Source organism: Streptomyces sp. NPDC048560, from assembly GCF_040650955.1.
Taxonomy (GTDB): domain Bacteria; phylum Actinomycetota; class Actinomycetes; order Streptomycetales; family Streptomycetaceae; genus Streptomyces.
On sequence record NZ_JBEZIJ010000004.1, the window covers coordinates 374,368 to 431,500 of the forward strand.

The 57,133-nt window shown below is 72.0% G+C and carries 47 protein-coding genes and 1 pseudogene (2 of these 48 running past the window's edge); 21 read left to right on the forward strand and 27 right to left on the reverse strand.

The genetic code is table 11. The features are described from left to right. Both AB0C82_RS14485 and AB0C82_RS14490 read right to left on the reverse strand, forming a co-directional pair. On the reverse strand, positions 1–161 hold the beginning of the coding sequence (locus AB0C82_RS14485; protein WP_362840688.1) for an AMP-binding protein. 1,507 nt of this gene lie to the left of the window's left edge; only the first 161 of its 1,668 coding nucleotides appear in the window; its start codon is at positions 159–161; the stop codon falls past the left edge of the window. Next, a complete protein-coding gene (locus AB0C82_RS14490) occupies positions 158–922 on the reverse strand; it encodes an SDR family oxidoreductase (protein ID WP_362840691.1) in 765 nt (254 codons plus the stop codon). Before AB0C82_RS14490 ends, AB0C82_RS14485 begins: the two co-directional genes overlap by 4 nt. A 174-nt stretch (positions 923–1,096) precedes the next feature. On the opposite strand from AB0C82_RS14490, the gene AB0C82_RS14495 reads away from it, so the two are divergent. Further along, positions 1,097–2,362: a DUF1343 domain-containing protein gene (locus AB0C82_RS14495; RefSeq protein WP_362840694.1), complete on the forward strand. Its 1,266-nt coding sequence runs from the start codon at positions 1,097–1,099 to the stop codon at positions 2,360–2,362. A gap of 178 nt (positions 2,363–2,540) precedes the next feature. Then, positions 2,541–3,152 carry a hypothetical protein gene (locus AB0C82_RS14500; RefSeq protein WP_362840698.1) on the forward strand — a complete coding sequence of 204 codons (612 nt, stop codon included), beginning with the start codon at positions 2,541–2,543 and terminating at the stop codon, positions 3,150–3,152. A 57-nt stretch (positions 3,153–3,209) separates the two neighbouring features. On the opposite strand, the gene soxR is transcribed toward AB0C82_RS14500, so the two are convergent. Further along, a complete protein-coding gene (gene soxR, locus AB0C82_RS14505; RefSeq protein ID WP_362840701.1) occupies positions 3,210–3,701 on the reverse strand; it encodes a redox-sensitive transcriptional activator SoxR in 492 nt (163 codons plus the stop codon). 119 nt (positions 3,702–3,820) lie between these two features. Between soxR and AB0C82_RS14510 the strand changes: the two genes are divergently transcribed. Continuing rightward, entirely contained in the window at positions 3,821–4,282 is a 462-nt protein-coding gene (locus AB0C82_RS14510; RefSeq protein WP_362840704.1) for a MaoC family dehydratase, read from the forward strand. Here the strand turns inward: AB0C82_RS14510 and AB0C82_RS14515 are convergent. The 3 genes from AB0C82_RS14515 to AB0C82_RS14525 form a co-directional block, all read right to left on the reverse strand. Next, positions 4,273–4,893 carry a TetR/AcrR family transcriptional regulator gene (locus AB0C82_RS14515; RefSeq protein ID WP_362840707.1) on the reverse strand — a complete coding sequence of 207 codons (621 nt, stop codon included), beginning with the start codon at positions 4,891–4,893 and terminating at the stop codon, positions 4,273–4,275. The genes AB0C82_RS14510 and AB0C82_RS14515 overlap by 10 nt on opposite strands. A gap of 73 nt (positions 4,894–4,966) precedes the next feature. Further along, positions 4,967–5,257: a YiaA/YiaB family inner membrane protein gene (locus AB0C82_RS14520; RefSeq protein WP_185301713.1), complete on the reverse strand. Its 291-nt coding sequence runs from the start codon at positions 5,255–5,257 to the stop codon at positions 4,967–4,969. A 110-nt stretch (positions 5,258–5,367) separates the two neighbouring features. After that, positions 5,368–6,537, reverse strand: coding sequence for an acyl-CoA dehydrogenase family protein (locus AB0C82_RS14525; RefSeq protein WP_362840710.1), 1,170 nt, complete (start codon positions 6,535–6,537; stop codon positions 5,368–5,370). A 62-nt stretch (positions 6,538–6,599) separates the two neighbouring features. Between AB0C82_RS14525 and AB0C82_RS14530 the strand changes: the two genes are divergently transcribed. The 3 genes from AB0C82_RS14530 to ppk2 all read left to right on the forward strand — a co-directional run bounded on the left by AB0C82_RS14530 (position 6,600) and on the right by ppk2 (position 9,450). Then, complete coding sequence (locus tag AB0C82_RS14530) at positions 6,600–7,292, forward strand: TetR family transcriptional regulator (RefSeq protein ID WP_362840713.1); 693 nt, start codon at positions 6,600–6,602, stop codon at positions 7,290–7,292. Positions 7,293–7,439: 147 nt separating this feature from the next. Beyond that, on the forward strand, positions 7,440–8,429 hold the full coding sequence (locus tag AB0C82_RS14535) for a DMT family transporter (RefSeq protein WP_362840716.1): 990 nt from the start codon (positions 7,440–7,442) through the stop codon (positions 8,427–8,429). Further along, positions 8,395–9,450, forward strand: a complete 1,056-nt coding sequence (ppk2, locus tag AB0C82_RS14540; RefSeq protein WP_362840719.1) for a polyphosphate kinase 2 — start codon at positions 8,395–8,397, stop codon at positions 9,448–9,450. Before AB0C82_RS14535 ends, ppk2 begins: the two co-directional genes overlap by 35 nt. Before the next feature lie 59 nt (positions 9,451–9,509). Here the strand turns inward: ppk2 and AB0C82_RS14545 are convergent, their stop codons facing one another. Together AB0C82_RS14545 and AB0C82_RS14550 are read right to left on the reverse strand one after the other, a co-directional pair. Next, the gene (locus tag AB0C82_RS14545) at positions 9,510–10,589 is read right to left on the reverse strand and encodes a Zn-dependent alcohol dehydrogenase (RefSeq protein ID WP_362840721.1); all 1,080 of its coding nucleotides are present in this window, start codon (positions 10,587–10,589) and stop codon (positions 9,510–9,512) included. Between the two features lie 78 nt (positions 10,590–10,667). Continuing rightward, positions 10,668–12,062, reverse strand: a complete 1,395-nt coding sequence (locus tag AB0C82_RS14550) for an aldehyde dehydrogenase family protein (RefSeq protein ID WP_362840724.1) — start codon at positions 12,060–12,062, stop codon at positions 10,668–10,670. A 292-nt stretch (positions 12,063–12,354) separates the two neighbouring features. Here AB0C82_RS14550 and AB0C82_RS14555 point away from each other — a divergent pair, with 292 nt between their 5' ends. The 3 genes from AB0C82_RS14555 to AB0C82_RS14565 all read left to right on the forward strand — a co-directional run bounded on the left by AB0C82_RS14555 (position 12,355) and on the right by AB0C82_RS14565 (position 21,294). Next, positions 12,355–14,913 (forward strand): S8 family serine peptidase, encoded by a 2,559-nt coding sequence (locus tag AB0C82_RS14555; protein WP_362840727.1) that lies wholly within the window; start codon positions 12,355–12,357, stop codon positions 14,911–14,913. Continuing rightward, entirely contained in the window at positions 14,913–17,831 is a 2,919-nt protein-coding gene (locus tag AB0C82_RS14560) for a VCBS repeat-containing protein (RefSeq protein WP_362840730.1), read from the forward strand. Before AB0C82_RS14555 ends, AB0C82_RS14560 begins: the two co-directional genes overlap by 1 nt. 88 nt (positions 17,832–17,919) lie before the next feature. After that, on the forward strand, positions 17,920–21,294 hold the full coding sequence (locus tag AB0C82_RS14565) for an AAA family ATPase (protein WP_362840733.1): 3,375 nt from the start codon (positions 17,920–17,922) through the stop codon (positions 21,292–21,294). 33 nt (positions 21,295–21,327) lie between these two features. On the opposite strand, the gene AB0C82_RS14570 is transcribed toward AB0C82_RS14565, so the two are convergent. The 8 genes from AB0C82_RS14570 to AB0C82_RS14605 all read right to left on the reverse strand — a co-directional run bounded on the left by AB0C82_RS14570 (position 21,328) and on the right by AB0C82_RS14605 (position 32,788). Then, on the reverse strand, positions 21,328–22,692 hold the full coding sequence (locus tag AB0C82_RS14570; RefSeq protein WP_362840736.1) for an ABC transporter ATP-binding protein: 1,365 nt from the start codon (positions 22,690–22,692) through the stop codon (positions 21,328–21,330). Between the two features lie 135 nt (positions 22,693–22,827). Then, a complete protein-coding gene (locus AB0C82_RS14575; RefSeq protein WP_362840739.1) occupies positions 22,828–24,078 on the reverse strand; it encodes an MFS transporter in 1,251 nt (416 codons plus the stop codon). After that, positions 24,078–25,499 carry a citrate:proton symporter gene (locus AB0C82_RS14580; RefSeq protein WP_362840742.1) on the reverse strand — a complete coding sequence of 474 codons (1,422 nt, stop codon included), beginning with the start codon at positions 25,497–25,499 and terminating at the stop codon, positions 24,078–24,080. The genes AB0C82_RS14575 and AB0C82_RS14580 overlap by 1 nt, the downstream gene beginning before the upstream one ends. A gap of 135 nt (positions 25,500–25,634) precedes the next feature. Then, a complete protein-coding gene (locus AB0C82_RS14585; protein ID WP_362840744.1) occupies positions 25,635–27,815 on the reverse strand; it encodes a molybdopterin-dependent oxidoreductase in 2,181 nt (726 codons plus the stop codon). 111 nt (positions 27,816–27,926) lie between these two features. Further along, a complete protein-coding gene (locus AB0C82_RS14590; RefSeq protein WP_362840746.1) occupies positions 27,927–28,571 on the reverse strand; it encodes a TetR/AcrR family transcriptional regulator in 645 nt (214 codons plus the stop codon). A 40-nt stretch (positions 28,572–28,611) separates the two neighbouring features. Continuing rightward, positions 28,612–29,901, reverse strand: a complete 1,290-nt coding sequence (locus AB0C82_RS14595; protein WP_362840748.1) for a hypothetical protein — start codon at positions 29,899–29,901, stop codon at positions 28,612–28,614. After that, positions 29,898–30,710: a hypothetical protein gene (locus AB0C82_RS14600; RefSeq protein ID WP_362840751.1), complete on the reverse strand. Its 813-nt coding sequence runs from the start codon at positions 30,708–30,710 to the stop codon at positions 29,898–29,900. The genes AB0C82_RS14595 and AB0C82_RS14600 overlap by 4 nt, the downstream gene beginning before the upstream one ends. Beyond that, complete coding sequence (locus AB0C82_RS14605; RefSeq protein WP_362840753.1) at positions 30,707–32,788, reverse strand: right-handed parallel beta-helix repeat-containing protein; 2,082 nt, start codon at positions 32,786–32,788, stop codon at positions 30,707–30,709. Before AB0C82_RS14605 ends, AB0C82_RS14600 begins: the two co-directional genes overlap by 4 nt. Before the next feature lie 148 nt (positions 32,789–32,936). Between AB0C82_RS14605 and hmgA the strand changes: the two genes are divergently transcribed. The 3 genes from hmgA to AB0C82_RS14620 all read left to right on the forward strand — a co-directional run bounded on the left by hmgA (position 32,937) and on the right by AB0C82_RS14620 (position 36,410). Next, positions 32,937–34,274 (forward strand): homogentisate 1,2-dioxygenase, encoded by a 1,338-nt coding sequence (hmgA, locus tag AB0C82_RS14610; RefSeq protein ID WP_362840756.1) that lies wholly within the window; start codon positions 32,937–32,939, stop codon positions 34,272–34,274. Between the two features lie 52 nt (positions 34,275–34,326). After that, positions 34,327–35,103: a GntR family transcriptional regulator gene (locus tag AB0C82_RS14615; RefSeq protein ID WP_362840758.1), complete on the forward strand. Its 777-nt coding sequence runs from the start codon at positions 34,327–34,329 to the stop codon at positions 35,101–35,103. A gap of 65 nt (positions 35,104–35,168) precedes the next feature. Then, the gene (locus AB0C82_RS14620; protein ID WP_362840760.1) at positions 35,169–36,410 is read left to right on the forward strand and encodes a type ISP restriction/modification enzyme; all 1,242 of its coding nucleotides are present in this window, start codon (positions 35,169–35,171) and stop codon (positions 36,408–36,410) included. A gap of 43 nt (positions 36,411–36,453) precedes the next feature. Here the strand turns inward: AB0C82_RS14620 and AB0C82_RS14625 are convergent, their stop codons facing one another. After that, positions 36,454–37,164, reverse strand: coding sequence for a TetR/AcrR family transcriptional regulator (locus AB0C82_RS14625; protein ID WP_362840763.1), 711 nt, complete (start codon positions 37,162–37,164; stop codon positions 36,454–36,456). A gap of 63 nt (positions 37,165–37,227) precedes the next feature. Here AB0C82_RS14625 and AB0C82_RS14630 point away from each other — a divergent pair, with 63 nt between their 5' ends. The 3 genes from AB0C82_RS14630 (at position 37,228) to AB0C82_RS14640 (ending at position 40,288) form a co-directional block, all read left to right on the forward strand. Then, positions 37,228–38,196 carry an ATP-binding cassette domain-containing protein gene (locus AB0C82_RS14630; protein ID WP_362840766.1) on the forward strand — a complete coding sequence of 323 codons (969 nt, stop codon included), beginning with the start codon at positions 37,228–37,230 and terminating at the stop codon, positions 38,194–38,196. A gap of 71 nt (positions 38,197–38,267) precedes the next feature. Beyond that, a complete protein-coding gene (locus tag AB0C82_RS14635) occupies positions 38,268–39,020 on the forward strand; it encodes an ABC transporter permease (protein ID WP_362841008.1) in 753 nt (250 codons plus the stop codon). A 71-nt stretch (positions 39,021–39,091) separates the two neighbouring features. Then, a complete protein-coding gene (locus AB0C82_RS14640; RefSeq protein WP_362840769.1) occupies positions 39,092–40,288 on the forward strand; it encodes a CaiB/BaiF CoA-transferase family protein in 1,197 nt (398 codons plus the stop codon). Positions 40,289–40,334: 46 nt separating this feature from the next. Here AB0C82_RS14640 and AB0C82_RS14645 read toward each other — a convergent pair whose 3' ends face one another. Further along, the gene (locus tag AB0C82_RS14645) at positions 40,335–40,598 is read right to left on the reverse strand and encodes a hypothetical protein (protein WP_362840772.1); all 264 of its coding nucleotides are present in this window, start codon (positions 40,596–40,598) and stop codon (positions 40,335–40,337) included. Positions 40,599–40,873: 275 nt separating this feature from the next. On the opposite strand from AB0C82_RS14645, the gene AB0C82_RS14650 reads away from it, so the two are divergent. Next, positions 40,874–42,562: a serine/threonine-protein kinase gene (locus tag AB0C82_RS14650; RefSeq protein ID WP_362840775.1), complete on the forward strand. Its 1,689-nt coding sequence runs from the start codon at positions 40,874–40,876 to the stop codon at positions 42,560–42,562. Positions 42,563–42,581: 19 nt separating this feature from the next. Here the strand turns inward: AB0C82_RS14650 and AB0C82_RS14655 are convergent, their stop codons facing one another. Further along, on the reverse strand, positions 42,582–43,388 hold the full coding sequence (locus AB0C82_RS14655; RefSeq protein WP_362840777.1) for an SGNH/GDSL hydrolase family protein: 807 nt from the start codon (positions 43,386–43,388) through the stop codon (positions 42,582–42,584). Positions 43,389–43,585: 197 nt separating this feature from the next. Between AB0C82_RS14655 and AB0C82_RS14660 the strand changes: the two genes are divergently transcribed. Continuing rightward, positions 43,586–44,680, forward strand: coding sequence for a DUF5925 domain-containing protein (locus AB0C82_RS14660; RefSeq protein WP_362840780.1), 1,095 nt, complete (start codon positions 43,586–43,588; stop codon positions 44,678–44,680). An 84-nt stretch (positions 44,681–44,764) separates the two neighbouring features. Here the strand turns inward: AB0C82_RS14660 and AB0C82_RS14665 are convergent, their stop codons facing one another. Beyond that, entirely contained in the window at positions 44,765–45,139 is a 375-nt protein-coding gene (locus AB0C82_RS14665; RefSeq protein WP_362841012.1) for a GntR family transcriptional regulator, read from the reverse strand. Between the two features lie 94 nt (positions 45,140–45,233). Here AB0C82_RS14665 and AB0C82_RS14670 point away from each other — a divergent pair, with 94 nt between their 5' ends. Continuing rightward, the gene (locus tag AB0C82_RS14670; protein WP_362840783.1) at positions 45,234–46,154 is read left to right on the forward strand and encodes a GNAT family N-acetyltransferase; all 921 of its coding nucleotides are present in this window, start codon (positions 45,234–45,236) and stop codon (positions 46,152–46,154) included. Next, complete coding sequence (locus tag AB0C82_RS14675) at positions 46,135–46,644, forward strand: DUF402 domain-containing protein (protein WP_362840785.1); 510 nt, start codon at positions 46,135–46,137, stop codon at positions 46,642–46,644. Before AB0C82_RS14670 ends, AB0C82_RS14675 begins: the two co-directional genes overlap by 20 nt. Before the next feature lie 43 nt (positions 46,645–46,687). Here AB0C82_RS14675 and AB0C82_RS14680 read toward each other — a convergent pair. The 4 genes and pseudogenes from AB0C82_RS14680 to AB0C82_RS14695 all read right to left on the reverse strand — a co-directional run. Next, positions 46,688–47,761 (reverse strand): annotated as a pseudogene (locus AB0C82_RS14680) (methyltransferase domain-containing protein); the annotation flags it as partial. Positions 47,762–47,935: 174 nt separating this feature from the next. Further along, on the reverse strand, positions 47,936–49,438 hold the full coding sequence (locus AB0C82_RS14685) for a tripartite tricarboxylate transporter permease (RefSeq protein ID WP_362840787.1): 1,503 nt from the start codon (positions 49,436–49,438) through the stop codon (positions 47,936–47,938). A 3-nt stretch (positions 49,439–49,441) separates the two neighbouring features. After that, entirely contained in the window at positions 49,442–49,984 is a 543-nt protein-coding gene (locus tag AB0C82_RS14690) for a tripartite tricarboxylate transporter TctB family protein (RefSeq protein WP_362840789.1), read from the reverse strand. Next, positions 49,981–50,964: a tripartite tricarboxylate transporter substrate binding protein gene (locus AB0C82_RS14695; RefSeq protein WP_362840792.1), complete on the reverse strand. Its 984-nt coding sequence runs from the start codon at positions 50,962–50,964 to the stop codon at positions 49,981–49,983. Before AB0C82_RS14695 ends, AB0C82_RS14690 begins: the two co-directional genes overlap by 4 nt. Positions 50,965–51,079: 115 nt before the next feature. Between AB0C82_RS14695 and AB0C82_RS14700 the strand changes: the two genes are divergently transcribed. Both AB0C82_RS14700 and AB0C82_RS14705 read left to right on the forward strand, forming a co-directional pair. Beyond that, positions 51,080–51,787 carry a response regulator gene (locus tag AB0C82_RS14700; protein WP_362840795.1) on the forward strand — a complete coding sequence of 236 codons (708 nt, stop codon included), beginning with the start codon at positions 51,080–51,082 and terminating at the stop codon, positions 51,785–51,787. Positions 51,788–52,000: 213 nt separating this feature from the next. Then, entirely contained in the window at positions 52,001–53,050 is a 1,050-nt protein-coding gene (locus AB0C82_RS14705) for a lytic polysaccharide monooxygenase (protein WP_362840798.1), read from the forward strand. Positions 53,051–53,072: 22 nt separating this feature from the next. Here AB0C82_RS14705 and AB0C82_RS14710 read toward each other — a convergent pair whose 3' ends face one another. The 3 genes from AB0C82_RS14710 to AB0C82_RS14720 all read right to left on the reverse strand — a co-directional run. After that, a complete protein-coding gene (locus AB0C82_RS14710; protein ID WP_362840801.1) occupies positions 53,073–53,969 on the reverse strand; it encodes an alpha/beta fold hydrolase in 897 nt (298 codons plus the stop codon). A 187-nt stretch (positions 53,970–54,156) separates the two neighbouring features. Further along, positions 54,157–55,155: a hypothetical protein gene (locus tag AB0C82_RS14715; RefSeq protein ID WP_362841015.1), complete on the reverse strand. Its 999-nt coding sequence runs from the start codon at positions 55,153–55,155 to the stop codon at positions 54,157–54,159. Positions 55,156–55,163: 8 nt separating this feature from the next. Then, positions 55,164–57,133 carry the 3' portion of a DNA polymerase III subunit alpha gene (locus tag AB0C82_RS14720; RefSeq protein ID WP_362840804.1) on the reverse strand. 1,516 nt of this gene lie beyond the right edge of the window, so 1,970 of the gene's 3,486 nt are visible here — the last part of the coding sequence; its start codon lies beyond the right edge, outside the window; the stop codon is at positions 55,164–55,166.

Below are 57,133 nucleotides of genomic sequence, written 5' to 3' on the forward strand. Positions count from 1 at the left end.
TCGAGGCGCCCGTCGAAGTAGGCGAGGGCCGGGTGGCCCGGCGCCCGGGAGACGGCGGCGCGGAAGGCGTGCACGAGCGTCACGGCCGGGGTCACGGGGGCGCGCTGGGCCTCACTGAGCAGGGCCAGCCACGGCTTGGCCGCGTAGATCGACGCGGTCATGAACCGTTCCCCTCCCACTTCTGCTGGAGATGGTTCATGTTGCCGAGCCAGTGGTCGGGGTCCTTGGCGCGGGCCTGGCAGTACCCGGCGACCTCGGGGTGCGGCAGGACGAGGAAGCGGTCCTGCTCGATGGCGTCGAAGAGGGCGTCGGCGACGGCCTCCGGCTCGATCGCGCCGGGGGCGAGCACCAGGTCGCCGGCCGATCCCGCCGCGGTCAGCATGTCGGTGCGCACGCCCTGGGGGCAGATCGCGTGGACCTTGACGCCGCGGTGCCGATAGGTCAGCGACAGCCACTCCGCGAAGGCGACCGCGCCGTGCTTGGTGACGCTGTACGGCGCCGCGCCGATCATCGTGAGCAGTCCGGCGGCGGACGCGGTGGACACGAAACGGCCGCTGCCGCGCTCCAGCCAGTCCGGGAGCAGCGCCTTCGCCGCGCGCACGTGTGCCATCACGTTGACGTCCCAGGCCGCGGCCCAGACGTCCTCGTCCGCGAAGGCGTCTCCGGGGGACGCCAGGCCCGCGTTGGCGCAGTAGACGTCCACCGTGCCGTCGAGCGCGTCGCGGGCGGCGTCCACGATCTGCGAGGCGTCGCCCGCGACCGCCGTACCCCCGATCTCCTCGGCCAGCGGCTTGATCCGCGCGATGTCGAGGTCGTTGACGACGACCCGCGCACCCTCCGCGGCGAACCTGCGGGCCAGGGCGGCACCGATGCCGCCTCCGGCTCCTGTGACCACTACGCCAGCGCCCTGCACCGTACTCATCGGATCCCGCCTCTCTCAGCCGACTGCACCGGCAGACTAACCAGTCGGTATGTGATCCGGGAAGGGGTACGTACGAGGGCGGGGAATCTACGCGGGTCCGGGTCGTTCCGTGCGGCCCCCGCCCGCGCTAGCGTGCGTGACCATGACAGTCGGCGCGATCATGGAGGTTGACGAATGAACCTGTCCAGACGTGGATTGCTGACGGCGGGCGGTGCCGTGGGAGCCCTCGCGGTCACAGCGGCCGGGACCGGGACCGCGGCCGCCCTCACGGGACAGGGCTCCGGACGCGGCGGTGTCCGTACCGGTTTCGACCGGCTGGCAGCCGACGGCTACCGCCTGCTGAAGGGGCGGAAGGTCGGCCTCGTCACCAATCCGACGGGGATCACCTCCGACGCGCGTCACATCGTGGACGTGATGCACCCCGACGACCGGGTGAACCTGACGGCGGTCTTCGGCCCCGAGCACGGTTTCCGGGGCACGGCCCAGGCGGGCGGCTCCGAGGGCTACTACGACGACCCGGCGACCGGGCTGCCGGTCTACGACACGTACCTGAAGAGCGGTCAGGCACTCGCCGACATCTTCACCGCGTCGGGCGTGGACACCGTCGTGTTCGACATCCAGGACGCGGGTGCCCGCTTCTACACGTACATCTGGACGCTGTACGACTGTATGCAGGCGGCGGCTCTCGCGGGCAAGCGGTTCGTCGTGCTCGACCGGCCGAACCCGGCGACCGGCCGGGCCGCGCTCGGGCCCGTCATGGAACCGGCCTTCGCGACGTTCGTCGGCCGTCGGGAGATCTCCCAGGCCCACGGCATGACCGTCACCGAGCTGGCCCTTCTGTTCAACGCCGAGTTCCTGGCCGAACGCCCGGTGGAACTGGAGATCGTCACGATGTCCGGGTGGCGGCGCTCGGATTTCTTCGACGAGACCGGGCTGCCCTGGGTACCGCCGAGCCCCAACATGCCGACGCCCGAGACGGCTCTCGTCTACTCGGGGACCTGCCTCTTCGAGGGGACGAACCTCTCCGAGGGGCGCGGCACGACCCGCCCGTTCGAACTGCTCGGCGCCGAGGGAGTCGACCGCCGCTGGGCGGCCGCCGCGAACGCGCTCGGCCTGCCGGGCGTGGCGTTCCGCGAGGCGTACTTCGCACCGACGTTCTCCAAGTTCCAGGGCAGGACGGTCGGCGGTGTGCAGGTGCACGTCCAGGACCGCGCGGTCTTCGACCCGGTCCGTACCGGCATCGCCCTGCTGGTGACGGCGAAGCAGTCCTGGAGCGGCTTCGCGTGGCGCCCGGACAACTGGATCGACAAGCTGACCGGCAACACCCGGGTCCGCACGATGATCGACGCGGGCGCCGGCACCGACGAGGTCGTCGGGGCCTGGGAGGCGGACCTCGCGAAGTTCCGGGCGATCCGGAAGCGGTATCTGCAGTACCGCTGAGTACGTCGCGCGGGCTCGCTCCCCCGGGCCCGCGCGTCAACCTCGGCCTCCCGCACCCACCCCACCCCACCTGGGGCGTCTCAGGCTCTGGACGCGTCACTTTTGGATGGAGCCGATTCGGGCAGCCGTACGTCCCAATGGGTGACGCCGAAGTACGAGCGACGGAGGTGGCAGTGACATGGCCGGTTTCCGGAGTCTTGCGAGACAGGTCCGCGATCCGCGGGGCGATCTGGCATTGCGGAGGTACTCACTCCGTAAGTGCCTGGAAAGATTCGCCCCCTACGGTCACCGCGCGACCTGGGACCATCTGTGCGCCCGGCACGGGATCGAGCCCGAGGACCGGGATCCCGACCCGGCGCGCCTGGTGGGCGCACTGAAGGAGCTGGAGGAGGCGCGGGCCGTCTGGCTCGCGTACGAGTCGGGGTTCGCCGAGCGGCGGCGGCGGGAGAAGCGCGACGGGCTGCGCCGCCCGGCCTCCTTCGACGACTGGCACCGGCGGACCTGGGGCGGCAACGGGATCGCGCGCTGCGAGGACCCGGGAGTCCACCCGTCGGCGCCGCTCGCGGACGTCCTCGGGCGGCTGATCTCCGCCCTGGGCTCGGAGCCGGGGACCGCCTGTCCCGTCTGTGCCGCACACGGCATCGCCTGGCAGCAGGAACGTGAGCACGAGCCGTGGTCGGGCCCCGTGTGCAGCGGCTGCGGGATCCTGGTGCCGCAGCACGTGCTGACGCCCGGGGCGCTGGCGAAGGCCCGGAAGATACGTCTGCGCGATCTCGCGTCGGCGGCCTGACACGCGGCCGCTCCTGCGGCGTCCGGCGCGACAGGCCCCCGGGAGTGGCAGCGGCCCCTACTCGCAGCCCTCACTCGCGGACGAGCCCGGCTTCCTGCGCTCGGGCATCAGGCGCGAGCCCGTCATCCGCTCACCGGAGATGTCGTTCGGGTTGGAGAGCACACAGGATTCCAGCGAGAGGCAGCCGCAGCCGATGCAGTCGGTGAGGTGGTCGCGCAGCTGACCCAACTGCTTGATGCGCTCGTCCAGTTCGGTACGCCACGCCTCGGAGAGCCGTGCCCAGTCGTCACGGTTGGGGGTGCGCTCCTCGGGCAGTTCCGCGAGCGCGTCCCGGATGGTGGCCAGCGGGATGCCGACACGCTGGGCCGCACGCACGAACGCGACGCGACGCAGTGCGTCCCTGGTGTAGCGGCGCTGGTTTCCGCTGGTGCGCCGGCTGGTGATCAGGCCCTTGGCCTCGTAGAAGTGCAGGGCCGAGACGGCGGCTCCGCTACGCGCGGAGAGCTGGCCGACCGTGAGTTCGTGGAGTGTCTGCGGGATCTGTGGCACCTCTCGAACCCTACTGGTCCTCCGTTGACAGGACAGCACTCACCCAAGGATGCTGAGCAAGCGCTTAGACATCAGGTGGCGCGTCCAGGGCACAGAGCCGGAAGGCAGGGACCAGGAACATGGCAGAGCCGAAGATCTTCACGTCCGCACAGGAGTTGCGCGACGGAGTGGGCGAGGAGCTGGGCCACAGCGAGTGGCTGGAGATCGACCAGAAGCGGATCGACCTCTTCGCCGACGCCACCGGTGACCACCAGTGGATTCACGTGGACCCCGAGCGCGCGGCGGCCGGACCCTTCGGTACGACGATCGCGCACGGTTACCTGACGCTCTCGCTCCTGCCCGCGCTCGTCCCGCAGATCATGCGCGTCGAGGGCATGAAGATGGGCATCAACTACGGCAGCAACAAGGTGCGCTTCCCCTCGACCGTCCCGGTGGGCTCACGGCTGCGCGCCACCGCCGTGCTCAAGAGCGTCGAGGAGGCGGGCGGCGGCGTGCAGGTCACGGCGGTGGTCACCATCGAGCGCGAGGGCGGGGACAAGCCGGCCTGTGTCGCCGAGTCGGTGTCCCGCTACTACTTCTGAGCCGCGACCATCCGCAGGACGAGGTCGGCGTAGAGCGCGCCGACCTCGTCGGGCGTCCGGCTGCCCTGGGCGTTGAACCAGCGCGCCACGTCGATGCAGAGGGACAGCACCGCGAGCGTGGTGCCGGGGACGTCGGGGACGTCGAACTCCCCCGCCTCGACACCTTCGGTGATGATCCGGCGCACCACGGCGTCGCTCTGCCTGCGCAGCTCGATGATCTCGGTGCGGTGCTCATCGGTGAGCGCGTCGAGTTCGTACTGCACGACGCGCGCCGTCGTGTACCGCTCGGCGTGCCACCGGACGAAGGACCGTACGGCGCCGGCGAGCCGCCGCGCCGCCGAGCCGTCACTGCCGGCCTCCGCCTCCAGGAGAGCCAGGGCCCGGTCGTGACCGATCCTGCTGATCCGGTGGAGCAGCTCTTCCTTGGTCTTGTAGTGGATGTAGAGGGCGGCCGGGCTCATGCCCGCCCGGCCGGCGATGTCACGGGTGGTCGTCGCGTGGTACCCGCGCTCGGCAAAGGCTTCGACGGCGGCGACGAGAAGTCGCCGTGCGGCCTCGGGCGTGACCTCGCTCCACGGCGTGTCGTTGCCGGTGTCCTCCGCCGTGCTCATCGTCACTCGCCCCTTCCATCGGCAGGACGCACACCATACCCCGATCCTGAGCAAGCGCTTAGGGTCTGGTGCGTCAGAGCTTCTGGAACGGGTCGTGCTCGGCGAGGATCTTCTCCAGCCGCGCCTGGTCGACCCGGCTGACCAGCTGACCCGCCTCCTGGCGGTCCCTGATGACCTTGGCCAGAGTGAAGCACGAGGTGACGAGGTAGAGGACGCCGATGGCCAGGAAGCCCCGCACCCAGCCGTCCGCGTCCAGGAAGAAGATTCCGAGGGCCACCGAACCCATCGCCACCCCGAAGGAGGCGACGGCCTGTCCGTAGAAGGCCGCGGTGCCCTGCTGCTTTACCGATGCTGTCTCACTCATGCGCCCAGTCTCGGGGGCCGCGCCGAGCGCCACATCGGTCCGGATACTCAGCCGGATACTCAGACGGCCGTTCGAGTGAGGCGCTGCCGACCGCGGAGGCTCCGGGGCGGTCAGAAGGCGGAGACGCCCGTCAGGGCGCGGCCGATGATCAGCTTCTGGATCTGGCTGGTGCCCTCGTAGAGGGTCATCACCCGGGCGTCCCTGACCAGCTTCCCCACGGGGTACTCGTCGATGTAGCCGTAACCGCCGAAGACCTGGAGGGCGTTGTTGGCCGCCCGGACCGCCGCCTCGGAGGCGAAGAGCTTGGCCGTGGACGCGGCGGTGGCGAAGTCCTGGCCGCGGTCGACGAGGTCGGCGACCCGCCAGGTCAGCATCCGGGCCGCGTCCACGTCCACGGAGATGTCGCTGATCAGTTCCTGGACCAGCTGGTAGCCCGCGATGGGCCTGCCGAACTGCTCGCGCTCACCGGCGTAGCGCACGGCCGCGTCCAGGGCGGCCTGGGCGATGCCGACACAGCCCGCGGCGACCGACATCCGGCCCTTGGCCAGCGCGCTCATGGCGATCGAGAAGCCCTTGCCCTCCGGGCCCAGGAGCGCCGAGGCGGGCACCCGGACGTCCTCCAGGACCAGCTCGGCCGTGGCCTGGCCGCGCAGGCCGAGCTTGCCGTGGATGGTGCGCCGGGTCAGCCCGGGGGTGTCGGTGGGGACGAGGAAGGCGGAGACGCCCCTGTGACCAGGGGTGTCGTCGGTGCGGGCGAAGAGGAGCACAACATCGGCCCAGGTGCCGTTGGTGATGAACATCTTGGTGCCGTTGATGACGTAGCCTCCCCCGCTCCCGGGCGCGCCTTCGTCGGCGACGGCCCGCGTCACGAGGTTCCCCGCGTCGGAGCCCGTGCCGGGCTCGGTGAGACCGAAGCAGCCGATCGCCTCGCCGGAGGTGAGGCGCGGCAGCCAGCGCCGCTTCTGCTCCTCGTCGCCCCAGGAGGCGATGGTCTTGGCGACCAGGCCGAGCGAGACGGAGACGATGCCGCGCACCGAGGAGTCGCCGCGTCCGAGCTCCTCGGTGACGAGGCAGTACGTCAGGTGGTCGCCGCCCGAGCCGCCGTACTCCTCCGGGACGGTGAGCCCGAGGAAGCCGAGGGCGCCCAGCTTCTTCACGATCGACCTGTCGACGTTCTCCGCCCGGTCCCACTCGACGACGTGCGGGGTTATCTCGCGCGCCACGAAGTCCAAGGCAAGCCGCCTGACCGCTTCCTGCTCCTCGCTCAGCTCCAGGTTCATCCTGTGCCACTCCATTTTAATTAGCACTGCTAGTTTCTGCTGGCAGCCCTACTATGTGCCGCATGGCCCGACCGCGCAAGCCCCTCCTCAGCAGAGAACGCATCATCGAAGCCGCGAGCGCCCTCGTGGACTCCGAGGGGCTCGGCGCCGTGTCCACCCGACGCCTCGCCGCGGAACTCGGCGTCAGCGGGCCCTCGCTCTACAACCACTTCCGCAACAAGGACGAGATCCTCGACGCGGTGGCCGACAGCGTCTCCGCGCAGGTCGACCTGTCGATGTTCGACGAGTCCGACCCCCGCGACTGGGCCACCGCGCTGCACGACTGGGCCGTCTCCTACCGGGCGGCCCTCGCCGCGCACCCGCACATCGTCCCCGTGCTCGCGCAGGGCCCCGGCCGCCGCCCGGCGGGCCTGCGGGTCGCCGACGCCGCCTTCGGCGGCATGGTCCGCGCGGGCTGGCCGCCCGCCCAGGCGACGTACATCGGCGCGCTGACGCGGTACTTCGTGACGGGCTCGGCCCTCGGTTCCTTCGCCCGCGGCTTCGTCGACGACGAGACGGCGTACGACCCGACCGACTATCCGCACCTGGGCCAGGCGCACCTGCTCGCCGACCGCCGGCAGCAGGTCGACGAGGGCGCCTTCGAGACCGGTCTGCGGGCGCTGCTGGACGGCCTCGCCCTCCAGTACGAACAGTTGGGTCCCGGCAGGACGGCGGCCGGGACGGGCACGGTCCGGCACCCGCCGAACAGCGGCTGACGCGTCCTGGTCCGCATGGCACGTACGGAACCCGGATCGCTAGGGGCGCGACGCCGGACGGGGAACGGGCGTCCGGCCGGACCTCTCGGTATCGGGGCGGCGACTATTCGGTAGGCGCCGCAGCGTCCGGGCCTTACCGTCGAGCCCATGACTACGACACCGACCGCGCCGCACGCCGGCCACGCCCCGTCGGCGGGTGACTGGCGCGCTCCTGCCGCGGCCTGCACCACGGTGCTGCTCTGGGCTTCCGCCTTCGTCTCCATCCGCAGCGCGGGCGAGGCGTACTCGCCCGGCGCGCTGGCGCTCGGCCGGCTGCTCGCGGGCACGCTGGTGCTGGGCGCGATCTGTCTCGTACGCCGTGAGGGGCTGCCGTCCCGGGCCGCGTGGCCCGGGATCGTCGCGTCGGGCCTGCTCTGGTTCGGGCTCTACATGGTGGCGCTCAACTGGGGCGAGCAGGAGGTCGACGCGGGGACCGCCGCGATGGTGGTCAACATCGGACCGATCCTGATCGCGCTGCTCGGTGCCCGGATGCTGCAGGAAGGACTCCCGCGCCGGCTGCTGGTGGGCATGGGGGTGTCGTTCACGGGCGCCGCGGTCGTCGGCCTCTCCATGTCGGGGAAGGGCGGATCCTCGGTGCTCGGGGTGCTGCTCTGCCTGCTCGCCGCCGTGGCGTACGCGGCGGGTGTGGTGAGCCAGAAGCCCGCCCTGCGGCACGGCACCGCCCTGCAGGTGACGACGTTCGGCTGCCTGATCGGCACGGTCGCCTGTCTGCCGTTCTCCGGCGTGCTGGTCTCCGAGGCCGCCGACGCTCCCCTGTCGGCCACCCTGAACATGGTGTACCTCGGTGTCTTCCCGACCGCGCTGGCCTTCACCACCTGGGCCTACGCCCTGGCCCGCACCACCGCGGGGCGGATGGGTGCGACGACCTACGCGGTGCCCGCGCTCGTGGTGCTCATGGCGTGGCTGTTCCTCGACGAGGTACCCGCCCTGCTGACCATCGGCGGCGGTCTGCTGTGCCTGGCCGGGGTGGCGGTCTCCCGGATGCGTCCGCAGACTGGCGTCAAGCCGACGCATCCGGCGATGCCGGTGGAAGGACCTCGTCATGACGCGGAGCGCGAGCAAGCGGAACGGCCGTAACGGCAGCGACGGCCGCAATGACAGCAACGGCAAGCGGAAGCAGGACAGGGCCGGGAAGGGCTCCTCCGAGCTGGGCCCCGAAGCCCGGGCGGCGCGGTACGGCGGCCCGTACCTCGACCACTTCCACGTCGCCGAGACCGGCGACGACGACCCCGTACTGGTGACTCCCGACGGGCACGCCAGGGACGCCTGGCGCGAGGACTATCCGTACGAGTCCAAGCTGGCCCGGCGGGACTACGAGAAGGCCAAGCGGACCCTGCAGATCGAGCTGCTGAAGCTCCAGCACTGGGTCAAGGAGCGCGACGAACGGCTGGTGATCCTCTTCGAGGGCCGTGACGCGGCGGGCAAGGGCGGCACGATCAAGCGGTTCACCGAGCACCTCAATCCCCGGGGCGCGCGGGTGGTGGCACTGGAGAAGCCCACGGAACGCGAACGGACCCAGTGGTACTTCCAGCGCTACGTGGCACATCTGCCGAGCGCGGGCGAGATCGTGCTGTTCGACCGCTCCTGGTACAACCGGGCGGGCGTCGAGCGGGTGATGGGGTTCTGCACCACCCGCGAATACCTGGAGTTCATGCACCAGGCACCCGACTTCGAGCGGATGCTCGCCCGCGACGGCATCCACCTTGTGAAGTTCTGGTTCTCGGTCTCCCGTGAGGAGCAGCGCAACCGGTTCATGATCCGGCAGATCGATCCGGTGCGCCGGTGGAAGCTGAGCCCGGTCGACCTCTCGTCACTGGACAAGTGGGACGCCTACACCGAGGCGAAGGAACTGATGCTCTTCCACACGGACACGGCGGACTCCCCGTGGACGGTGGTGAAGAGCAACGACAAGAAGCGGGCCAGGCTGGAGGCGATGCGGCACGTGCTGGACCGCTTCGACTACCCCGGCAAGGACACGTCGGCGATCGGGGTGCCGGACCCACTGATAGTGGGTCCGGCGTCCCGGCTCTTCGAGCAGGGCGAGATGGACGCCCGGCTGCTCACTCCCGGACTGGCGGCGGTTCGGGAAGGGACCTGAGCCCCGGACCGCGCCGGGCCCGCCGGGTTCGGCTCGGTCCGGGCGAGGGGCGCGGAGCCCTAGAAGATCACGAGGGCCCGGCCGCCCTTGCCCGCGATCATGTTGTCGAAGGCGGCCGGGATGCCGTCCAGGGCGATCCGTTCCGTGACCATCATCGAGAGGTCGAAACGGCCCGCGCGGATGTGGTCGGCGAGGACGGGCAGATCGCGTTCCGGGTCGCTGTTCCCGTACACGCAACCGGTCAGCGACCGGCCCCAGTGGAAGATCTCCAGCGCGTTGAAGGTCACCTCCTGGTCCTTGCCGCCGATGCCGACGACCGTGGTGCGGCCGCCGCGGCGGGTGGATTCCCAGGCGGCGCGGATGGTGGCGGGGCGGCCGACGCACTCCACCGCGACATCCGCGCCCTGGCCGCCGGTGAGACCGCGGATCGCCCTCGCCGTCCGGTCGGACGCGATGACGTAGTCCGTGGCGCCGGCCAGGCGGGCCAGCTCCTCCTTGTCCGGCGAGACGTCCACGGCGATGATCTTCGACGCGCCGGCGATCCGGGCGGCCTGGAGCACGGCGAGGCCGACGCCGCCGATCCCGTACACGACGACGCTCTCGCCCGTACGCACCCGGGCTGCGTGGTGGATCGCCCCGTAACCGGTGAGGACCGCGCAGCCCAGCAGGGCCGCGTCGGTGAGCGGGATCCCCGCCGGGGACGGCAGGACGCAGTTGGCGGCGACGACGGTCTCCTCCGCGAAGGCCGCCACGTTCAGGCCCGGGTGGAGCTCCGTGCCGTCCGCGGTGCGGGCGTGGATGTTCGCCGCGCCCTTCAGCGCGTCGGCGCAGAGCCAGACCTCGCCGATCCCGCAGTGGTAGCAGTTGCCGCAGGCGGGCGCCCAGTTGAGGACGACGTCGTCGCCGGGAGCCACGTGCGTGACGCCCTCGCCGACGGTGACGACCGTTCCGGCGCCCTCGTGGCCGAGGACGGCGGGTACGGGAAGCCGCATGGTGCCGTTGGTGAGGGACAGATCGGAGTGACAGACCCCGGCGGCGGCGAGGCGTACCCGCACCTGGCCGGGGCCGGGCTCAGGGAGTTCGATGTCGGTGATCTCCAGCGGAGCTCCGACGGCGGGCAGTACAGCGGCGCGGACCACGAACAGGCTCCTCGGTATCGGAGGGTGCGGAAGGTACGGAGGGTACGGAGGTGCGGAAGGCAGGTCGGAGGGTGCTGCTCAGAACTGCAGGGACTTGGTCTGGAGGTACTCGGCGAGGCCGTGCGGGCCCAGTTCGCGGCCCACGCCGGACTGCTTGTAGCCGCCGAAGGGGGCCAGCGGGTTGAACCTGCCGCCGTTGATGTCGACCTGCCCGGTGTCCAGCCGGCGGGCGAAGGCCACGGCCTCGGCGTCGTCGGCGGCCCAGACGGCTCCGGCGAGTCCGTACACGGTGTCGTTGGCGATGCGGAGGGCGTCGTCGACGTCCTCGTACCTCAGGATCGAGAGGACCGGGCCGAAGATCTCCTCCTGGGCGATGGTCATCTCGGTGGTGACGTCGGCGAACACGGTGGGGCTCACGTAGTAGCCCGTCGCGTGCGGCGCCTCGGGGCCGCCGGCGACGAGCCTGGCGCCCTCCTCGATGCCCTTCTCGATGTACCCCAGCACCCGCTCCTGCTGCTTGGCGTTGACGAGGGGGCCGACCCGCTCGCCGGGGACGTACTTGGCGACCGCTGCCGCGGCGAGGGCTACGGCCTCCTCGTACCGCTCTCCGTCGACGAGCATCCGGGTCCACGCGCTGCACGTCTGGCCGGAGTTGGACATCACGTTGGCGACACCCACGTTGACCGCCTTGGCGAGGTCGGCGCCGGGCAGGATCACGTTGGCCGACTTGCCGCCGAGCTCCAGGGCGACGCGCTTGACCGCGGCGCCCGCCGTCGCGCCGATGCGCCGGCCGACGGCCGTGGAGCCGGTGAACGAGACCAGGTCGACGCCCTGGTGCTCGGCGAGCGCCTGACCGGCGACCGGGCCGAGACCGGTGACCAGGTTGAAGACTCCGGCGGGCAGCCCGGCCTCCTCGGTGGCCTCGGCGAAGAGCTGGGCGGTGAGCGGAGTGTCCTCGGCGGGCTTGAGGACGACCGTGCAGCCCGCGGCGAGCGCGGGGGCCACCTTGGCGACGATCTGGTGGAGCGGGTAGTTCCAGGGGGTGATCGCGCCGACGACACCGACCGGCTCCAGCAGCACGGTGGAGTTGCCCAGCTTCTCCTCGAAGGAGTACGTCGCGGCCAGCTCGGCGTACGAACCGGCGACCATGACGGGCACTCCCGCGTGCACCGCCTGTGAGAGGGCGGGCGGGGCGCCGAGTTCGGCGGTCACGGTCTCGGCGATCTCGTCCTTCCGCGCGGCCAGGACGTCGCGCAGGGCGGCGATCCGCGCGGCGCGCTCGGCGGGCGGGGTGGCGGCCCAGGCGGGGAACGCCGCGCGTGCGGCGCGTACCGCGGCGTCGACGTCCGCCGCCGTGCCCGCCGGGACATGGCCGATGACCTGCTCGTCCGCCGGATTCACGACCGCGATCGTGTCCGGACCCTCGGCCGGGCGCCACTGGCCGCCGATGTACATCCCGTCATGGGCCTTCATGGGTTTCCTCCCGGGTTCGCTCCGCGTACCGCCGAAGTCGTCCGTGCGGCCGCCGTCCGACCCCAAACTAGCGCCGTTAGTTTTTCGGCGCCAGGGACCTGCCGGAGACGCCCGTCACTCCCGGCCCCGCCGGGCCAGGGGGCCGTTCACCGTCCGTCGGCCCCGGGGTCCGGTAATTCCCCAGTAACGGCCACCTCCTAGCGTCCCGGATCAGCCCTCCGTGTCCGGACTTCCCCCGTGGTTCCGGGCACGGACCGGGCTCCCCCGTACCACCCCATGGAGGAGCACTCCCATGCATCTGCCCCGATCCCCCCGGCGCAGAAACGCCGCGTGGGCGGCGGCCGCGATCACGGCGGCAGCCGTCCTCACCGGCACTGCCCCCGCCCTCGCCCAGCCGGCCACCGGCCCCGTCACCGGGTCCGCCACCGCGAAGGTCGACTCCGCCGTCCTCGACACCGTCGGGAACGGCGAGGAGTCGACCTTCTTCGTCACGCTCAAGGCGCGGGCGGATCTCACCGCCGCGCGTGAGAAGCGCACCCACGAGGACAAGGCGACGTCCGCCTTCTCCTCGCTGCGCAAGGAAGCGGCCCGCAGCCAGGCCTCGATCCGGTCCTACCTGGACAAGGCGAAGGTCGGCTACGAGCCCTTCTGGATCGCCAACGCCGTCAAGGTGACCGGCGACGAGCAGCTCGTCGCCGAACTCGCCGCGCGCGGTGATGTGGCGAGCATCCGCCAGGAGCGCACCTACAAGCTCGACGAGGTGGAGCAGACGGCCGTCGCCGGTGCGACGCCGAGCAGCGCCGCCGACCCCGAGTGGGGCATCAAGGACGTCAAGGCGGACCAGGTCTGGTCCCGGTACGACGACCGCGGCGAGGGCATCGTCATCGCGAACGTCGACTCGGGTGTGCAGTACGACCACCCGGCTCTGGTGGGCAACTACCGGGGCAGTCTGGGTGACGGCACCTTCAGCCACGACTACAACTGGTACGACCCCACGGGCCAGTGCGGCACCTCCGGGAACCCGTGCGACAACAACGGCCACGGCACCCACACCATGGGCACCATGGTCGGCGCCGACGGTGTCGGTGTCGCCCCCGGTGCGAAGTGGATCGCCGCCAAGGGCTGCGAGTCCAGCAGCTGCTCGGACTCCGCGCTGCTGGCCTCAGGTCAGTGGATCCTCGCGCCCACCGACCACAACGGGCTGAACCCGAAGCCGGAGCTGGCGCCCGACATCGTCAACAACTCCTGGGGCGGCGGTGACACGACCTTCTACCAGGACATCGTCGAGGCGTGGAACGCGGCCGGGATCTTCGAGGCGTTCGCCGCGGGCAACGACGGCAACGGCACGACCTGCTCGACCGCGCACGCCCCGGGCTCCCAGGCCCCGGCGTACGGTGTCGGCGCGTACGACGTGAACGGGAAGATCGCCGGGTTCTCCGGCTTCGGACCCTCGCTGGTCGACGGTTCCGCCAAGCCGAACATCTCCGCACCGGGCGTCAACATCCGCTCGACGTGGCCCGGCAGCACGTACAAGGCCATCAACGGTACGTCGATGGCGACCCCGCACGTCGCGGCGGCCGTCGCCCTGCTCTGGTCCGCCGCCCCCTCTCTCATCGGCAGGATCGACGAGACCCGGGCGATCCTGAACGACGGCGCGATCGACGTCGACGACACCCACTGCGGTGGCTCGGCCGACATGAACAACGTCTGGGGCGAGGGCAAGCTCGACATCCTCGCCTCGGTCGACTCCGCCCCGCGCAGCGCGGCCACCGTGACCGGCACGGTCACCGACAAGGCCACCGGCAAGCCGCTCTCCGGCGTGACGGTCCAGGCCCAGGCGGGCACCGCACGGCGCTCGGTGACCACGGCCGCCGACGGCACGTACCAGCTGAACCTGAACGCGGACACGTACACCCTGACCGCCACCGGTTACGGCTACGCGGCAGGCACCGTGCGGGACTTCGCCGTCTCCACCGGTGCGCACGTCACCCAGGACCTCGCGCTCGACGCCGTCCCGGTGCACGCGGTCTCCGGCACCGTCCTGGACGTCACGGGCAAGCCGCTGGCGGGCGCCACGGTGCGCTTCACCGACGCGCCTCTCGACACCGTCACCAGCGACGCGAACGGCGTCTTCCGCTTCCCCTCGGTCGCCGAGGGTTCCTACTCGCTGACGGCGACGCCCACCGCTCCCGTCCTGTGCAACGGGGTCTTCGGCACCACCGTCGCGGTCGACGGCGACGAGACGGTCAGGGCGGCTCTGCCGAACCGCGCCGACGGCGCCGGCAACAGCTGCGCCCCTGCCGCGTACTCCTGGATCAGCGGCAGCAGCAAGGTCGCGCTCAGCGGCGACGAGGACGCGAGGACGATCGCGCTGCCGTTCCCGGTGAAGCTGTACGGAGTCCCGTACTCCAGCGCCTCGATCACCACCAACGGCCTGATCAACTTCCTCGCGCCGCGGCTCGGCGACTACGAGAACACGGCGCTCCCCTCGGCCGGCAAGCCGGACGGCACGGTCGCGGTCTTCTGGGACGACCTGGTCCTGGACAAGAAGTCCAGCGTGCAGACGGCGGTCTCGGGCAGCATCGGCAGCCGCACCTTCGCGGTCGTCTGGAACAACGCCTCCTTCTCCGGCAACACCTCGGCCCGTATCTCCTTCGAGGCCGTCTTCGACGAGGCCACCGGCTCCGTCACCCTCCAGTACCAGGGCCTCGCCGCCACCTCGCCGGAGAACGGCGCGAGCGCGACCGTCGGCATCGAGAACCAGGCCGGCACCGACGCCCTCCAGTACTCCTTCGACGAGCCGGTCCTCAAGGACCGGTCCGCCATCCGCATCGCGCAGGGGACCAAGTGATGAGAAGCAACTCCCGGCGGGCACTCCGGCTCGCCTCCGCGCTGGTCGCGGCCGGTCTGGCGCTGAGCGCCGCCCCGCCCGCGCTGGCCGCCGACGACGGCAACGGTCTGCTCGTCCTCACCGACAGCCAGGCCGAACAGTTGGAGGCCCACGCCCAGCTGAACGCCTACGCGGACGCCGACCGCGAGACGATCGACCCGCAGGGCGCGACCGCCGGCCCGGCCACCGACGCCGCGCAGGAGGGCTCGGGCTCGCACCTCGACGCCGGAACCGACGCCGCTGTCACCATCTCGCCCAAGTCGACGCTGGAGGGTGTGCGCGGGCTGGCCGCCACGGCTCCCGTCGGCCGCGACGGCGACTACTTCACCCTGCACAGCCTCGGCAGTGTCCAGCGCAGCAAGGCCGACGGCACCGCCCTGTGGCGGCGCGACAACGCCTCGCTCTACGCGGACTGGGGCGTCAAGAACTCCCGTCCCTGGCAGACCGAGCCGTACCCGGCGCGCATCGTGATGGGCTACAACGCCGTGAGCCCGTTCACGCCCGCCTCCGACCAGGGCTACGTGACCGGCGACCTGACCGGCGACGGCGTGGACGACGTGGTGTTCTCGGCGAGCGTGGGCGTGGCCCCGTACCGCCCCTTCACCTCTCCCGGCTCCACGCTGGCCAACGGCACGTTCGTCACGGTCCTCGACGGGAAGACCGGCCGGACGCTCTGGTCGAAGCTGTACGCGTACGCCTACAACGTGAAGCTCGTCGGCAGGACGCTGGTCGTCGCGGACGCGCCGTACTACAACCTCAACTCCCCGGCGGCCTCCACCGCCACACTGTCGGGCACCCGCTTCTCGTACGCCGACGGGAAGCTGACGCCTTCCGCCACCTGGTCGTACGACACGGGTCTGCGCGCCGGTACGGCCTGGGGCTCCCTGGAGGACCTCGGCGGCGGGCTCGTCGCGGCCTCGTACAACGTGCGCAAGACGTCCGCGACCGCGGTGAGCCGGGCCCGCACCCTCGTGTTCGACACCGAGGACGGCTCCGTGAAGTGGGAGGCGGACACCTCTCTCTACTCGCGCCAGCTGCACCTGGACTCCGCACGAGGGAGGCTCGTCGCCCTGGAGCAGTCCGACCCCACCGACGGCATGAAGTACGAGCTGGCCTCCTACTCCCTGGCCGAGGGGAAGCGCACAACGCTCGACACCCGGATCAACGCCGTACCCACCGACATGACGATCGGTGAGCTCGGGGGCGACCGGAAGCCCGAGTACGTGGTCAGCGAGTCGACGCTCAGCCCGACGCTGTGGATCAACGCCAACACGGTGCGGGTCGTCGACGGCACGGACCCCGGCAGCGTGCGGTGGTCCTCGACCGTGAAGCGCGACGCGGGGAACGGCCACGACGGGCCGAGCGTCTGGAACCTGGAGGTCGTCGACGGGAGTCTGGTGACGTCGGCCCAGGACGACGCCGCGATGGACAGCGCGAGCAACCCCGGGGCGGGGCGCTACGGCTCCCTCACCGTGTTCTCCGGCAACGGGGAGGTGCGCTGGCAGGTGAAGGGCCTCGGTGCCTCGCCGCTGTTCAGCCAGGTCTACGGCGACTCGGCCGGAAAGCATGTGCGCACGGTCGACCAGGACCAGAACGTCCGCACCTACGCGTTCGGCAACGGCAAGCAGCAGAGGATCGTGCCGCTCCAGGGCGACCTGTCCTCCGCGCAGTCGGCCGACATCGACGGCGACAAGAAGAAGGACCTCGTCGTCGGCGGCAAGTCCAACGGCGTGTGGGCCTACTCGGGTCCCTCCCTGACCGCGGGCAAGCCCAAGCTGCTGTGGAAGGCCACCGCGGCGGGGCAGGTGCACCGGATCGAGAAGGGTGACGTCAACGGCGACGGCCACGACGACTTCGTGGTGGCCGCCGACAGCGCGGTCTCCGTCTTCGACGGGCTCTCCGGCAGGACCCTCGCCCATATCGACGGCGAAGGACAGTTCGTCCGGTCCGTGACGGCCGCCGATCTCGACGGCGACAGGCGCGCCGACATCCTGGTGCCGACGGACAAGCTGCGGGCCTATCGCGGCGACGGCTCGGCGCTGTGGACGTACGCGGCTCCCGGGAGCGCCGGGTCCGTGGTGTTCGCGGACACGGCTGTCGGCGAGGGGCGCGTCTACGCGCAGTACTCCAGTGCCGGCTCGCTCGGCATGGAGGCGCCCGCGGCCGACGGCGTGGCCCTTGACGCGGCGAAGGGCACCGTGCGCTGGACGGCGGGCCCGAAGGCCCCGGCCGCGAGCGTGGACGGCAAGGTGTACGGGGCCGCTCTGAACCGGAGCGTCTTCACCTCGCCGGAGATCCCTTACGCCGACGGTCACGCCGTCGTCTACACGTGGCTCGCGACGACCTCCACCACCGCGTCCGGCACTCCGGACGCCGGCACCCTGCGTGCCGTTGTGGAGATCCGCGACAGCCGCACGGGTGAGGTCCTCCACCAGGCCACCGCCGGTGGCCCCTGGGGCGTCGGGAACTACTTCACCGGACCCGAGGGGCTGATGCTCGCGGGCACGGCCAGCATGCGGACTTTCGCCGCCGGCGGTCAGGACTACACCACCTTCACACTGCCGACGGTGGAGACCGGCGGCTTCCTCACCGGGCCCGGCGGACGTCGCCTGCTCGTCGGGGGCGCCCAGAGCGGTGTATTCCTCTGGGAGCCGGCCGTGCTGACGGCAGGCACGAACTACCCGGCGAGCATCGGCTCCAACACCTACACGGGAGCCAGGGAGTACTTCTCCGGCGACCTGGACGGTGACGGCGTCGACGAGGTCGTGAATCTCGGTTTCGACGAGACCGGTTTCGACCGGACGACCGAGCTCCTCGGCGGCCGGTACCTGAACCAGTTCACCGCCCTCTCCCAGATGACGGTGAACACGCTCTCCTGATCCGGCTCACCCCGCCGAAGGCCCTCGGACTCCTTCCTGTCCGGGGGCTTTCGGCCTGTCCGGACGAGCGGGTTACAGTGGCGCCCTTATGGACGCAGAGCAGACGGAAAACGGCACACAGGCCGATCCTCCGCTCCTGCGCCTGCACCTTTTCGGCGGATTCCGAGTAATACGCGACGGCGGTCCCGCGCTCGCCGACAAATGGCCGCGGCCCAGCGCCCGCGCCCTCGTCAAGCTCCTCGCCGTCTCCCCCGGCCACAGCCTCCACCGTGAGCAGGCCATGGAGATCTGCTGGCCGGACGCCGACGCCCAGGCGGCGCTCGGCAGCCTGCGGGTCGCCCTGCACGCCGCCCGCCGCGCCATCGAACCGGAGCTGGCGCCCCGCTCCTCCTCGTCCTATCTGACCGGCGAGGGCACCCTGCTGCGGCTCGACCCGCACACCGTGGTGATCGACGCCGATGTGGCCGAGTCCCTTGCCGTGCGTGCGCTGGCCGGCGGGTCGGCCACCTCGCTGGCCACCGCTCTCGCCGCGTTCACCGGTGAGCTGTTGCCGGAGGACCGGTACGCCCCGTGGGCCGAGGCACGGCGCGAGGAGCTGTCCGCGCTGCGCGACCGGGTCCGGCTGGCACTCGCCGAGGCCCATCTCGCGGAGGGCGAGTCGGAGCTTGCCACCGAGGTGGCGCTGCGCGCCCTGGCCACCGCGCCCGCGGAGGAGCGCGCGCACCGGGTCCTGATCGGCGCATACCTGCACCAGGGGCTGCGCAGGCAGGCCGTGCGTCAGTACCACCTGTGCCGGGAGTCGCTCGACGCCGAACTCGGGGTACGCCCCGGTCCCGCCACCGAGCGACTGCATCTGCTCGCGCTGGACGCCGCGTCGTCCGTGCTCCCCGCCGTGGCCGCCCCCGTGCTGCCCGCCCCGATCCGCACCCCGCCCGGTCCGCCGCTGCGGGGCAGGGCGGACGAGCTGGACATGCTGCTCGCGACCGACGGGCCGCCCGTGCGGCTGATCGGCGGCGAGGCCGGGGTGGGCAAGACACGGCTCACCGCGGAGGCGGCCCGGCGGGCGGCCGAGGCCGGGACGACCGTGCTGTGGGGCGCCGGCCACGACGCCGAGGGGCACACCCCGTACGGCGTCTTCGTGGAGGCCCTGGACGCCTGGCTCGCCGACCGGCCGCCCGTCGAGCGGGCCAGGATCGGGGCCGAGTACCCCGAACTTGCCTCGCTGCTGCCCTCGTTGGGGCAGATCGGGGCAGGGGCGGAACGCAGCCCGGAGGAAGAGCGCGACCGGTTGTTCCGCGCCGCGGCCGGGCTGCTGGGCGATCTCGCGGCGACCGCTCCCGTCCTGCTCGTGCTGGACGATCTGCACGCCGCCGACACCGGCTCGTACCAGCTGCTGAGCCATCTCGCCCGGCGTGCGGCGACCACGGGGGCGAGCTGGCGGTTCACCGTGACCTACCGCGCGGAGGAGCTTGACGGCGCGGACCCCCGGCGCACAGCCCTGGACACCCTGGTACGCCAAGGACTCGCGCAGTCGGTTGAGTTGGGACGGCTCGGGCGCGCGGAGTGCCTGTCGGTCGCCGAGGACGCGGGTGCCCGGACCGGCCTCGACCGGGTCTGGGAACTGTCGCTCGGCAACCCCCTGTTCGCCCTGGAACTTGCCCGTACCGTCGACGAGGGCACCGATCCGGCCGGGCTAAGCGCCCCCGAGGGTGTGCGCCAGCTGGTCGCGGCACGGCTGGCCAGGCTCGGGCCCGCGGCCCGGCGCGTGGTCGAGGCGATATCGGTTGCGGGCGGGGGCGCCGCGCTGTCAGAGGTGATGGATGTCGCCGGCCACGGGCTGCACCCGCCGCTCTCCGCCGCCGAGGCGACGGACGCGGTGGACGCCGCGGTTCTGGCCTCGGTGGTGGAGGAGCGGCCCGTGGTGGTCGGCGGACAGCCCCTGCCCGGGCTCGTCTTCCGGCATCCACTGGTCCGCCTGACCTGCTACGACGGGCTGTCCGCCGCCCGACGCAGACAGCTGCACTCCGCGTACGCGGAAGCGGTCCTGCGCCGCAGGCCCGACGCGGTCGACACCCTGGCCTCGCACCTGACGCGCGCCGACGACCCTCGGGCGACCCAGTACCTGCGGCAGGCCGCCGAGCGGGCAGCCGCCGTCTGCGCCAATGACACGGCGGACCGCTACTACGCCGAACTGACGGCCAGGCTCGACGCGCTGGCGGCGGACGCGGCGATGGCCCGGATCGACAGGGGCGCCGTACTGCGCCGGATGGCCCGCTACCGGGAAGCTGCCGAGGTGCTGCGCGAGGCGCTGGACGACATGGTCCGGCGGGGCGACCGGGACGGGCAGGTGCTCGCCGCCGCCCGTCTGACCGAAGTCCTGGCGAAGTACCGCTCGACGGACGAGGGCGAGGAACTGCTGCGCGCCTACCCGCCGCTGCCGCAGACCCCGCCCCTCACCACCGCCACCCATCACCTGGCCGCGGGGATGCTCCAGTTCGTGATCGGACGGTACGAGGAGGCGCACGCCTCGGCATGCACCGCCCAGCTGGCAGCCGACGCCATTCCCGGTAGCGGGCGGCGCGGGCTGCTGGCCCGGGCGCTGGGACTCCAGGCCACATCGCTGGGGCTGGCCGGACGGCTGGCCGAGGCACGGCCGGCAGCCGATCTGGCGCTGCCGCACGCGGAGGCGTACGGCGATCAGGAGCTGCTCGTCACCATCCTCTCGGTGCTCCGGGAGCACGCCCGCCGATCGGGCCGGCTGGCCGAGGCGGTCGCGACCGGGCAGCGGGCACTGCGGCTCGCCGAGCACACCGGGGACCCGACGGCCGTCGCCTTCGAGCGCGCCAATCTGGCCGAACTGCACCTGTTGCTGATGGAGTTCGACGCGGCACGCGAGCACGCGGAGGCGGCGGTACGGGAGACGGGCGAGCGCGACGAGTGGTGCACGCCGTACGCCCTCGCCGCGCTGGCCCGGGTCCGCGTCAGGACCGGCGAGGCGGGCGCCTTCGAACTGCTGGCGCGGGCCAGGCAGGTGGCCGGGGCGCAGGCCGACCAGCAGGCGATGCACGAGGTGCGGACCGCACACGCCGAACTGCTGGTGCGCGACGGCCGCCCCACGGAGACGCTGTCCCTGCTCGCCGACGACACGGGCCCCGGCGCCGCCCATCTGGTGGCGTGGGCGGAGCTCCTCACCGGCCGCTCCGAGCGCGCGGCGGCGCGGGCGGCCGAGGAGACGGCGCGGGCGGAACTCACGGGCGAGCGCCTCTCCGAGACCGAGGCCCGCACGGTCCACGCGGCGGCGCTCGCCGCACTGGGCCACGCGGGGGCAGCGGAGGCGGAGTTCACGCGAGCGGAAACCCTGGCCGCGCGGCTCCCCTACCCAGCCGGAGCATCGCGGGTGACCCGCGCCCGCAACCTGCCACACACTCCGGCGCCGGCCGGCCCAGGCCCGTCCGGCGCTTGAACTCTCAGCCACCGGCCACGAGCCGCGCGGCCCCTACACGTCGAGCCCCGGCACGTCCTGCGGCAACGGGCAGATGCGCCGGCCCAGCTGATCGAAGACGTACAGGTGCGCCAGGTCGACCAGCAACGGCACCTGCCCGCCCCGCCGCAGCCGCATGTCCGGCCCGGTGCGCACCACGAGGTCGCCGGCCGCGAGCCCCGGCCGGTCGGGGCTGTGCAGGTCCTGCCGCTCGGACGCCGGTTCGTCGAGGACGACGACGGGCCCGCTGACATGCCCGGTGGCCCGCTCACGGAGCCGTTCCAGGACCCCCACGCCCGTACCGCCGCCGGAGCCCCCGCCCGCTCGGCGCCGCCGCGCGGCCGGCTGCGGCCGGGCCGATTCCAGCTCGGGCACCACGGCAGGCTGCGAACCGGTGTTGAGGTGGACGAGAGCCTCGTGCCCCTGGTACTCCACGTGCTCGACGATGCCGCTGAGGGCCACTTCGCCGGGACGGGCGTGGCTGGGCGGTGCGATCCGCACCGCCTCGGAGCGGAGCCCCACGATCAGGTCGCGGCCCTGCTGGATGCGGAGCAACTGGTGCTCGGTGCTCAGGGGTTCGGGCAGGGGCAGTCGCTGCCGTCCCAGGTCGATCGACATGCGTCCGTCCAACGGGGCGTGGACCACGGCCCGGAGGAGGTTGATGCGCGGGGTGCCGATGAACGCGGCGACGAACACGTTCTCCGGCAGCGCGTAGACCTCGCGGGGGGTGCTGACCTGCTGGAGCGCTCCGCCGCGCATCACGGCCACCCGGTTCCCGAGCGACATCGCTTCCGCCTGGTCGTGCGTCACGTACACCGTGGTCACGCCCAGCTCGGCCGTCAGCTGCGCTATTTCGGCTCGCAGGTGGTTGCGGAGCTTCGCGTCGAGGTTGGAGAGCGGCTCGTCCATCAGGAAGGCGGACGGTCTGCGCGAGATGGCCCGCCCCATGGCTACGCGCTGGCGCTCACCGCCGGAGAGCTGGGCCGGGAAGCGGTCCAGCACGTTCTCGATGCCCAGCATCCGCGCCGTGGCCTCGACGCGTTGGCTGTGGTCCTGGCGGGGATTCTCCAGTTTCAGCGGGAAGCCGATGTTGGCTCGATTGGTCATGCTCGGGTAGAGCGCGAAGTTCTGGAAGACCATGGCCATGCCGCGCTCGCTCGGCGGCATGTGGTTCGCCGGTTCACCGTCGAGGAGCAACTCCCCGTCGGTGACTTCCTCCAGGCCCGCGATCATGCGGAGCACGGTCGATTTGCCGCAGCCGGAAGGGCCCAGCAGGACGAGGAACTCCCCGGGATCGATGGAGAGCGAGAGGTTGTCGACGGCGCGCGGAGCCCGCCCGTAGGCCTTGCTGACATGGTGCAGTGAGATGGCGCGAGTCATAGCTTGTCCGCCCGGCAGGGTAAAGGGAACGCGCGGCAGGGAGCGGCTGCGTGGCCTGAAGTTAGCCCACTGGACGGGGTGTGGGAATGACTCGCGCGAAGGTTGGGAAAAGAAGGATCCGGCGAGGCGGAAGTGTCAGGTGGGGTTCCGGTTCGTGGGGGTGTGGGCGGTGCGCCGTACGGTCCCGGCGGGCTCGGTCCCGGCCGGCCGGGGGCCACCGCCCCGTACGCCCAGACCCGCCGCGCCGAGGAGCAGCGCACCGAGCATCACGAACGGCGCCGCGGTCCCCGCGAAGCCCGCGACCAGTCCGGCGGAAGCCGGGGCGGCCACCTGGCCCAGCCGGTTCCCGGTCAGCCGAAGGGCGAGCGCGGTGGAGCGGGCCCGCTCAGGAGCGGCCTGGACGACGGTGGTCATCGAGAGGGGCTGTCCGACACCGAGGCAGAAGCCGAGTACGGCGAGCATCACCGCCAGCCCCCACACGGGCACGGGCAGGGCGATGCCCGCGCAGAGGAGTCCGGCGAGCAGGCAGGTCGTGGTGAGCAGGGCGGTGCGGCCGAGGAGCCTGAGCATGGGCGTCATCACCAGACGGCACGCGATGGTCGCGGCGGCCCGGAGGCTGAGGAGCAGTCCGACGGTGGCGGGCGCGATGGACCGCTGCTCCCCGACGACGGGGAGATAGGCCGTGAGGATGTCGGTGGCGGAGAGCACCGCGAGGCTGATGAAGATGCCCGCGGGAACTCCTCGCGTGCGCAGGATGCGGCCGACGGGCACCTTCGCCGCCCGGTCCGCGCGGGGCCGGGAGGGGGCGCGGTGTTCGATGCGCCAGAGGGAGACGAACGAGAGGGCGGCCACGGCCGCGGAGACGAGGAGGGCGATCGCGCTGGTACGGACCATGGCCCCGTCGTCCGCGGAGATGAGGTGGCCCGCGGCGACCGGTCCGACGAGCTGGCCGAGCGAGGCTCCGATGGTGAAGTGGCCGAAGTTGCGGTCCTGTTCGTCGGGGGCCGACTGCCGGGCGACGATCGACTGCGCGCCGATCACGAAGCAGAGGTGGCCGAGCCCCATCACCCCGCTCCAGGCCGCCATCGCCGGGAGGGAGGCCGCCGTGCCGCTGAGCGCACAGCCGCCCGCGATCAGGAGCACGCCGAGCGGCAGCAGCGGGGCGCACCGGCCGTGGTCGGTGCGGCGCCCCAGGGGGACGGCGGCGAAGAGCGGCAGGAGCGCGTACACACCCGTGATGACACCGATCGCCCGTTCGTCCGCACCGAGTGAGAGAGCCCGGTAGGAGACGGCGGGCCGCGCCATCGACACCGCCCCCTGCGCGAACGAGAAGGCGATGACGAGGCGCAGCAGCCAGCCCCTGCCGGGCCCGGACCTGACGTCCATCAGATGATGCCGAAGAGGATTCCGGCGCCGAGCACCACCAGCGAGGTGAGCGCCGCCCACTTGACGGTGAACCGGGTGTGGTCGCCGAACTCGACCTTCGCCATGCCCACCAGGACGTAGACGGCGGGGACGAGCGGGGACGACATGTGGAGTGCCTGGCCGACCAGGGAGGCGCGGGCGATCTCCAGCGGGGAGACGCCGTGGGCGGCACCCGCCTCGGCGAGGACGGGGACGACGCCGAAGTAGAAGCCGTCGTTGGACATGAAGTACGTCAGCGGCAGGCTCAGCACACCGGTGACGATGGCCATGTGCGGACCCATGCCCTCGGGGATGGCGCTCACGAGCCAGTCGGCCATGTGCTCGACCATGCCGGTGCCGGTGAGGACGCCGGTGAAGACGGCGGCGGCGAAGACCATGCCGGAGACGTTGAGGACGTTGTCGGCGTGGGCGGCGAGGCGGGCGCGCTGGTCGGGCATGTGGGGGAAGTTGACCGTGAGGGCGAGCGCGGCGCCCAGGAGGAAGAGCACCGGGATCGGCATCAGTTCCATGATCATGGCGGTCAGCAGGGCGACGGTGAGACCCGCGTTGAACCAGTACAGCTTGGGGCGCAGCGTGGCGCGGTGGGGGTCGAGGCCCTTGAACTCCTCGTCGTCCCCGTCCTCAGCGCCCTCGCCGCCGGTGGCCGGCAGTTCGGCGTCCGTACCGCCGGAGCCCGTCGCGGATCCCTTGCGGAGCCGGTCGCCGCCGCCACCCGCTCCGACCAGGACCGTCTCGGATTCCGTGACGAGCACGTCGTCGAGCGAGAGCGTGCCGAGACGCTTGCGCTCACGGCGGCCCAGCACGAAGGCCAGGATGAAGACGGCGAGCAGTCCTACGGCCAGTGCCGGGATCATCGGCACGAAGATGTCGCCCGCGTCCAGCTTGAGGGCGGTCGCGGCGCGGGCGGTGGGGCCGCCCCAGGGAAGGGTGTTCATGACACCGTTCGCGGTGGCCGCCACACCGGTCATGACGACCAGGCTCATCTTGAGGCGCTTGTAGAGCGGGTACATCGCCGACACGGTGATCATGAACGTCGTGGAGCCGTCACCGTCCAGCGAGACGATCGCGGCCAGCACCGCCGTCCCCACGACGATCCGCAACGGGTCCGCCTTGCAGAACCGCAGGATGCCCCGGACGATCGGATCGAAGAGGCCGACGTCGATCATCACGCCGAAGTAGACGATGGCGAACATGAGCATCGCCGCGGTCGGCGCGAGATTGCCGACCCCTTCGATGACGTAGTCGCCGAGCTCCGCTCCCTGCCCGACGGCGACGCAGAACAGTGCGGGGATCAGGACCAGCGCCGCGATCGGCGACATCTTCTTCGTCATGATCAGGACCAGGAAGGTCGCGATCATGGCGAAGCCGAGGATTGTCAGCATAGGGGGTACCTCACGTTCACCTTTGAACTCCCGCCGTGGTCGGCGGTCCGGATGACGTTAGGGCTCCCGTTACGGCGTTAACAAGATGTTGACCTGTGAGCAATACGAGCAAAACCCCAGGTCAACGACTTGGCGCTAGCCAATGGCAGTCACGGACACCGGTACGGCGTTGAGTACTGCGGTGCCGGACAGCGGGTCCAGGAGTGTGCCGTCGAGCAGCTGGTTCACATTGACCCCGGGAGTGGCCGAGGCGACCGACATCCGGGTTCCGGGCCGGCTGTGCCCCCATCCGTGCGGCAGGCTCACCACTCCCTCCCGTACGGCGTCCGTCACCTCGGCAGGCGCCTCGACCTCGCCTCCGGCGGCCTTGATACGGGCGGTGGCGCCGTCCGCGAGACCGATGCGGGCCGCGTCCTCGGGGTGGATCTGGAGGGTGCAGACGTTGGAGCCGCCGCTCAGCGCGGCGACGTTGTGCATCCAGCTGTTGTTGGAGCGCAGATGGCGGCGGCCTACGAGGACGAGCCCGGCCCGCTCCCCGTCCAGCGCGCGGCGCAGCCGGGGCAGGTCGGCGGCGATCGGCGCCGGGAACAGTTCGATGCGACCGCTGCGGGTCTTCAGGATGTGCGGGACGCGCGGTTCCAGCGGGCCGAGGTCGATGCCGTGCGGATGGGCGAGGAGCCGGTCCAGGGTGAGGTCGTACGGGCCGAGGCGCAGCATCAGGTCCAGGCGCCGCTCGGGTCCGCTCGTGCCGGACAGTTCGGCCGCCAGTTCCTTCGGCGCCCCGGCCGCCGTGAGGGCCGTGTCGATGACCAGGTCGTCGACGGTGTGCGGCGGAGCGCCGTGCATCCCGCCGACCGCGAGCACGAGCCGGGCGTGGATCTCGCTCTCGTCCATCCGGCCCGCCTCCAGGGGTACGGCCGGCCGGGAGTAGCGGACCTGGTTGCGCACGGACAAGGAGTTGAACGCGAAGTCGAAGTGGGCGCTCTGCGAGGGCGGGGGCGGCGGCAGCACGACATCGGCGTGGCGCGAGGTCTCGTTGAGGTACGGGTCGACGCTGACCATGAAGTCGAGCCCCTCGCCGAGCGCCCGGTCGAGGCGGTCGCCGTCGGGGGCGGAGAGCACGGGGTTGGCCGCGAGCACGAGCAGGGCGCGGATGCGGCCCTCGCCCGGCGTCTCGATCTCCTCGGAGAGCGCGGTGATGGGGAGTTCGCCCTTGGCCTCGGGGTGCCCGGAGACCCGGCTCGCCCAGCGGCCCAGGGTGAAGCCCTTGCCGGGAGCCGGGGGGCGGGGTGCCCGGGCGGTCGCGGACAGGGGGAAGAGCGCGCCGCCGGGGCGGTCGAGGTTGCCGGTCAGGATGTTGAGGACGTCGACGAGCCAACTGGCGAGGGTGCCGTGCTCGACGGTGCAGCTGCCGATGCGCCCGTACACGGCGGCGGTGGGGGCCGCGGCCAGTTCCCGGGAGAGGGTGCGGATCGTGTCGGCGTCGATGTCGCAGGACGCGGCGACGGCCTCCGGGGTGAAGTCCGCCAGCGCTTCGGTGAGTTCACCGAGACCTTCGAGGTGGTCGGCGAGCGGGCCGGGATCGGCGAGCTTCTCCTCGATGAGGACATGGGCGAGAGCGGCGAGGAGCAGCGCGTCGGCGCCGGGCCTGATCGCCAGGTGGCGGTCGGCGAGCCGGGCGGTCCTGGTGCGTCGGGGGTCGATGACGGTGAGGGTCCCACCGCGCCGCCGGAGCGCCTTGAGCTTGCCCGGGAAGTCGGGGGCGGTGCAGAGGCTGCCGTTGGATTCGAGCGGGTTGGCGCCGATGAGCAGCAGGTGGTCCGTGCGGTCGAGGTCGGGCACCGCGATGGCCTGGGCGTCGCCGAAGAGCAGTCCGGAGGCGACGTGCTTGGGCATCTGGTCGAGCGTGCTCGCGGTGAAGACGTTGCGCGTCCGGAGCGTCTTGAGCAGGAGGGGAGGGTAGAGCGCACCGGCCATCGTGTGGACGTTGGGGTTGCCGAGGACGACTCCGACGCTCTGCGGTCCGTGCTCCTCGACCAGGGCCGGGACACGGGCGGCGATCGTGTCGAACGCCTCTTCCCAGCTCGCCTCCCGCAGCACCCCGTCCGTGCGGATCAGGGGCGTGCGCAAGCGGTCGGGGTCGGCGTCGAGCCCGCCGAAGGCGGCTCCCTTGGGGCAGATGAACCCCTGGCTGAAGACATCCTCCCGGTCACCTCTGGCGCCGGTGACGGACGTGCCCTCGATGGTGAGGGTGAGTCCGCAGGTGGCTTCGCAGAGGGGGCAGATACGCAGGGCGGTACGGGAGTTGGTGGACACGGGTCCTCCCCGGTGAGCGACGGCGGCACGCGGACAGGGTGAGCATACCGACCGGTACGGATGGTGGGGAGGTGTCGGCGGCACCGATCCTGCGGGCGGGCCAGGTGCGCGCTACCGGCCCGGGTCGGGCCGCTGCCGGTCAAGGACGCGGGCCAGGTACGAACGGAGCAGGTGCCGCGTCTCCTCCACGACGGCCGGATCACCTGCCGGGTCGATACGGAAGGCCAGCTGGAACAGCGCGTCCGCCGCCTCGACACAGACGAGGATCATGCGGAGCAGATCCTCGTCCAGGAGGCGGCCGAGGTGGTCGGCGAGCAGGCCGGCCAGCCGTTCCGCGACCCGGACGTTGGCGTCGCCGCCCGGGTCCTGGGCGGGCGCCGGGGTCCCGAAGTCGACGAGTGCGAAGCCGGGGGCGGAGCGCTTCATGGCCAGGTACTCGTCGAGCACGGCGTCGATGGCCGCGCGCCAGTCGTCGGCGGGGATGCCGGCGAGGCGGGCGGTGATGCCCTCGGCGTAACGGTCCAGGTTGCGGTGGGCGAGTGCGTCGACCAGGGCCCGCTTGTTGGAGAAGAACCGGTAGACGGAGCCGATGGGCACCCCGGCGCGCACGGCGACGGCCCGGGTGGAGAGCTGCTCGTACCCCGTCTCGTCGAGGAGCTGGGCGCAGGCGTCGAGTATCCGGGCGAGGCGTTCGGCGCTGCGCTGCTGCACGGGCGCACGGCGGAGGCTGGTGTTCGCAGGGGGCACGGGCTCCATGATGCCGTGGCGCCTCCTCTCCGGGATGGCCGGTGGCCCATCAGGCGATGAGCAGCGTCAGCCCTCCGATGGTGTACGCGATCATCAGGATGAGCAAGGGAAGTTGCCCCGCGACGGCCCGGGCGGGCGGGAACAGCCGGACGGAACGGTCGTGCGCGGCGACGACTCCGAGGACGTGACCCAGGACGACGGCGGAGACCTGCAGAACGGCGAGGCCGCCCGGCCCGAGGGGCGGTTCGGGCGCGACCGGACTGTCGGCGCCGGATGCCATCATCACCGTGCGTGGCCCTTCGGTGACCAGGAGCGTGAAGTAGTGGGCGACGAGGTAGCCCAGGGCGATGGGTAGGAGGGAGTGGGCGAAGGCGGTCAGGGGATGCGGCAGGGGGCCGCAGATCAGCCGGGTGGCTCCGGCGCAGAGGGCGTACAGGGCCGCGACGAGGGCGACGGCACCCAGCAGTCCGAGCGTGCCCGCCGCGGTGCGGCCGAGTGGGGAGGTCTGGACGGCGGAGATCCAGGAGGGGGCGTCGGAGAAGCCGTCGTAGGCCGTGGAGCCGAGCAGCACGCAGACGGTGGCGAGGAGCCCGGCGGCCTGGGGAGTGGCGTCGAGCCCGTTGAAGGACGAGCGCAGGACGAGGCGCCCGTCGGCCGGGCGGCGCCCCAGAGGGGAGAGGCGGGCGAAGAGGCCGGAGTAGACCTCGAAGGCGTCCGCGTGGTCGAACCAACGGGAGCCGTGGCGGACGGCGCCCGCCAGCTGGGTCACGGCGTGGAGAGCGAGGAAGAGGAGGAGCGCGCCGCTCGCCCCGGGTTCGGGCAGGACGAGTTCGAGCCAGGTGAAGGCGAGCAGCCCGCCGGCGGCGGGCCACAGGCCGACACGGGCGGGCACGGGGCGGCCCGCGCCGGGATCACGGCCGCGCGCGTGGCAGAGGAGGAGGTGCAGGGTGCGCAGGGGATTGAGCAGGCGCCAGACGGGACCGAGCAGAAGGGACGCGGGGACGAGACCGACCCAGAGGAGCACGTAGACCGTGCCCGCGGCGGGGTTCCGCTCCGGGTCGTCCGGACCGAGCAGGAGGTGCACCAGCACGAACGCGGCGGCGGCCAGTCCGAGTCCGCGCAGCGCGTGACGCGTCGTGCGGGCGTCCGCGAGGCGCTGGAGGAGCGGGGGCACCGGCTGTCCGGCCTCGTCGCCGCGGAAGCGGGAGGCGGACCAGAGCAGACCGAGCGCGAGGAAGGATACGAAGAGTGCGGTGAAGGCACCCGCGAAGGCGTAGAACGGCGACAGCGGCAGATCGTGCCGGGAGCCGACGCCGTGGGCGAGGACGCCGCCCGTCACCGGACGACGAGTTGGGTCAGGAGCAGTCCGCTCTCGTGCGTCTCGACCTCGAAGAGCCCGGTGCGGTCGGCGGTGACGGTGAGGGTGACGGTCCTGCCCGCGGGCAGCCGGGCCTCTTTGTCGTAGCCGTGGACGTGGAGGGTGTCGGCGCGGTCGCTGCGGACCCGGAGCGCGACGCGGTCGCCCTTCCTGAGCTCGGTCCTTCCGGGTGCGGGACTGACCGAGCCCCGGCGGACCTCGATGTCCAGGGTCCGGTCTGCGGCCTCGGCGGGAGCGGGGGTCGCGGCGCCGCCTGTGCCGCCCGGGGTGAGGGCGACTGTGGCCTGGACCGGCTTCCCGTCGACGGCCCAGGCGGTGTGGTCGTCGGCGTACAGCCGGGCGGTGAGGGAGCCGCCGCCGTCCGCCGGACGCACGAGGCGGGCGGGGAGGTGGTGCCAGGCCGCGTACATCCGGGCCAGTGGACGGCCGTCGAGGAAGAGCCGGGCGTGCCCGCGTCCGGGGAGTGCGGCTCCGCCCACGCTGTCCGGGGTGAAGCGGAAGTCGCGCACGCTCAGGTGGATGTTCCAGCCGTCCTCGGAGTCGGGCCTGGCGGCGAGCGTCACCCCGGGCGCACCGGCCGCGTCCACCTGGCGCAACCGGTGTCCGGTGCCGTCGTCGGCGGCGAGCAGCAGGCCCACGGCCCCGTCGGCCTGCTCGTGACCGGTACCGGGCCTGTGATGCGTGGTGGGCCTCCCGCCGCAGCCGCCGGCGCCGAGCACGAGTCCGGCGGTGAGGAGCAGGGCGGCACCCCGCCCGATGGCGCGCCTCACGAACGCTCCCCCTCGGCGGCGACCGCGGCGGATTCGCCCGGCTCACCGGAGGTCTCGTCCGCGCCGTCCGCCGCACCGTCGTCCGCACGGCCCCCACGTGCCGCCGCCGCGACGGCCCAGAGCACCCACACCACGCCGAGCAGCGTGCGGAGCCACGCGGGACTCAGAGGGATCCACGGGATCATCAGGACGGCCTTGTCGAAGGCGTCGAGCAGGGTCAGCGCACCCAGCCCCACGGTGGTCCAGCCCAGGCCCGGGCGCACGTGCCGCAGGACGAGGCCCGTTCCCACCCACCACACGCCGATCAGCAGCAGGGCCGCGGCGGGCAGGTACGAGGACGTGAGGCCCGTCGTCGATCCGGCCACGTCCAGCGCCAGTCCGCTCGCGCCCAGCGCCGTCGCCACGGTGGCCGTGCGGCTGTGCCGCAGCCGGCGCCACCACAGCACCCCGCCGACCAGCCCGAGCACCGCCGCGACGCCCAGGGCGGCCTGCACCTCGACGCGCTCGATCCCCTGGGCCCCGTACCAGTCGCAGCCGGCCGGCAGCCGTCGCGCCCGCACGTCGTAGTCGGCGCAGACCAGCAGTTGGGCGATCTTCACCGGTTCGCCGACCAGCCGGTCCGCACCGCCGGACACCGCGCCGCGCTCCTTCCCGCACTCGGGCAGGGTGCGCGGGGTCGCGGCGCCGGTCCCGGGCTGCCAGCAGTTGCCCTCGCCCTGGCCGTCCCACCACACGTCGGTTCGGTTGGGCCGGGAGTTGCCGTCCCGGTCGGTGCCGAGGTGGTTCCCGGCGTACCGGTTGTGGTGCGAGGTGTCGGTCTGCTTGGACAGGGCCTCCTCACCCCGGATGAAGGCGGGTGCGGCGCTCAGGAAGAAGGCGGCGCGGTCGTGACCGTAGACCCAGTTGTCCTCGTAGAGATTCCAGTTGCCGCCCGCCGTGATGATGCCGGTGCCCGGGGGCATGGAGATCTGCGGGCACACCACGCCTTCCTCGTAACCGCGCTCCACGGGCGGTCTGGCGCACGTACCGTCGGCGACGTACGGGTAGTAGTCGGCGTTGTTGTCGTGGATCAGATTGCGTTCGAAACGGGCGTGGTTCTGCGGCAGGCCCGGATGCCCGGGGAAGGCGCTGTCCATCGAGGCGCCGCCCATGTTGTGGTCGAACTCGTTGTCGTGGACGTAGACCGAGTCACCCGCGGTGCCCGAGTAGCCGACCATGTTGTGGTGGCTGCGGCAGCCGGTGATCTCGATGGAGTAGCGCGGCACGTCGTAGCCGCGCGCGGTGTTGATGTCGGAGGCGCTGCCGGGATAGATGCCGGAGTCGCCGTTGCCGTACGACTCGCAGTTCTTGTACAGCCCGTGGTCGCTGGCGAAGGTCAGGAAGCCGTACTCGTCGTTCCAGCGGGTGAGTACGTCGTCGATGACGAAGCCGTCCTGGGCCAGCACGTACAGGGAGTTGAAGGTGGTCCGCTGGGCGGTGAAGTTCTTGAAGTAGATCCCGTCGGACCCGTCGGCGCGGACCGCGTTGAGCTTCTGGTACTTGGCGTCGATGACCACGTCCGTGCGCGCGGCGCCCGTGCCCTCGATCTGGAGGTTCTTCTTGCCGAGGATCGCGACCAGGTTCTGGTTGTGCGGGCACCGCTTCTGCTGGGCGTAGCTGAGGATCTGGTAGCCGAGCTGCGACTCGGGTGCCTTCAGCCGGGTGCACGCGGCGGGCGGATCGGTGAGCGAGGGCTCCTCCTCGTACAGCCCGGGCAGGATCGCGATGTTCATGCCGGGCCGGCCGACCGCGTCGACGGCCTGCTGGAGATGCCGGTAGCCGGATTCCAGACAACGGTCGAACAGCTCCGCGTTCCGGGCCTTCAGCGGCGCCGGGAAGCCGGATATACGCCGCTCGAAGTCCGCCCGGTCGCTCTTGCAGACCAGCAGATCGGGTTCGCCCGTGCGGTGGACGGGAACGCTGCCGGTTCCGTCGGGCAGGGTGACGGGACGTTCCTCGTGCGCCTGGGCGGCGGGGGCCGACAGGAGTGCGGCGGCGAGGGCCGCCAGAACCACCAGAAGTCTTCGTGTCCACGACATGTGCCGGAGAGTAGAGCAATGTTCAGCTTTTGAAACCCCCCTGTGCGCGACGAATGCCGTTGACGCCCCCTGTTCCGATTCCTACGGTTGACCATAGGATTCCTCGTCCAAGGGGTCCGAGGGATTCCGATCGCACCGGGAGCGCACCATGAGCGGCATCGAGCAGGCGAGGAAGACGGCGGAGGGGCTGACGTACTCCCCCGGTTTCGGCAACGAGCACAGCTCCGAAGCGATCCCGGGCGCACTGCCGCTCGGCCGCAATTCCCCGCAGCGCGCACCGCTCGGCCTGTACGCGGAGCAGTTGAGCGGATCGGCCTTCACCGAACCGCGCGCCCACAACCGCCGCTCCTGGCTCTACCGCATCCGCCCCTCGGCCGCCCATCCGCCGTTCGTCCGCGTCGACAACGGAGCCGTGCGTTCCGCACCCTTCACGGAGACCGTCCCCGACCCGAACCGGCTGCGCTGGGACCCGCTTCCCGACCCCGCTCCCGGCACCGACTTCCTGGCGGGGCTCTGGACGCTGGGCGGCAACGGCGATGCCGCCCAGCGCACCGGCATGGCCGTGCACCTCTACCACGCCGACACCTCGATGACGGACCGGGTGTTCAGCGACTCGGACGGCGAACTGCTGATCGTCCCGGAGCACGGCGGCCTCCTGATCCGCACCGAGTTCGGCCTGCTGCGGGCCGAGCCCGGTGAGGTGGCCCTCATCCCGCGCGGTATCCGCTTCCGGGTCGAGCTCCTCGACACCACGGCCCGCGGCTACGTCTGCGAGAACTACGGTCAGCCGTTCGTGCTGCCCGACCTCGGCCCGATCGGCGCCAACGGCCTGGCCAACGCACGGGACTTCCGGGCCCCGGTCGCGGCGTACGAGGACGACGGCGACGCGGGGCGCCCGGTCGAGGTCGTCAACAAGTTCTGCGGCAACCTCTGGTCGGCGACGTACGACCACTCGCCGCTCGACGTCGTCGCCTGGCACGGCAACCACGTGCCGTACGTCTACGATCTGCACCGGTTCAACGTCATCGGCTCCATCAGCTACGACCACCCGGACCCGTCGATCTTCACGGTGCTGACCTCGCCGTCCGACACCCCCGGCCTGGCGGGCGTGGACTTCGTCGTCTTCGCGCCGCGCTGGCTGGTCGGCGAGGACACCTTCCGTCCGCCGTACTTCCACCGCAACGTGATGAGCGAGTACATGGGCCTGATCCAGGGCGCGTACGACGCCAAGACGGCCGGTGAGGGCGGGTTCGTGGCGGGCGGCGGATCGCTCCACAACATGATGTCGGCGCACGGCCCGGACCGGGAGACCTTCGACCGGGCGAGCGCGGCCGAGCTGAAGCCGCAGAAGATCGACGACGGTCTCGCCTTCATGTTCGAGACGCGCTGGCCCGTCACGGCGACCGGCCAGGCAGCGGAGGCCCGTCATCTGCAGCGCGGCTACGACGACGTGTGGCAGGGTCTGAGCCGCAACTTCCGGCCGTAGAGCACTACCGGACCGGCCACACACCGCGACTCGGAGACTCCAGGTGAACCGGATGAATCAGGCGAACGAGGTGAATCACACGCCCGCCTTTGCCCCCGACTCACTGGTCCTGAACCGGAAGCTCCCCCTGTGGTACCAGGTCTCGCAGTCCCTGCGGGCGTCGATACTGGGCCGCCCGCAGGACGCCTCCCTGCGGCTGCCCACCGAGGAACAGCTCGCCGGGCACTACGGCGTGAGCGTCCTCACGATGCGCCAGGCCCTCAAGGAACTGGAGACGGAGGGCCTGATCAGCAGGCACCGGCGGCGCGGCACGTTCATCGAGCCGCGCGCCAGGCGCGTCTCGCCCGTACGGCTGCTGGGGTCGATCGACGCGATCGTCGCCCAGCAGTCAGGCGAGCGGACGACCGTTCTCGGCCACGGCCCGTCCGCCGTTTCGGGGGACCTCACCGAGTTCTTCCCCGACTGCACCGAGGTGGTGAACTACCGGCGGCTGCGGTGCGACGGGGAGACGGGTGAGCCCACCAACTGGGCGGAGAACGCGCTGCGCCCCGAGATCGCGGAGCGGCTCGATGTGACCGATCTCGAACGGTGGCCGATGACCAAGGTGCTCCGCGACACCCTGGGTGTCCGGATCGCCAGGATCACCGACACCGTCGAGGCGCGGCTGGCCGACCCGGTGACCTCCGAGCTGCTCCAAGTGCCCCTGCTCAGCCCGATCCTCCACTACACGGGCGTGACGTACGACGAGAGCGGCCAGGTGGTGGACGTGGCCCGCATCCGTTACCGGGGCGACCGCTTCTCGTTCTCGGTGACGGTCGAAGCGCACTGACCCCCCGACGGGTACGCCGTTACGATGCCGGGGGCGGCGGGCCTGGTGACGGGGAGGGCGACACGGTGGCAGCGCGGGCGGCGGCCGGAGCGGGCGGGCACGAGGACGTACCGCTGCTCGACGAGTTGATGCCGTGGTCGGTGAGGCCGCTGCGTACCGGCCGGACCTGGGTGACCGCACCCGACACGGCGACGCTCAGGGCCCGTTGGGACCTGCTGGTCCGGGCCGAGGGAGCCGAGCAGGACCGGCTGTTCCGGCCGAGCCGGCTGCGCACCCCGCGTACGGCGGTCGCCGCGCTGCCGGGCCGCGCCACCGCGACGGGGAGGTTCGCCCGGGAGCCGGGCCCGTACCCGGAGCCGGTCCGGGTCCTGCACGGCCCGTTCGACGAGCAGTGGCTGATCCCCGACCACCGGCTGATCGACGCCGCCCGCCCCGAGCTGTGGCGGGTGGCGGACGGGCACCAGCTCTTCGCGGTCGAGCACGGATACGTACCGGAGGACACCGGGCCCGCCCTGTCCGTGACGGCGCTGCTGCCCGACGGGCACTCCCCCGCCGGCCGGCCGGGCCGGATACGGCCGCTCTACCGGCGCCCCGGCGGCCTGGAGCCCAATCTCGCGCCGGGCCTGCTCGGCCTGCTGGGCGCCCGGTACGCGACCCCGGCCGACCCGGAGTCCGTCCTCGCCTGGACCCTCGCCGCCGCCCGCCCCTCCCCCGCCGGATGTCTCGTACCGCTGCCCGCCGACGGCGCCCTGTGGGCCGAGGGTGTGGAGCTCGGCCGGGAGCTGCTGCGCCTGCAGCTGCGCGGGGCACGCGGCGGGCAGCGCCCCCGGCTGCCGGGCGGGCGCAGGCCCTATGTACGGGCCCCGATTCCGCCCCGGCCGTCCGTGCTGCGCTACGACCCCGACGACGAGGTCCTCACCCTCGGCGAGGGGCCGGGTGCGGGGCGCGTCTCGCCCGTTCCGGCCGGAGCCTGGGAGTTCCGGGTGAGCGGCGTACGGATGCTGGAGCTCTGGTTCGAGCACCGCACGGCGCAGGACGGGGCGGAGGGCCTTCAGGCGCTGCGCCCGCGCGACTGGCCGCAGGAGTGGACCTCGGAGCTGCTGGAGCTGATCACCGTTCTCGCCCTGCTCGGTGAACTGCGGTCCGCTCAAGGGGCGTTGCACGACCGGCTCACCCTGGAGCCCGGCGTCACCCGCGGCACACTGCGGGCCGCCGGTGTGGTCCCGGCACCGGTGACGGCCCGGCGGCCCGCCTCCGTGCTGGACCACCACGAGGAGGGCCCGGAGGGGCAGTTCACACTCCTGTGACCGGGGCCGCCAGGCCCCCCGGCCTTGATCCGTCGGACAGGCCCTAAGGCTCGAACGAGTCCAGTACGCGGCCCAGCGCCCGGTCGAAGACGCCCTCCAGATCGATCGGCCCGGAGTCCTCGGCGAACCCGGCCGCCAGGCGCGGGTACTTGCCGGTCATGATCTGGCTGATCAGATAGTTGGTGCGGGCCGTGTGCTCCTGCTCCTCGGTCCAGGGCAGCGAGCGGCTGCGTTCGGCCGTGGCGATCTCGTTGGCCGTGTAGGTGGTGACCACGCCGTTGACCATGGCGATGAGTTCCATCTTCTCGCCGAACCGGACATCGAGCCCGTCCAGGCAGCTCAGCGAGTACTCCATGTACCGCAGCACGTTCGGGCTGAATCCGTAGACCGGTGACATCAGCCGCGGCACCCAGGTGTGGCGGTGCATCATCGCGCGGGCCTGGCGCGCGAGCGCCATCATGTCGGCGCGCCAGTCGCCGGACGGCTTCTCCGGCAGGTCGCACCCGCCGCTGACCGCGTCGAGCATCAGCTCGTACAGGTCCTCCTTGCGCGGCACGTAGTTGTAGAGCGACATCGTGCCGCAGCCCAGTTCCGCGGCCACCTTGCGCATCGACACCGCGTCCAGGCCCTCGGCGTCGGCGATACGCACGGCGGCTGCCGCGATGTCCGCACGACTGAACGCGGGCTTGGGCCCGCGGCCCGCACGCTCGGGGCGCGCCCAGATCACTTCGGGTAGAGGGGGTCGCCCCGCCATCGGTCATCACCTCACTCACCATCGTAGTTACGTACACCGTACGTAGTGCGCTACGGTAGGCCCATGACAACTACGTACGCTGTACTTAGTGAGGGTCTGGAGAAGCACTATGGCGACGTCCACGCCCTGCGCGGGCTCGACCTCGCCGTCGCCGAGGGCGCCGTCTGCGGCATGCTGGGGCCGAACGGGGCGGGAAAGAGCACCGCCGTCCGGTTGCTCACCACGTTGACGAGCCCGGACGCCGGCAGCGCGCGGGTCGCCGGACACGACGTGGTCCGCGAGGCCGCCGCGGTGCGCGCGGCGATCGGAGTCACCGGGCAGAACACCTCGATCGATGGCGAGCTCACCGGCCGGCAGAATCTCCGGCTCTTCGCCCGGCTGCTCCGCTTCCAGGGCCCGGCCGGCCGCACGCGCGCCGACGAGCTCCTCGAACGCTTCGGGCTGACCGAGGCGGCCGACCGCCCCGCCCGCACCTACTCGGGCGGCATGCGCCGTCGCCTCGACCTCGCCGCCGGCCTCCTCACCCGCCCGCAGGTGCTCTTCCTCGACGAGCCGACGACCGGCCTCGACCCGCACAGCCGCAACCAGATCTGGGAGGCGGTACGCGAACTGGCGGGCCGCGGCACCACGGTCCTGCTGACCACGCAGTACCTGGAGGAGGCCGACCAGCTCGCCGACGACATCGTGCTGATCGACCGGGGCCGGGCCGCGCACCGGGGCACCCCGGCCGAACTCAAGTCCCTCATCGGCGGTTACGCGGAGGTGGTCGTCGCACACGAGTCGGCACTGGGGGCCGCGGCAGCCGTGCTCGACCAGCTGACAGGCGCGGAGCCGACGCTCGACCACGAGCACCGCACCGTCGGCGTCATCGCGACGGATCCCACCCTCACCCTGCCGCGCATCGTCCGCGAACTGGACGCCGCGGGAGTCCCGGTGATCGACGCGAGCCTGCGCCCGCCCACCCTCGACGAGGCTTTCCTCCGTCTGACCGACAACGGCGACGTCCGCGCACCGAAGGAGCCGGCAGCATGAGCGCCACGACCCTGGTCCACGAGCAGAACCCGGCGCCCGTCACGGGCTCCCTGACCGCCGACGGCCTGGCCATGGTGGTCCGCCACCTGCAGAAGATCAAAGCCGCCCCCGGTGTACTGATCCTGACCCAGACCATGCCGATCACGATGCTGCTGTTCTTCGGCTATGTGTTCGGCAGCGCACTGGCTGTCCCGGGGCAGGAGTACCGCTCCTTCCTGGTGCCCGGCCTCCTGGCCGCGACAGCGGCCAACGGCCTCATGACCGGAATGTTCCAGGCGGCGCAGGACTGCGACCGCGGGGTGATGGACCGCTTCCGTACGCTGCCGATGAGCCGGGCCGCCGTACCGCTCGGCTCCACCGTCGCCGAGGTGCTGACCACGGCCGTCGGCATGATCCCGCTCATGCTCGTCGGGCTCGCGGCGGGCTGGCGGATCGAGGGCGGCCCGGGCGCCGCACTCGGGGCATACGGGCTGCTGCTCCTCTTCCGCTTCACCACATCCTGGGCCGGCTACTGGCTGGGCCTGGTGATCCGCAACGAGGAGGCCGCGGGACAGCTGGGTAGTGCGACCTTCATCCTGCCGCTGCTCTCCAGCGCGTACATCCCGACGGACAACATGCCGGGCTGGCTGCGCACCGTCGCCGAGTGGAATCCGATCAGCGCCCTGGCCTCGGCCACCCGCGACCTCTTCGGCAACGCGGCCCCCGCCGAGGGCGCCGCCTGGCCGGTCGCGCACCCGGTGGTGGGAACGCTGGCCTGGTCGGCCGTCCTGCTCGCCGTGTTCATCCCGCTGACCGTGCGCCGGTACGCACGCGGCACGGACTGAACCACGAACCCCCGCGGGCGGGGGGCGGACGGGATGACAGGAGTGCCGCGTACAGGATAGGTACGGTACTCATGAGCACTCAGCCCCTCCCCCTCGACGGCGTGACCGTCGTCGCCGTCGAGCAGGCCGTCGCGGCCCCGTTCGCCACCCGGCAGCTGGCCGATCTCGGCGCCAGGGTCGTCAAGATCGAGCGCCCGGACGGCGGCGACTTCGCCCGCGGCTACGACACCGCGGCGCGGGGACTCGCCTCGCACTTCGTCTGGTGCAACCGCGGCAAGGAGTCCGTGGCCGTCGACCTCAAGGACCCGCGCGGGCTCGCGGTGGTGCGTCAACTCATCGGGGAAGCCGACGTGTTCGTACAGAACCTCGCCCAGGGCGCCGCCGCCCGGCTGGGCCTGGACGCCGCCACCCTCTGCGCGGCGCACCCGCGCCTGGTGGCCGTCGACATCTCCGGATACGGGGCTGGGGGGCCGTACGCGCACAAGCGGGCCTACGACATGCTCGTCCAGTGCGAGGCGGGCCTGGTGTCGGTCACCGGAACCCCCGGGCACCCGGTGAAGGCCGGGATTCCCGCGGCGGACATCGCGGCGGCGATGTACGCCTTCTCGGGTGTGCTCGCCGCCCTCCTGCGACGCGGCACCACCGGGCGCGGCGGGCCCGTGGAGGTCTCCATGCTGGACGCGCTGACCGAGTGGATGGGCCACCCCCTGCACCACGGGATGCACGGAGGTGAGGCCCCGGCGCGCACCGGTCTCGCCCACTCCGTCATCGCGCCCTACGACGCCTACGCCACGGCGGACGGGGAACGCGTGCTGCTCTCCGTGCAGAACGACAGGGAGTGGCGGCGACTGACGGAACAGGTGCTGGGGCGCCCGGAGTTGGCGGACGACCCGGCCTTCGCCACCAATGCGGCCAGGACCGCGAACCGGGAGCGGACCGACGCGGTGGTGGCGCGCGCGCTGGGGGCGCTGACCGTGAAGGAGGCGCTCGCCGGGCTGGACGCGGCGGGGATCGCCTGTGCCCGGCTGAACACCGTGGCCGATGTCGCGGCGCACCCGCAGCTGGCCGCCCGGGACCGGTGGCGGGAAGTGGAGTCACCGGCCGGGGCGCTGCGCGCGCTGCTGCCGCCCATCACGCTGCCGGGCGGGTCGGAGCCGCGGATGGGCGCCGTACCGGCGCTGGGAGAACATACCGACGCAACCCTGCGTGCCCTGGGGATGACGGGCGAGCAGACAGCAGCGTTGCGCCGGGACGGTGTGATCGCCTGAGCCGCCCCGAGCGAAGGGGACGGTTCAGTGGTGACGTGCCGTCGGGTCAGCGGCGGCTGCCGAAGAGCGAGCGCCGCAGTCGCCGCAGCGGGGCGAAGAGCGAGACACGCGCGCTCCTGCTCCTGCGGGTGTGCGCGGCGTCGCGCGAGGTCAGTTCACGCATCAGCAGCGTCGCTTCCGCCGACTCGCGCTGCGGGACGGCGGGGCCGCCGAGCACTGCGAGATGGCGGTCGAGGCGCGAACTTGTCGCACTGCTCCCACACGTGATGGCAGGCACACGCGCCCTGCTGCGCACCGTTATCTGTTCCATGTCACTCCCCACCCGTACGAGGGCACCCGGCCCGGGCAGGTTAACCCTATCGCCCCTCGGCGGCACTCGTGTATCCCGGTCGAAGGATTGCGCACACGTATACGGAGGTTGACGACCAGTTACCGAATCCTGCCGATTCCAGAACGAGTTGGACATCCGGGTGGTCAAGTGCGGTATGGATTGCACCAGTACAAGGGGGCATCCGGGAGGCCGGGTTGAGCTAACTTGGAAGGGTTTCGCCGTGCTGCCGTCGTGGCTGCTGATGGGGGATCACCGTGAGCGAAGTGCCGGGCAACGACCGAGTGATCGCGGGGCGCTATCGCCTGCTGGGCCCCCTGGGCCAGGGCGGCATGGGCATCGTGTGGCGGGCGAGGGACGAGGTACTGGGGCGCGAGGTCGCCGTGAAGGAGGTCAGGGCACCCGCCGGGCTTCCGGCGCCTGACGTGCAGCGGCTGTACGCACGCCTCGAACGGGAGGCCTGGGCCGCGGCCCGGATCTCGCACCGCAACGTCGTCACCGTCTACGACGTGGCCACCGAGGACGCGCGTCCGTGGATCGTGATGGAGCTGGTCAGGGGGCTCTCGCTCGCCGAGGTACTGGACGCCGACGGCCCCATGCCGCCGCGGCGCGCCGCCGGCGTCGGCGCCGAGGTGCTGGCCGCCCTGCGCAGCGCCCACGGCTCGGGGGTCCTGCACCGCGACGTCAAGCCGGGCAACGTCCTTCTCGCCAATGACGGCCGGGTGGTCCTGACCGACTTCGGCATCGCCATGGTGGAGGGCTCGTCCGCGCTCACGATGACCGGCGAACTGATCGGCTCCCCCGAGTTCCTCGCCCCGGAACGCGCGCTGGGGCGCACGCCGGGGCCCGCGTCGGACCTGTGGTCGCTCGGAGTGCTTCTGTACGCCGCGACCGAGGGAAACTCCCCGTTCCGCCAGAACACCCCGCTGAGCACCTTGCGGGCCGTCGTCGACGAGGAACTGCCGCCGCCCCGCAGGGCGGGCGCGCTCGCTCCGGTCATCGAAGGGCTCCTGCGCAAGGACCCGGCCGAGCGGCTGGCCGCCGGGGAGGCCGAGCGGCGGCTGCGGGCCGTGGCGGCGGGCGACTCCCCGACGGGCACCACCACCGTGGCGGCCGGCCCGTCGAGCCCCACGGTGACAGCGGGGACGATGGGCACGGCGGGGACGATGGGCACGACGGGCACGCCGCCGCCTGGCCCCGGAGCGCGCACGGCACCGCTGCCGCCCGCACCGCTGCCGCCCGGCAGCCGGCCCCCGGCCAGCCCGCGCCGGCCGGGGGCCGTGGCGGCGGCTCTGGGCGTTGCGGTGCTGCTGGCGATGGGCGGGATCGTCCACGCGCTCACGAACGACGACGAGAAGGATCCGGGGACCAGGGGGGCGGGCGGCGCGTCACCGAGCGCGACGAGCAGCGCTCCGGCGCAGGCCGCGCACACGCCGGAACCGACGGCCGTGAACACCCCGGAGAAGCCGGCCGCGACCACGCGACAGGGCGGCGGGGGCGGCGACGGGGGCGGCGGACACGGCGGTGCCACGGAGCGCCCCCAGTCGGTGCGGGTGTATCTCGCCGCGGTGCGCGGCAGTTATGAGGGAAGCTGCCCCCCGCCGCAGGACCTCGCGCCCGCGGTGACCGCGACCGTCACCGTGGGACGCACACCGGTGACGGTCGAGTACCGCTGGGCGCTCGACGAGGGCACGGGCTCCGACCCGGAATGGAAGTTGCTGGAATTCGCCGCGGGCGACCGGAGGCAGAAGCAGGTGTCGCACACGGAACTGACGTACCCGGAGGACGGTTCGCCGGACGCGGTACGCCGGGGGACGATCGTCCTGGAGGTCCGCTCGCCCGTCGCCGTGACGTCGAACGGTGTGGATTTCTCGGTGACCTGCGAGCGGGAGACCCCGACGGCCGGGGCCTCCCACCCGACGGCCGAGATGTCGGCCGGGGAGTGATCGAGCGGGGCGGGTGCGGTCAGGCGGCCGAGTTGAGGACGGGCAGGTAGCCGCCCGACTGTCCGGCGGCGGTGGGGTGGTAGGACTCGCCGATGTTCAGCCAGTTCACGGAGTGCAGCCAGGCGCTGCCGGAGCAGATCTCATGGCCGGTGAAGGTCGGTGCGACGTCACCGAAGGTGAAGCCGTGGTCGGCGGCGCGCTTGGCGGTGGCCGCGTTGAGGTAGTCGGAGGCCCCGTTGATGGCGGCGCGCTCCTTCTCGCTGAGGCCGGCGAGGCAGCTGCCGCCGAGCTTGTAGAAGCGGGGGTAGCCGAGGACGACGACGTGCGCCGCCGGGGCCTTCGCTCTGATCGCCGAGTACACGGAGTCGAGTCTGCCGGGCAGGGTCGAGTCGACGTAGGCGCGGGCCGTGGCGATCCGGCTGAGGCAGGTGGACTCGGACTGGAGGACGCAGGTGGTCATGACGTCGGCGAAGCCGGCGTCGTTGCCGCCGATGGAGATCGACACCAGGTCGGTCGAGGAGTTCACCGGTCCGAGCTGACCGGCCGTCACATCGTTCGTGCGGGCGCCCGAACAGGCGGTGAAGGCGAAGGAGGCGGGCGAGTTGGCGGCGGCCCAGAGCGAGGGGTAGGCGCGGGTGCTGCGCTTGCAGTCGCCGCTGGCGCTGATGTAGCTGCCGGCGCCGACGCCGGACGAGTAGGAATCGCCGAGTGCGACGTAGTCGACGGCCGCGGATTCCGCGGCCTGAGCGGTACCCACCCCGGCCAGGGCGAGGGCGGCACCTAACAGGAGAGAGGACGAGAACGCCACGAGTCCGGACATTTTCATGGAACCTCCTAGAGCAGGGTTTCTGCCTACTCCGTGGTAGCAGTACCTCCGGCACCTTTGGAAGTGTTCATGCCAAGAACGTTGAACGGGCGTTCCGATAAACCTTTCTGAACCTGCGTCACTCCCACGCGCGACGAGCGGCACCGGCTGACGAAACCTGGGTGCACCGGCAGGGCGCGTGCCGGATCATGGACGCCATGCCTGCCAACCCCGAGTCCGCACTGCCGATCCGGCTGAATGTCGACGACAGCGATTCACCGGCCGACGTCGTCGACGCGCTGTTCCTCGGCCGCTTCGCGACGGGCGAGCAGCCGTACGCGCACAGTTCCTCGCTCGACCGCGTCAAGAAGGCGGCGACCCTGCTGCCCCCGGCCGCCACGGTGCTGCGGGCCGCCCGCGACGCCGACCGCAGTGCCACGCTCGCCGAGGGCGAGGGATGGACGCTGCTGATCTCCAGGTGGAACCGGGGCGCCGATGTCACGGTCACCGCGACCAGCCCGGAACTGGCCGAAAAGGTACTGGGGCAGGCGACGGACGACGCCCAGGACGAACCGGAGCCGCAGCCCGAGGACGTGACCATGGGCTTCTGGTACGTCTCCCCGCGGCGCGGCCCGGTCCGCACCACCCGGCAGATCACCGCCGGCACCTGGGAGGACGTCCGCCGCAACTACACGGCTCCGGTGGCCGATGCGATGGACCGGCTGATGAAGCTGACCCCGGACGACATCTCCGGCCGGCTCCTCCTGCTGCACGGGCCGCCCGGCACGGGCAAGACCTCCGCGCTGCGCACGCTCGCCCGGTCCTGGCGGGACTGGTGCCAGGTCGACTGCGTCCTCGATCCGGAGCGGCTCTTCAACGACGTCGGCTATCTGATGGACATCGCGATCGGCGAGGACGACGGGACGTCGAAGGAGCGGTGGCGGCTGCTGCTCCTGGAGGACTGCGACGAACTGATCCGCGGGGAGGCCAAGCACACGGCGGGCCAGGCGCTCTCCCGGCTGCTGAACCTGACGGACGGACTGCTGGGCCAGGGCCGCAACGTCCTCGTTGGGGTGACGACCAACGAGGACCTGGAGCGGCTCCACCCGGCGGTCGTCAGGCCGGGCCGCTGTCTGGCCCGGATCGAGGTGGGCTCACTCACCCGCGAGGAGTCCGTCGGCTGGCTGGGCTCCGAGGAGGGCCTCGGCCGGGACAGCACGACACTCGCCGAGCTGTACGCGCTGCGCCGCGGCAACGGCCCGGCGTCGGTACCGAAGCAGGACGTGGGCCCCGACTCGGGGATGTATCTCTGACGCGGGGGTCCGGCCGTCACCGGGGCGGTGACCGGGGCCACCGGCCGGCCGGCGACCCGTTCCCGGCCCCACCGGCCTCCCCGGTCATCGCCCGTACGCCGCCCGCACCGCGTCCTGCGCGAGCGACAGCGCCTGCGCCCGCGACAGCCCCAGCCGCTGCGCCTGCTCCGCGTACTCCTGCGCTGCAGCCGCCGCCTTGCGGTCCGCCGCGTCCCCGGCGGCCGCGACGAACGTGCCGTGGCGCCCACGGGTCTCGATCACCCCGTCCGCCTCCAGCGCGCGGTACGCCTTGGCGACGGTGTTGGCGGCGAGGCCCAGCTCTTCGGCGAAGCCGCGTACGGTCGGCAGCTTGTAACCGACCGGCAGGGCGCCGGAGCGGGCCTGTTCCGAGATCTGCGTGCGCAGCTGCTCGTACGGGGCGGTGGCGTCTTCCAGGTCAAGATCGATCTTCAGGGTCACCGCACGATTGTCCCCCACGGCTGTACTCCCCGGCCGTGCCCGAAGGCGGAAATTCGGAGGCGGCCGGTGCGGCGTCACGCGTAGCCTCCGGCTCATGACTGTGATCGTCCGGGACATCCGGCCCGCCGACCTGGAGGCGTGGGTGGCCGTGCGCCGTGCCGCGCTCCCGTACATGGTGACCACCGCTGAGCAGGTCGCCTTCGATCTGGCCACCGCGCACCCCGACAAGAAGTACCGCCAGCTGGTCGCCGAGGAGGACGGGGAGATCATCGGCACGGCGCAGGTCGGCTTCTCCTACGACACCCCGGAGCCCGGCCAGGCCTTCTGCAATCCCTACACGCGGCCCGACCGCCTCGGGCGCGGGGCGGGCTCGTTGCTGCTGAGCACCGCCGAGGGGTATCTCGCCGAGGCCGGCGCGGTCGCCGTCCACACGTGGGTGCTCGACGAGCCGGCCAACCGTGAGTTCGCCCGCAGGCGCGGATACGAGGCGAGCCGGCCGGCGCACTTCCTCCACCTCGACCTGGCGAACGGCACCCTGCCGTCGCGCCAGGAGGTCCCGGCGGACGTCGAGTTGCTCACGGCGGCCGATTTCGCCGACGACCCGCGCCCGCTGTTCGAGGCCGACGCCGAGACGACGGCGGACGAGCCGAGCGACACCCCCACCGACCTCACGGATTACGAGGACTGGCTGAACCACACCTGGCGCCATCCGGGCCTCGACCGGGAACTCACCTCGGTCGCGGTGGTGGACGGCGTGGTGGCATCGTTCAGCGCGGCGACCACGGACGGTCTGACCCGCTACTCCACGGGCATGACCGGCACCCGCCGGGCCTACCGGGGCCGGGGTCTGGCGAAGCTCGTGAAGAACGACTCGCTGCACCGGGCGCGGGCCGCGGGCTACACCGACGCGTACACCGGCAACGACGCGGGCAACGGCCCGATGCTCGCCGTCAACTCATGGTTCGGTTACGAGATCTGTGCCACGGAGGTACGCCATGTCCGCACGTTCGCCTGAGCCGGCCGCGACGGGCCCCGCCCTGACCGTCGCCCTCACGAAGGCGGGCCGGACCAAGATCCGCTACCCGGCGGACCTGGTCCGTGACGACGGCATCCGGGTCACGGTGCGGGCGCCCTGGGCGGCGCCCGGAGTCCGTGACTTCGGGTTCGTACGGTTCGAGCCCGGCGACGTCTTCACCGAGCACTACTGGCGCGACCGCTGGTTCGCGGTGAAGGAGGTGCGCACGGGCGGCGGCGTACTGAAGGGCTGGTACTGCGACGTCACCCGCCCGGCCGTGCTCCGCGAGGGCGAGCTGCTGGTGGAGGACCTGGATCTCGACCTGTGGGTGTCCGCGGACGGCTCGTCCGTCCTGCGCCTGGACGAGGACGAGTTCGAGGCGAGCGGACTCGCCGGCCGGGACCCGGAGGCGGCCGGAGCCGCGACCCGGGCCCTGGACGAGCTGGAACACCTCGCCCGTACGGAGGGCCTTACGGGACTGCTGGCCTGAGGGCTGTCCCTCAGGGCCCGGTCACCGGAGCCCCGCTCTGCCGCAGCGGCACCCCCCGTCCGGGCCCTCGGGGGGCGTACGCGACCGGGTCGTCGTCCTCGTGCCAGTGGATCAGGAAACGCTCGCCCGCCCGGTAGGCGTCGAGCCCCGCGCGGCAGTAGGCGACCATGTCGTCCGGAAGCGTGTCCAGCCGGGACCAGGTCAGTTCCGAGCACTTTTCGGGTTCGGCGTTGCGCGGCGGCCGGGCCGGATCGTGGTCCGCCTCGAAGAACCAGCCGACGCGCGGGGCACCGCCCGGACCACGGTGCTGCATCACCAGGGCCACCCGCAGCTCGTCCGGGCGCAGGGCGACACCGATCTCCTCCGCGGCCTCGCGGATCACCGCCTCGCGGACGTCCTCGCCGTCCTCCACATGACCGGACGGCGCGTGGAGCAGTCCGTCCGCGTACCCCGTACCGGCGCGGCGGGTGAGCAGGACGTCGGGCCCTCGGCGCAGGAGGAGATGGACGTCGACGACCTCCCTGTGCCGGCGGTCCGGCCGGATGTGGGCGAGCACCGCGTACCGCTCGTCGTCCACCCGCCTGCCCCAGAGGGCCGGATCGTCCGAGAGCCGCTCGTGGTACACCCGCTCCGCGAGCGGTGCCAGCAGGCGGATCAGGTGCTCGGCCGCGACACCCGTCCCGTTCCAGACGCCTTCCACCAGCACCAGCCGGCCGCCGGGCTTCAGCAGGCCGCACCAGTGGCGCAGGGCGGCTTCCGGGTCGGGCAACAGCCACACGACGTGCCTGGCGAGGACCACGTCGAATTTCCGCCCCTCGACCGGCGGCCGGCCCGCGTCCCCCACCAGCACCTCGGCTCCGGTCCCGGCGAGCTTGGCCCGGGCGCGGTCCGCCATGCCCGGTGAGGCGTCCACGGCCGTGACCCGGTGACCCAGCTCGGTGGCGAGCAGCGCGAGACTTCCCGTACCGCACCCGAGGTCGAGGACGTCGGAGTCCACGGCAGGCAGCCAGGTCTCCAGTCTCCGTGCCCACGCGTCGCGGACAGCGGGGTCGAGCAGCCCGTGATCGGGTTCCTCGTCGAAGGAGTCGGCGGCGGCGTCCCAGTCGATCGTCGTCATGCGTCCGATGGTGACAGCCGCCACTGACAACGCCGTACCCCCGACGGCCCGTACGGCCGGCACGTCGGCTGCGGTGTCCGGGAGGATCCCCGTCGGCGGGCGCGGCTGTCATGGCGCGGGCGGTACGAGGGGGCCGCCCGGCGGGAACCGGACGGCCCCCTCGTACACCGACGGCTACTTCTGCGCCGTCCCCGCCCTGCCGCGCGTCACCAGCTTCTTGACGAGGGGCCAGGCCAGGATCAGCGCGACCACCACGTAGACCGTCACGGAGAACGGCGTGTTCACCAGCCCGGAGGCGCTGCCGTCACTGATCTGCAGGGCGCGCCGCAGCTGTTGTTCCGCGGCCGGGCCGAGGATGACCCCGATCACGGCGGGCAGCACCGGGAGTCCGTACCTCCGCATCCCGAGCCCGATCACTCCGATGACGAGCAGGATGACCAGGTCGAAGGCCTCCCCGCCGACCGCGTACGCGCCGACGGCCGCGAAGAAGAGGATGCCCGCGTAGAGGTAGGGGCGCGGGATGCGCAGCAGTTTCGCCCAGAGGGGGGCGAGCGGCAGGTTGAGCGCGAGGAGCAGCACCATGCCGACGAAGAGGGAGGCGATGAGACCCCAGACCAGTTCCGGTTCGCGCTCGAAGAGGAGCGGGCCCGGCTGGATGCCGTACTGCTGGAACGCGGCCAGCATCACCGCGGCGACGGCCGTGGTGGGCAGCCCGAGCGTGAGCATGGAGACGAGCGTTCCCGCCGCGGACGCGGAGGCCGCGGACTCCGGTCCCGCGACGCCCTCGATGGCGCCCTTGCCGAACTCCTCGCGGTGCTTGGAGAGCCGCTTCTCCGTGACGTACGAGAGGAAGGTGGGGATCTCCGCGCCGCCCGCCGGAATCGCGCCGAAGGGGAAGCCGATGACGGGGCCGCGCAGCCAGGACTTCCAGGTGCGCCGGACGTCGTCCCTGCCGAGCCACGGGCGGCCGACGGGGATCGCCTCTCCGGTGGAGCGGCGCAGGTGCGCGGCGACCCAGAGGGCTTCCCCGATGGCGAAGAGGCCGACCGCCACGATCACCACGTCCACGCCGTCCGCCAGTTGGAGCGAGCCGAAGGTGAGCCGCTGCTGCCCGGTCATCTGGTCGAGGCCCACCAGGCCGATGGTGAGACCGACGAGCAGGGAGGCGAGCCCCCGGATCCGGGAGGACCCGAGGACGGAGGTGACGGCGATGAAGGCCAGCACCATGATCGCGAAGTAGTCTGGGGCGCCGATGCCGACGGCGAGCGAGGCGATGGTCGGGGCGAGGACGACCAGCAGGACGGTGCCGATCATGCCGCCCGCGAAGTGGCCGATCGCGGCGGCGGCGAGCGCCTGGGGGCCGCGCCCCGCCTTCGCCATCGGATGGCCCTCCATCGCGGCGACGACGGCCGCGCTCTCCCCGGGGGTGTTCAGGAGGATGGAGGTGGTGGAGCCGCCGAACATCGCTCCGTAGTAGATGCCGGCGAACATGATGAAGGCGCCGGTCGGTTCGAGTCCGTACGTCACCGGCAGCAGGAGCGCCACGGCCATGGCCGGGCCGATACCCGGGAGCACCCCGATCGCGGTGCCGAGCAGGACGCCGAGTGCGGCCCAGAGCAGGTTGACGGGCGTGAGCGCCGTACCGAAGCCGTCGAGGAGGGAGTTGAGGGAATCCATCGGTCAGAGCACCCCCATCAGCGGGCCGCCCGGCAGGGGGACTCCGAGCAGGTTGTCGAAGACGAAATAGGTGACGAGGGAGAGTCCCGCCGCGATGAGCGGGTCCCGGTCCCGGTGGCGGCTCCCGAGCGCGTAGGCGGACCCCCAGAAGAGCAGGGCGCCGGAGACCGGGAAGCCGAGCGGGCCGATGAGTACGGCGTTCGCGAGGAAGACTCCGGCGAGGAGGAGCACCGTGCGCCAGTCGGCGGGTTCGGCGAGGTCGATGTCCTCGCCGCCCTCCGCCTCCCCGCGTCCGCCGCGCAGGACGTCGACGGCGAGGAGCACGGCGATGACCAGCAGTCCGCCGCCGACGACGAGGGGCACGGTCCTGGGGCCCACGGGGCCGCGCTGGGTGAGGTCGACGCTCATGGTGAGGGCGTCGGTGAGGACGAGGACGCCGAGGGCCAGGAGGAGGACGCAGACGCCGAGTTCGGAGTGCTCGCGCAGCCAGGTGCCGCGCTTCGGGGCGGTGGCGGGTATGGGGGTATCGGTGGTCTCGGGGGTCACAGTCCCAGCTCCTTCAGGACCGTGGCGACCCGCTTGTCCTGGGCGTCCAGGAAGTCACCGAATGCGTCGCCGGTGAGGAAGGCGTCGTCCCAGCCGTTCTTCCTCATCGACTCCTTCCACTGCGGTGAGTCGTGCAGCTTCCGGATCAGGGCCACGAGCTTGTCCCGTTCGGCGTCGGAGAGGCCGGGCGGGGCGACGATGCCCCGCCAGTTGGTGAAGTCGGTGTCCAGGCCGGATTCGCGGAGGGTGGGGGCGTCGAGGCCGGGGACACGCTCCGGGCCGGTGACGGCGAGCAGGCGCAGCTCGCCCGCCTCTATCTGGTCGAGGTATTCACCGACGCCGGAGACGCCGAAGGCGACCTTGCTGCCGAGGATCGAGGCGAGGAGTTCGCCCCCGCCGTCGAAGGGGATGTAGTTGACGTCCCTCGGGGCGATTCCCGCGGCCTCGGCCATCAGCATCGGGGCGAGGTGGTCGGGTCCACCGGGTGAGGAGCCGCCGCCGACGGGAAGCCCGGCGGGGTCCTTCTTCCATGCCTCGACCAGCTGGCCGATGGTCCGGTACGGGGAGTCCTTGGAGACGACGACGATGTCCTGCTCCTCGGTGAGCCGGGCGATCGGGGTCGTGTCCCGCAGTGTCTTCGGCGAGTTGTTGGTGTGGACGGCGCCGACCACACCCAGCCCCATCGACATGGCGAGTTTGCCGTTGCCGTGCTCCCCGACGAGCCGGGCCAGGCCGACGGTGCCGCCGGCGCCCGGGAGGTTGAACACCTCGACGTTGTGGGTGAGCCCGGCGTCCTCGGCGTTCTTCGCGGCGGTGCGCGCGGTGATGTCGTAACCGCCGCCGGGGGTGTTGGGGACCATGAGGCGCAGTCCGGGAATCTGCGTCCCGGTGTCGGAGCCGCTGCCCGTGGAGAGCAGCGGTGGTGCCACGAGCACCAGGAGCGCCGCTCCGGCCAGGGCGAGTGGGGTGCGCAGTCGCACGGGTTCCGCCTTTCTCTGTGAGGTGGCCCACATGTTGCCTGCGCGTCGTCGAGCTGTCGCCGTTCCGGAATCAACGGACGTTGTGGTCGTTGTGGTCGCGCCCTACCGTGTCGACGTGACGAAAGTGCTGGTGGTGGACGACGACTTCATGGTCGCGAAGCTGCACTGCCGCTATGTGTCCGTGATGGACGGGTTCACGGTGGTCGGGGCGGCCCACAGCGGGGCGGAGGCGCTGCGCGCGGCGCGGGAGCTACGTCCCGATCTGGTGCTGCTCGACATCTACCTGCCCGACATGGACGGCATCAGCGTGCTGCGCGAGCTCCGTGCGGCGGAGGGTCCGGCCGCGGACGGGCACAGCGTGGACGCGCTGTTCATCACGGCGGCCCGCGACGCGGGCGTGGTGCGGGCGGCCCTGCGGGCAGGGGCGCTGCACTATCTGATCAAACCGTTCCACCCGTCCGCGCTCCAGGAACAGGTGCGGCACGTCGCCTCATTGCGCAACCGTCTCGACGCTCTCGACGAGGCGCGCCAGGAGGCACAGCAGGAGGACGTGGACCGGATCTTCGGCACCCGCCCGCCGGGCTCCCGCGAACTGCCCAAGGGCCTGGCGGCACACACCGCGGATCTGGTGGAGCGGGTGCTGCGGGAGCACCCGGAGGGGCTGTCCGCGTCCCAGTGCGCGCAGGCGGGTTCCCTGTCGCGGGTCAGCGCCCGGCGATATCTGGAGTACTTCGCGGTGACGGGGCGGGCGGAGGTGACGCTGCGGTACGGCGGAACGGGGCGTCCCGAGCGGCTTTACCGCGCTGTTCTTAATCGCTTCTGAGCGGCCCCTTAAGCGCGCCATAACGATGGTGCCCAGGCCCTGTTCACAGCCGGATCCGCCTTCGACGGCGGCTAGTTTGCTGATCACCGGGACGGGGTCCGTTCCGTCGGTGCCGCCGTTCGGGGGGCCGCACCGCCGCGCGGGCCCCTGCCCGTGACCCCCGCACCGGCCGTCCGCACGACAGACGTGCCCCGTCGAAGGAGAACGCCGCCCATGACCGCCCTCACCACCGTTCCTCGCAGGCTCGCCGGAGTCCTCGCCCTGGGTGTCGCGCCTCTCGCGCTGACCGGCCTCGCCGCCGTCCCGGCCGCCGCCCACGGTTCGCTGACTGACCCGGTCAGCCGGGTCTCGGCCTGTTTCGCCGAGGGGCCGGAGAGCCCGAAGTCGGCGGCCTGTCAGGCGGCGGTCGCGGCGGGCGGTACGCAGGCGCTGTACGACTGGAACGGGGTGAACATCGCCGACGCGGCGGGCAAGCACCGTGACCTGATCCCGGACGGCAAGCTGTGCAGTGCGGGCAACGACAAGTTCAGGGGCCTCGACCTGCCGCGCGCCGACTGGCCCGCGACGACGATGAAGGCGGGCAGCCACACCTTCCGCTTCCGTGCCACCGCCCCGCACAAGGGCTCGTTCGCGCTGTACCTCACCAAGGCCGGTTACGACCCGGCGAAGCCTCTCAAGTGGTCGGACCTGGAGGAGAAGCCGTTCGCCGAGGCCACCGACCCGAAGCTGGAGAACGGTTCGTACGTCTTCGGCGGCACGCTGCCGGAGCGTTCGGGGCGGCAGCTGATCTACACCGTCTGGCAGCGTTCGGACTCCCCCGAGGCGTTCTACGCCTGCTCGGACGTGGTCTTCGGGGCGGCGGCGGGCGGCAGCGGTCCGGTCGGCGCGGTCCCCGCGCCCTCGGCGTCCGCGCCCTCCGAGGAGGAGATCACCGAGGGCGCGGACGAGTCGTCCGTCGAGCACGGCGGCCACGGTGACGACGACGCCGGCACGGCGGCCGAGGTCACCGAGGCGTCCACGGCCGCCGGCACCGGTACGCCGGGGTCGGCCACGCCGGAGGCCGGGACCTCCGGGCCGGCCAACGCACCGGTGGCCAACGGCGCGGACGCGGGCGATGAGCTCGCCGAGACCGGAGGCACGAGCAGCAGCTCGTACCTCGCGGCCGGCGGCGCGGCGGCGCTCGCGCTCGGCGCGGCGGCCCTGTTCACCTCCGCCCGCCGCCGGGCCGCGTCGGCTGCGCCGGGCGCCCGTCACAGCCGCTGATCGCCACAGCTGACCGCCGGGGTCAGCCGATCACCGAGAGGCAGTCCGTCGGGGTGGCGTGCGCCGGATCGAGGGCGTTCTCCACCTCGTGGAACGCGATCCGGTCGATGGTCCCGATCGCCACGTGCTCGGAGAGGTCGACCGCACACAGGTCCTGGAGCAGGACGTTGCGTACGTTCGGTCCGTCCAGGTACTGCGTGCGGTACGGGGTCACCACCTCGTCGTACCGGGTCGCGATGACGGTGTAGCGCACCCCGGGCACGGTGTCGGGGAGCGCGTTGAGTTTGGTCATGAACGCGGACCCGGCCACCTGGTCGGCGAGGCCGGGGGTGGCGGCGGAGAGCAGGTCCTCGGCGCCCGGGAAGTACGGCAGCAGTTTGGTCAGCCCGAGGAGGGTGGTGCCGTGGTTGTCGGGCGCGAGGCCGACGAGGGCGTTCACCTTCGCGGCGCCGCCGAGGAACTTCAGGTAGTAGTTCGGCATCATGCCGCCCTGCGAGTGGCCCACCAGGTCGGCCTTGGGCGCTCCGGTGGAGGCGAGCACCTTGTCGACGAACACGGCGAGCTGTCCCGCCGACTTGTCGATCGGGCCGAGCCCGTGGAAGAACGGGACGCCCGGGAGCTGCCCGTAGTCGAGGGAGAAGACGCAGTATCCCCGGTTGACGAGGTAGGGGGCGAGGACGAGCCAGTTGTCGACCGAGTTCCCGAACGTGCCGTGGACCAGGACGACGGGGCGGGGATGGGCTGCGGAGGGCTTGCAGGTGTAGTCGTTCCAGCCACGGGATGCCGTGGTGGCCTCGGCTGTGGGGGTGGCGGCGGTCGCGGTCGCCGTGGGGGCGGCGAAGGCTGCGACGACCAGGAGCAGCGCGGTGATCGTCCGGCGCGCACGGGGGGTGCGTCCGGGACGTTTCCAGGGCAGCATCGTGTGTTCTCCTTGCGGCTCAAGGGAGTTGCGATGTCTGTGCGCCCTGTGGCCCGGACCACAAGAGTTATGTGCTCATGCCAAATTACGCGCGGGTAAGGTAGCGGGGGAAGTTACGCGTCGGTAAAAACTGACGTCACATCAAAGTGCCCTGACAACAGGCGGGTTCAGGCGGGTTCAGCCGAGTTCAGGCGGCGAGGCGCCCCGGCTTCACCGCGTCCGGGCCGAACCTGGCGCGCAGCCGGTCCGACACCTCCTCGATGCGCCGCGCCCGTTCGTCCACCGGGTCGAAGGTGAGCTGATGGGCCGCCCGCTCCGCCTCGTACAGCCCCTCGGCCCGCAGCGCGATCCCCCGCACCCGGGCACGCTGGAGCCCCAGCGAGTCCTGGATGCGGTACGCGAGTCCGGCGAGCTCCACCGAGTGGGCGGTGGGTTCGCGGAGTGTGCGGCTGCGGGTCAGCGTCGCGTATCCGGTACGGGCGGCGTAGCGCACGGTGACCGCGAGCGCGCGGCACACCTGCCCCTCCGTGCGCAGCCGGGTGCCCAGTTCCTCGGTGAGCGAGAGGAGCGCGCGGCGGTGCTGTTCCGGATCCAGCTCGTCGCGGGGGAAGGACCGCTCGGCGGCGATCGACCGGGCGGCGGCGTTCGGCACGACCCGCGTCCGGTCGATGCCGTTCGCCCGCTCCCACAGCTCGCGCCCGGTCCGCACGCCGGTGATCCGTTGCACGGTGGCGAGCGGCGCGGCGGCGATCCGGCCGACGGAGTCCAGCCCGTACCCGCACAGGGTGCGCGCCGTGGCCGTCCCGACTCCGTCCAGTGCGGCGGCGGGCCTGTCCGCGAGGAATGCGGCGACCCCGTCCCCTGGCACCACGAAGGTCGTACCCGGCGCCGCCTGCCGCGCCGCCATCCTGGCCAGCATCGGGTTGACGGCCGCCCCGATCGCGCAGTCCACGCCGTGCAGGGCGAGTGCGCGGACCCGGATCACCGAGGCCAGGCCGGTCACGTCCTGCCCGAAGTAGCGCAGCGCGCCGCTCACATCGGCGAGTGCCGCATCGGGCGGCGCGGCCTCGACGACCGGGGTGAACGCGCCTAGGAGGGCGATCAGTCCCTCGTACCCCGCGCTGTCCGGAAGTCCTCCGCCGATCCGGCGAAAGCGCAGGCACAGGACCGACGGCTGTTCGCTCATCGTGCCGCTCATCCCGCGCTCCCGGAGCTCTGGTGCCACAACTTCCTTCCTGTGGGCTCCCCTTCACCGGCGGGCTGGAGGTCGGCCCAGGGGTTCATCTCGTAACCGGTGGACATCTGGATGCGACGGCCGTCGCCCTCGGGAGCGGACTCCCGCGGAGCGGCCTCCCCCGCCGGCTCCTCCGCGAGCCTCGCCGCGACCGCGTCGAGTCCGCCGGTACGCCGCAGCTCGGCCAGCTCCGCCAGATTCCAGGCCGCCGCGCCCACCACGCTCATGCTCCGCGGCCCGCGCCGCTGCACCACCCCGCGCACCAGCAGCAGCCAGGAGTGGAAGACGGTGTGCGCGCAGGCGGCATGACTGTCGTCGAAGAAGGCCAGGTCGACCAGGCCCGTACCGTCGTCCAAAGTGGTGAAGATGACCCGGCGGCCGGAGCGGACCGGCGGGGTCTGCGTGGCGGCCTTGGCGCCCGCGACCAGCACGGTCTCCCCGTGCCGCGCCTCCCTCAGCCGTTTCGCGGAGACCGCGCCCAGCTCCTCCAGGAACGCGTGGTGGTCTCCCATCAGATGGCGGGACACATCCATGCTGAGCACGCCGAGTTCGGCGCTGAGGCGTTCCGCCTCGTTGAGGTCGGGCAGGCCGATGGAGCCGGTACGCCGGCCGTCCCCGAGCGGCAGCTGCGCATCCCGGGCTCCCGGCCCCGAGCTCCGCTGGGCACGGTGGAGCTCGGAGAGGTGCAGCAGCAGGTCACGGCGGTTGGCGCCGAAGGCGTCCAACGCGCCCACCTTGGCCAGCCGTTCGGCGGCCGGCCTGCCGGGCCGGGCCCGCTGCCAGAAGTCCAGCAGCGAGCCGTAGGGCTGCCCGGCCTCGATCCTGGCGACCTCGGCCTCACTGATCCCGTGGACGTCCGAGAGCGCCAGCCGCAGTCCCCAGACCTCGGCCCCACCCTTCCCATCGGACGTCAGTTCGATTCTATGAGTGGCGGCCGACCTGTTCACGTCCAGTGGCAGCACGGGCACCCCGCGCCGCCGCGCGTCCGCGAGCAGCAGCCGTTTCGGATACATTCCCGGGTCGTGCGTGAGCAGCCCGGCGTAGAAGGCGGCCGGGTGATGGGCCTTGAGCCAGGCCGACTGATAGGTGGGTACGGCGAAGGCGACCGCGTGCGCCTTGCAGAATCCGTACGAACCGAACGCCTCGATGATCTCCCAGGCCCGGGCGATCACCTCGATGCCGTAGCCCTTCTCCGACGCCCGCTGCGCGAACCACACCTTGACGCGCCGCTGCGACTCGGGGTCGGAGAGCCCGCGCCTCACCCGGTCCGCCTCGCCCCGGCCGCAGCCGGTCATGATGTCGACCATCTGGATGATCTGCTCGTGGAAGACGACCACTCCGTACGTCTCGCGCAGCGGCCCTTCCAGGTCGGGGTGCGGATAGCGGACGGGCGCACGGCCGTGCCTGGCCTCGATGAACGGCCGCACCATGTCGGCGGCGACCGGCCCCGGCCGGAACAGCGAGATGTCGACCACGAGGTCGTGGAAGGTGGCGGGCTGGAGCCTGCCGACCAGATCGCGCTGGCCGGGCGACTCGATCTGGAAGCAGCCCAGTGTCTCGGCGGTCCTGATCAGCCGGTACGTCTCCGGGTCGTCCGGCGGCACGGCGTCCAGGTCGAGCTCATGCCCCGAGGCCCGCTTCAGTTCGGTGACCGCGTGCGCCATCGCCGACTGCATCCGTACACCCAGCACATCGAGTTTGAGCAGCCCGAGATCCTCCACGTCCTCCTTGTCGAACTGGGCCATCGGGAAGCTTTCGCCGCTGGTGGGCATCACCGGGGTGCGGCGCAGCAGCGTGGCATCCGAGAGGAGCACCCCGCACGGGTGCATGGCGATGCCGCGCGGCAGGGCGTCGAGTCCCTCCACCAGCTCCCACAGCCGCCCGTACTTCTCCCGGTCCGCCGCGACCTGCCGCAGCTCGGGCAGCTCCT

Bases quoted from the DNA above. Each gene is read 5' to 3' on its own strand.
- AB0C82_RS14565 (WP_362840733.1), top strand. From the start codon at position 17,920: ATGGACGCAGAGCAGACGGAAAACGGCACACAGGCCGATCCTCCGCTC.
- AB0C82_RS14520 (WP_185301713.1), bottom strand. From the start codon at position 5,257: ATGAGTGAGACAGCATCGGTAAAGCAGCAGGGCACCGCGGCCTTCTAC.
- AB0C82_RS14550 (WP_362840724.1), bottom strand. From the start codon at position 12,062: ATGAAGGCCCATGACGGGATGTACATCGGCGGCCAGTGGCGCCCGGCC.
- AB0C82_RS14495 (WP_362840694.1), top strand. From the start codon at position 1,097: ATGAACCTGTCCAGACGTGGATTGCTGACGGCGGGCGGTGCCGTGGGA.
- AB0C82_RS14500 (WP_362840698.1), top strand. From the start codon at position 2,541: ATGGCCGGTTTCCGGAGTCTTGCGAGACAGGTCCGCGATCCGCGGGGC.
- hmgA (WP_362840756.1), top strand. From the start codon at position 32,937: ATGAGCGGCATCGAGCAGGCGAGGAAGACGGCGGAGGGGCTGACGTAC.
- AB0C82_RS14670 (WP_362840783.1), top strand. From the start codon at position 45,234: ATGACTGTGATCGTCCGGGACATCCGGCCCGCCGACCTGGAGGCGTGG.
- AB0C82_RS14560 (WP_362840730.1), top strand. From the start codon at position 14,913: ATGAGAAGCAACTCCCGGCGGGCACTCCGGCTCGCCTCCGCGCTGGTC.
- AB0C82_RS14575 (WP_362840739.1), bottom strand. From the start codon at position 24,078: ATGGACGTCAGGTCCGGGCCCGGCAGGGGCTGGCTGCTGCGCCTCGTC.
- AB0C82_RS14655 (WP_362840777.1), bottom strand. From the start codon at position 43,388: ATGAAAATGTCCGGACTCGTGGCGTTCTCGTCCTCTCTCCTGTTAGGT.
- AB0C82_RS14640 (WP_362840769.1), top strand. From the start codon at position 39,092: ATGAGCACTCAGCCCCTCCCCCTCGACGGCGTGACCGTCGTCGCCGTC.
- AB0C82_RS14580 (WP_362840742.1), bottom strand. From the start codon at position 25,499: ATGCTGACAATCCTCGGCTTCGCCATGATCGCGACCTTCCTGGTCCTG.
- AB0C82_RS14705 (WP_362840798.1), top strand. From the start codon at position 52,001: ATGACCGCCCTCACCACCGTTCCTCGCAGGCTCGCCGGAGTCCTCGCC.
- AB0C82_RS14715 (WP_362841015.1), bottom strand. From the start codon at position 55,155: ATGAGCGAACAGCCGTCGGTCCTGTGCCTGCGCTTTCGCCGGATCGGC.
- AB0C82_RS14525 (WP_362840710.1), bottom strand. From the start codon at position 6,537: ATGAACCTGGAGCTGAGCGAGGAGCAGGAAGCGGTCAGGCGGCTTGCC.
- AB0C82_RS14625 (WP_362840763.1), bottom strand. From the start codon at position 37,164: ATGGCGGGGCGACCCCCTCTACCCGAAGTGATCTGGGCGCGCCCCGAG.
- AB0C82_RS14630 (WP_362840766.1), top strand. From the start codon at position 37,228: ATGACAACTACGTACGCTGTACTTAGTGAGGGTCTGGAGAAGCACTAT.
- AB0C82_RS14515 (WP_362840707.1), bottom strand. From the start codon at position 4,893: ATGAGCACGGCGGAGGACACCGGCAACGACACGCCGTGGAGCGAGGTC.
- AB0C82_RS14645 (WP_362840772.1), bottom strand. From the start codon at position 40,598: ATGGAACAGATAACGGTGCGCAGCAGGGCGCGTGTGCCTGCCATCACG.
- AB0C82_RS14605 (WP_362840753.1), bottom strand. From the start codon at position 32,788: ATGTCGTGGACACGAAGACTTCTGGTGGTTCTGGCGGCCCTCGCCGCC.
- AB0C82_RS14685 (WP_362840787.1), bottom strand. From the start codon at position 49,438: ATGGATTCCCTCAACTCCCTCCTCGACGGCTTCGGTACGGCGCTCACG.
- AB0C82_RS14555 (WP_362840727.1), top strand. From the start codon at position 12,355: ATGCATCTGCCCCGATCCCCCCGGCGCAGAAACGCCGCGTGGGCGGCG.
- AB0C82_RS14590 (WP_362840746.1), bottom strand. From the start codon at position 28,571: ATGGAGCCCGTGCCCCCTGCGAACACCAGCCTCCGCCGTGCGCCCGTG.
- AB0C82_RS14535 (WP_362840716.1), top strand. From the start codon at position 7,440: ATGACTACGACACCGACCGCGCCGCACGCCGGCCACGCCCCGTCGGCG.
- AB0C82_RS14660 (WP_362840780.1), top strand. From the start codon at position 43,586: ATGCCTGCCAACCCCGAGTCCGCACTGCCGATCCGGCTGAATGTCGAC.
- AB0C82_RS14530 (WP_362840713.1), top strand. From the start codon at position 6,600: ATGGCCCGACCGCGCAAGCCCCTCCTCAGCAGAGAACGCATCATCGAA.
- AB0C82_RS14615 (WP_362840758.1), top strand. From the start codon at position 34,327: ATGAATCAGGCGAACGAGGTGAATCACACGCCCGCCTTTGCCCCCGAC.
- AB0C82_RS14510 (WP_362840704.1), top strand. From the start codon at position 3,821: ATGGCAGAGCCGAAGATCTTCACGTCCGCACAGGAGTTGCGCGACGGA.
- AB0C82_RS14710 (WP_362840801.1), bottom strand. From the start codon at position 53,969: ATGCTGCCCTGGAAACGTCCCGGACGCACCCCCCGTGCGCGCCGGACG.
- AB0C82_RS14675 (WP_362840785.1), top strand. From the start codon at position 46,135: ATGTCCGCACGTTCGCCTGAGCCGGCCGCGACGGGCCCCGCCCTGACC.
- AB0C82_RS14490 (WP_362840691.1), bottom strand. From the start codon at position 922: ATGAGTACGGTGCAGGGCGCTGGCGTAGTGGTCACAGGAGCCGGAGGC.
- ppk2 (WP_362840719.1), top strand. From the start codon at position 8,395: ATGACGCGGAGCGCGAGCAAGCGGAACGGCCGTAACGGCAGCGACGGC.
- AB0C82_RS14570 (WP_362840736.1), bottom strand. From the start codon at position 22,692: ATGACTCGCGCCATCTCACTGCACCATGTCAGCAAGGCCTACGGGCGG.
- AB0C82_RS14635 (WP_362841008.1), top strand. From the start codon at position 38,268: ATGGTGGTCCGCCACCTGCAGAAGATCAAAGCCGCCCCCGGTGTACTG.